The sequence below is a fragment of the Terriglobus albidus genome, from assembly GCF_008000815.1.
Classification (GTDB): domain Bacteria; phylum Acidobacteriota; class Terriglobia; order Terriglobales; family Acidobacteriaceae; genus Terriglobus; species Terriglobus albidus_A.
Window position 1 is genome coordinate 4,724,127 of record NZ_CP042806.1, and the last position, 57,671, is coordinate 4,781,797.

Sequence of the window (57,671 nt, forward strand, 5' to 3'; positions counted from 1 at the left end):
GCCGACGCGAAGCTGAGTATCAAAACGCTGCAATGTGTGCCCTCCAGGCTTCGGAAAAAATATCAAAAGTGTCATCCTGAACGTTCGGGGTCCCCAGCGAACTGGTTCGCTGGGGTGATAAGTGAAGGACCTGCTTTTCAATGCTTCGGCTGACACTACCCTTCATGATTTATGCGCGAACTTTAGACACAGGCAACTAGAACACAAGCCGCCCTCCGATTTGTACGATCCGCGCCGCTCGTGTGGACGTAATCGCTCCGAATCCTGGCCCGAGCGAGGTGTTGGCGTGCCCAAACTGAGTGTGGTTGAAGACGTTGAAGGCTTCCATACGAAGCTGGAAGTTGGCGCGCTCGCCCAGCGGAAGCGATTTGAAGAGGCTCGCATCCCAGTTCTGATAGCCAGGCTGCTCCAGTGAGTTTCTACCCGCATTGCCGGGAGTGCCGTAACTCGGCTTTGCAAAAGCCGCGGCGTTGAACCACTGCGTAGGCGCATGTCTGCCGGCGCGGACATCGCCCACAATATCCGGGCGAGATTGGCTGAAGTCACCAATGTTCAGGTTGTCACCGGCCAGCGTGGGCGTATTGTACTGGCCGGAGCTGAATGTTGTGATGCCGTTCAATTGCCAACCGCCAATCAGATACTCCACGCCGAGTGGCGCGCTGCTGAAAACGCGCTGACCGCGGCCGAACGGCAGTTGATAGGTATAGCTGGCGACCAGGCGATGCGGTACGTGATAGTCCGAAACGCCGCGATCATAACGGAAGAAGTCGCGCGACAGCGACGAGAAGTCATCGGTGATGCCGATATCAATAGCTTTGGAGTAGGTATACGCCACCAGGAACGAATTGCCATGGCTCATACGCTTCTCAAGCTTGGCGGTAAGGGCGTTGTAGTTTGAGCGGCCATAGTTGCTGCTCACCAGGATGAAGCCATACTGAGGAAACGGTTTGCGCGAGGCGAGCGGAATGCTTCCTGTCGTGTCGATCGCCCCGATGTTCGCATTCTTGCGTTGCGCCAACTTCTGACCGCTGGAACCCGCATATTCAAGCTCCAGCAGATAGTCCGAAGCGAATGCCTGTTGGATATCAAGACCCCACTGGTTGATATAGGGGGTCCGATTATCCTGGTCCAGCGTAAAGATATTCGCGTGCGCAGGTGGGAATGTCGTCGAGGTGCCGGCGAAGGGATTGAAGATCGACACCGGCGTCGTCGTGCTCGGTGTGTTGCTGCGCGAGGTGTAGAAGGGACTTCCCTGATTCTTGAACTGTTCTTCGTTGAAGTTGTCCGTCGCATAGTATGTCCCCACACCTCCGCGGATTACGGTGTTGGGAAGGAGGGACGGTCTCCAGGCGAAGCCGATACGCGGAGCGAAGTTATTGAAGTCCGGCTTGACGATAGACCGCCGGATCGAAGACCCCGCATAGGCAAACTGGCCGGTAGCCGTATCAAAAAACTGGCTGCGGTTGCGCGACTCAATCGGCGAGCCGGCGTACTCATAGCGCAGCCCGAGATTGACTGTCAGCGAAGGCAGAACCTTCCAGTTGTTCTGCGAGTAAAAGCCATAGTAGGAACTGTGCAGATACTGGGTCGAGTCACCACTGGCGGCTGTGACCTCGTACGGAAGACCAAGCAGAAAGTCACTCAGGCCGATGCTGCTGACACGCTGCCCTGCCGCGTTCCGCGTGGAGTACCCGTTGCTGTAGGAGAGCGTTGGGTTCGATGCAAAATCGGTGATCTGCGTAAAGTTCTCATGGATATACTGCAGACCGTTCATCGAAGTCAGCTTGCCATGTGTCCAGGTCAGGTTGTCAGAGACCTGGTAGTACTTATCGTCCGCTCCAATCACCTCCGCGATAGAACCCACGGACCCGAACCCGGCGATGCCGAAGACAGGAACGCCATAGGTTGCCGGATTGCCATTGTTGGCATACGGAAGCCCGAACAGCACACCCGCATAGTTTGGCCCGTAGGCTCCTTCCGAGTTACGGAAGGTCGCGGAATCATTCACTCCGAAGCGAAACTCGTTCACCAGCGTCGGTCTGAAGGTATGCAGATAGGCAGCTGTCCACAGATGATCGTTCAGCGGAACAGCGTTGCCACCCAGAGGATTGATCGTGGCGTTGAACAGATTGTCGTTGCTGTTAGACCATGTGGCATAAACACTGTCGCGATCTGAAAAGCGATGGTCGAGCCGAGCGTTGTACTGATTGATCGTCTGCGTGTTCCGCGGTGATGCAACCGTGTTATAGCTGGGGAAGGCCACGCCACCGCCCGCATTAAGGTTTGGCTTGGGGATGAACGGCAAGGCCTTCATCGCAGTGCCATCCAGTTGATTGGATGGAATGACATTCCCGGCGAACGGCTGGCCCGTTTGAGGGTTGATGATATTCACACATTTGCCGGAGCCTGGGTTAGCCGAACAGAACGTTGACGACGTCGGGAAGAGTCCGGTGCCCGCACTGTCGTCCGCCAGATTGCCTTGAAGTTGCGCGACGGAAGGATAGAGCCCTGTCAGCGTTTGCCCCTGAATGAGACGGAAACCTTCGAAGTTGAACATAAAGAACGTGCGGTTCCGTCCGTTATAAAGCTTAGGAATCCATACTGGCCCGCTGAAGGTTGCGCCGAAGTTATTTTGATTCAACGCTGGCTGTGAGATCCCTCCCTGCTTCGCGAAGTACGTGTTCGCAGCATAGGCACGATTACGATTGAGCGCGAACACCACCAGATGAAATGGATTCGCGCCTGCCAGCAGCTCCGTATTCACGATGGAGGCTGCATGGCCGAACTCCGCGCCGAAGGTCGTGCGCTGCACGCGAAACTCCTGGATCGCATCTACGGATGGCCGAATGCCCGTGTTGCCGAAACGCGAGTTACGCGTCTCGATGCCGTTCACCAGAAAGCTGGTGTCGCTCTCCCTCAGACCAGCAATGGAGATCGTCGTATCGCTGCGGCCGGTCCACGTCGTGGCAGGTGAATTGCCGTTGCCAATCGGCGCCGCTCCGGTAGTGAGCTGCGTGAGCTGAACGAAGTTGCGGCCATTCAACGGCAATGTCTGAATGCTGTTCTGATTGATGACCTGTCCAACAGCGGCGCTCTCTGAATTGAGCATCGCAGCCTGGCTCGCTGATACAGTGACGGACTCAGTATTGTCGCCAACCTGCATATGGACTTCCAGATTGGCGCGCTGCCCAATCACAACCGTGATGCCGTTCAGCTCTGCCCTGCGGAAGCCGTCGCGGCTGGCGACAAGCTTGTAGTTGCCGGGCCTCAACGAACTAAAGACAGCGAGCCCATTCGCATCCGTCTTCAGGACCGTCTGCTGGCCCGTTTCCAACTGGGTAAGCACAAGGCTGGCGTCGGGAACCATCGCACTAGATGGATCCATGACCGACGCGATGATGTCACCTGTCGTCGACTGAGCAACACACGGCACCGCCAGCGACAGTGTCAGAAGGAATATAGAAAGGCAAGTCCCCATACGGCACCGGCGTACGAAACTTACGCGTCTCCATGGCCTGAAGATCTTGTGGCAAAGCTGATTTTTCTGAAACATGTTCGCCTCCGGACTCAGGCATGGACATGCGGTAGACCTGAGAATGGCGAACATCCTAGACACGCGAATCGCCGACTCTCCAAAGGAAAGTCCGGCGAGTGATAAATTTCACTGTGCGAAATCTTCAATACTCGAAATTGGCAAATTCCCATTGATTTTCTGAAACAGAACCTCGCACTGGAGGTTTCCTTTCGCAGCATGATATTTTGCAGTGCGGAAGAATCTCCCATGTCCCCTAAACGTGAACCCACCACGCGCAACGGCACTGTGCAATCAGTCATACGCGCCTGCGAGATCCTGAAATACCTTCAACAATCGTCGGGAGACGTGAGCCTCGACGCCGTCTGCAGGAATACGTTTCTCCCGAGGCCAAGCGCTTACCGCCTACTGTCCACGCTGGTTGGGTGCGGCATGATCGAGCGTATCTCCAAAAACAGCTATCGCACTGTCGTCCTCGCAGGCGTCAAGAAGCCTCGTATCGGCTATGCGTCACAGACAGAGGAGTTTTCGTTTTCCCGGCTGGTTTGTGACAGCATTCGAAGCAGCGCTTACCATGCGGGGATCGAGCTTCTGGTGCTGGACAATCACTATTCCCCGAAGGCGGCGCTGCGCAATGCGGATACCTTTGTACGGGAGAATCTGGACCTCGTGATCGAGTTCCAGACGAATCATCAGAGCGCCTCACTCGTAGCCGCGAAGATTCTCCAGGCCGAGATTCCTATGATTGCGATCGAGGTGCCGCATCCCGGCGCTACCTACTACGGAGCGGACAATTACAGGGCCGGCATTCTGGGTGGACGCGCTTTGGGCAAGGCGTGTCTGCAGCAATGGCAAGGCATTGTCGACGAGGTTGTATTGATGGAGCTGCCGGTTGCCGGACCGCTGCCACGGTCGAGAATGACCGCCACTCTCGCCGGCCTACGCGAGATTCTTCCACGGTTTCCGGAAGAGAAAGCAGTATTTCTCGATGGGAACGGCCGCTTCGAAGGTAGCCTCGCAGCCATGAGGAAACATCTGCGGCGGAGCCGTGCCAAAAAGATACTGCTGGCGGGCTTAAACGATCCAAGCTGTCTCGGTGCACTCCAGGCACTGGAAGAGAGCGGCCGCTCACAAGACTGCCTGGCGGTGGGCCACAACGCCAGCATTGAAGCACGACGAGAGATGCGGCGTCCGCGTTCGCGGCTCATCGGTTCTGTCGGTTATTTTCCCGAAAAGTACGGAGAGGCCGTGATCCAACTAGCTATGGATATGATCCAGCGCCGGGAGGTACCAGCCGCTACTTTCGTAAAGCATCGGTTGATCCATCCCGGCAACGTGGATACTGCATATCCGAACGATCATGAAATCAGCATGGCCAACTCCGATTCCCTCCTCTATAGCAAACGTTGATGTTTGTCGCCAGAGCAACATCACTGCAAGGTGGCAATCTCCTCCAAAAGTTGTCTTGGATGCAGCGGCTTTGGCAGCAATTGGAAACTGTACCCCTGTGCGCGGGCATCGTTCATCAGGTCGCTCGTTGCTGCCTGCCCGGAGAAGAGAAGAATTTTGCAATCGGGATATCTCTCTGCCACCCGGATCGCAAGTTCAATTCCGGAGATCTCGGGCATCATGACATCGCTGATGAGGAGATCCGGCGGAGTTATTTTCATCTGCTCCAGAGCTTCCAATGGATTCGTAAAGTACGACGCATCATAGCCTTCACGGCGAAGGATGATGGCGAGCGATTGGGAGATAACCTGTTCATCATCCACGACGAAAACGACAGAGACATGCTCATGAGACATAACACCTCCGTCTTTTGGCGGGAGAAGCGAGTAAAAAATTCGTGCCAAAAGAACTTCCTTTCGTCCTACGCCGCGCATTTTCTGTGGTTTATCAGCGCGGTCTACGTATGGTTGAGCAATTAGCTTGCCAATACGTCCGCATAACGAATCCTCAGAAGGCCCTCCAACTGACTCCACTAAACGCCCGCAAACAAGGCACTTAGCGAACACACGAATCCAGTGCCTCCGTTTCCGGACCGATTTTCCAAAGGAAATGCCGGGTACCTGGATATACAACGAGGTGAGACAGCCTATTGGCGCCCTCCCCCATCTAACGCGTGGAAGTGGCGTCTTTATCTCCAGGTCTCATAGAAATCCTCCGCTCTACGCTTGCCCGGGTAGAGCAGAAGCTAGGTCTTTCGCCCCATGACAATGCGGTGGTAGAGCTCCGGCATTCCATCGTGCGAATGATTACGGAACTGGAGATCGCAAAGGCTCGTGAGGCCGAGAAAGAGCAGAACTCGGAACCCGAAGAACACAAACGGGAACCAGCAGCCTGACCTGCCCTCCATGACGACCCTGCACTCCATCTGCAGAAATAAAGAAGGCGCCCCCTGCGGCGCGCCTTCTTTATTTCTGCAACAGACTAGAACGCCAACTTCAAGGAAAGCTGTCCGATACGCGGATCGTTGGCTGTCGTAATCCGTCCAAAGGTCGATGCATTGCTTAGGTTGTTCGAAGGCGTGTTGAAGTTGGTGCGATTGAAAAGGTTGAAGTACTCGGCACGGAACTGCAGGTCCGTATGCTCCGTGATATTAAAGTGGCGCGTAAGCGAGGTATCGAAGGTCACGAAGTTTGGCCCGGTAAAGGTATTCTTGCGGACGTTGCCGAAGGTTCCCTTCGCAGGTGTGGTGAAGGCTGAGAAGTTCAGCCAGTTCTTACAGGATGTCGTGACGCCACTGCACGCGTTCCCTCCATAGGCATTTCCAGAAAGGATGGGTGTGTCGCGATTGATGCCCGTGAGCGATACGTCCTGGCCCAACGCAAGCGTAATGGGATCGCCCGTCCGAGCACTCACCAGCCCCGAAGACTGCCATCCGTTCAGGATGGCACGAAACGGCGCCCAACCATTTGTCATCTCCGGGAAGACCCACACATACTTCGCCGTAACGACGTTGCGGTGATCGAAATCCGAGGGACCGACATCAAGCCGTTTATAGTTCGGCAGATAAACCGGAAGGACGAAGCTCTGTCCGGCTCCGGCACTCGTCGTCGCCGCACCATTGGGTACATTGTCCAGTGACTTCGACCAGGTGTAGTTGAGCGTAACGCTCAGCCCGTGAGAGAGCCGCTCATCCAGCGTTGCCTGCATCGAGTGATACGACGAGTTGCCTCCCATGTCGGTGAGGCTGATCGTCGAGAAGCCCTGGTAGAGACGGCGCGCATTCGTGTTCGATGTGGTGGCGGTGCCGGTGTAAACCGCCGGATTGATCTCCGGCGAGGTAAAGATATGGCTGCCATGTCCGCCTACATAAGCCAACTGCATACTCAGGCTGTTGGTGAGCTGCTGGGCGAACGCAAGGTTCCACGCATAGGTCAGCGGCACCTTGAAGTTGCCGGAAGGATCAAAGGTGATAACCGGAATCGTTCCAATGAACGCTCCGTTCGGATTTGAGACCGGGAATGGATTCGTGGTTGAACCATAGGGATTGGAGAAGTGCGTTCCCGCAGGGTTCAGACTGACAGTCGTCACAAATGGAGCACTGCCGATCCAGCCATTGTTGAAGAGGCCGTTTGAGCGCGTGTCATAGAACATACCGGCTCCGCCGCGGATGCTGCTCTTCCCATTGCCGAAAAGGTCATAAGCAAAACCGACACGCGGCATCAGATTGGTATAGACAGGGCGAATGCCATCGACAGGAACACCGGCGTCGCCGGCAAACAGCAGACCGGCGGGAGCGTTGGGAAACTTTGTCGATCGCCGGCCGGCGGCATACGCAGCGGGATTGAACTGCCCCATGCGCAGTCCGCGCTCATGCAGCGGCAGGTAGGGCTCATAGCGAACACCGAAGTTCAAGGTAAGGCGCCGGTTAAGCTTCCAGCTATCCTGCGCATACACGCCAATGAACTTCGCGCGGTTCTGCTGGAACTGGCCGGAGCTCTGCGAGAACGTATTCAGATAACCAAACAGGAAGTTCGCCAGGGCTGTATTGCCGTTTGTCGCGGTGAAGCCATAGGTGCCGGGCTGGCCGTTCTGGTTCACCACATCGACCTTTGCCACCTCACCATGGAAGCCGAACGCCATGGTGTGATTCCCCTTCACCCAGCGCACATCGTCAGCAAGCGTCATGTTCGAGCGCAGAAAGTCCGCATGCGGATTGTCGCCCATGGAAAAGTAACTCGCCACGCTGATGCTCTGGATCGACTTGAAGGCGGGCTGCCAGATATTCACGCCGAGGTCGTTCATATTGATGCCGCCGGAGAGGGGCCCACGGGTGGCATACCCGCGCTGATAGCTGAGGATGAAGTTGTTCAGCAGATTATCGGTGAAGGTGTGCGTCTCAGAGATCAGCGCGTTCTGATAGTCGATGTTGGAACCGTCAGAGTAGGTGGGAAGGTTGCTGAGATTCAACACTCCGGCATTGGAGAACTTATCCAGGAAGTAGCGCGCGGTAAAGCGGTCCTTCTTGCCAAGGTTGTGGTCATAACGGGCAACGTATTCGAGGAAGTCCTGCGCGACCGGGCGGATGAAGTTCAGAGTAACTGGTGCGGTGCTGGTCGTATTGGCCACAGCAACGTGCGAAAGAAGGGCCAGCGATGCAGGATCGAAGTTTGACGGGTTCACAAACGCCGCACCCGTAGCAGGATTCACCGGGTAGAAGGTGTTATTGAATGGATTAGTAACGCCGGCCTGGCCGCTCAACACCGGCAGATTACCCGCAACATTCGCGGTCGTTGGTACGGTAGACGAGCTGGGCGCGTTCTGCGTGTGCACTGTCGTGCGCTGAATCCCAAAGAAGAAGAAAGACGACTTACTCTGCCAAAGTCCGGGCAAGCCTACAGGGCCACCCACCGTGCCGCCAAACTGATTGCGCTTCAGCGGATCGACGGCGGTTTGAAAGTAGTTGCGCGCATTGAAGACGCGATTGCGGACATACTCAAAGAGGTTGCCGTGAAACTTGTTACTGCCGCCCTTGGTGATGACGTTCACCACAGCGCCGGCGTTTTGACCGTACTCCGCCGTGTAGTTGCTGGTCTGCACGCTGAACTCCTGCAGTGCATCCGGAAACGGAAACGGCGCATTGACGTTGGTGTACTCGTCCACGTTGTTGCCGCCATCCAGCAGATAGCTCGTCTGGTTGGCGCGGGTGCCGTTAGCAGAGATCGTCACAGCAGCGGGAAAGGTCTTGGTGTTGCCCTGGTCGGCTGCGCCGCTGGGTGCGGCCACGACACCAGGCGTCAGCGTTGTGAGCTGTGCGGCGTTACGGCCATTCAGAGGAAGCTCATTCACCTGCCGCTCATTCACGACCTGAGAGATGGTGCCTGTGCTGGTATCAACCTGCGGCGCGGCAGAGCTTACCTCGATCGTCTCCGATGTCTGACCGATAGAGAGCTCCGCATTCAGAGTGACGGTCTGGTCCGCAAGCAGCGTGACCGAGCTGTTTGTGTAGGTCGAAAAGCCTGCGGCCTCCACACTGATCTTGTAGGTAGCTGGCGGCAGAGACGGGAAGACGAATCCTCCATCGCTGTTGGTCACGGTCTCTGTCTGCGTATTCGTCGTGACCTGCGTTGCTTTAACACGTGCACCCGGTACTGCCGCGGAGTCCCTATCCGTGACAAGGCCGACGATACGGCCCAGACCTTGTGCGAGTGAGCACGTTGATGTCAGAACGAACAGCATCAACAGTAAGGACGCGCTCCGAAACCGGCGTTCGCGGGGAGAAGCTTGCATGATCTTCATAACGGAGGTGAATGCTAAGGAGTGACCTCAGTACCTGTCAACTGTTTCTTGCATTCATGCATATTTATGCAATCGCTGACATGCAAAGTCTCTACACAAAACGCATTTCACTCTACGCATTCAATCGAGGGCGCCTGAGCTTCGCTCCGGTGTCCAGCGGATAGACCAGATCGACATTCTTCGGGGTCAAAAACTGGTGCTTTACGAACACTGCCGGAGCAACCGGTTTATTCCGAAGAAGATTCAGCGCCAGAGGAATGACGTAGTTGCCATACCTCTCTGGGAAGTACGCGACCGAACCAATGAGCCGCGTTCCCAGACGACGGAGTTCAGCCCGCGCCTCAGGCGTGGCGTTCTGGCTGGCAACGGCACAGGTCTTCTCAGCACCAAACTCTTCCCATACGCGAACAGCCGCCAGGGCGCAGATGTCGTTGACGGTGCCGACGAGTGTACGTTTCGCACGGGCTCTACGCAGATACTTCCGCAGCATCTCTTGCACCTGTTCAAAATCTCCACGGCCATTCAGATGAACAACAGATGCAGAGGCGATCTCCGGGAGTTCGGACTGAAGGCCATGCAGAAAGCCGGTACCGCGCAACTCAAGCAGCGAACCGGCAATGGGAAGCTCCATCAAAACGACGCGGTCCACGCGGCCATTCCAGTTATCGTTGGCCCAGCGTCCCAGGGCCTTTCCGGCGATGACACCAGCCTTGTAGTTATTGGCGCCAAAGTAGGTAGCTCCAGGGTGCGGAACCTCGATGGCAATGACCGGCGTCTTTGCTTCCAGAAACTTGGAAGCGATAGCCGGAGCCACGCGCTCATAGGTCTGGAACTCCAGGACAAGGTCTACACCTTCGCGGATCAGAAAGTCGGCATTGCGCAGCGCTTCGCGCGCGGAGTAGCGGTTGTCTACCGTGATGAGGTCTACATTCTCCCTCGCTGCGACAGTCTCAATACTGCGCAACACTTCTTGAGAGAACTCGGTTACTCCCTGCGTGGCAAACCCAATTCGATATCTGCGTCCTGTAACGGGGCCGAAGCGATTGCGATAGACGCCGGCGCCGACGCGCTCCAGCAAGCCCCCATGGATCAGAGTACGCAGCAACCGGAAGGCCGTGGTCTTGGGAAGTTGGGCGCGTTCCATCACCTCCAGAAGCGTGAGCTCTTCTCCAAGACTCTTGAATGCCTTCAGTACCTCACATGCACGAAGGACGGTCTGTGACTCGTTGCGATCACTGCGGCGGCTCGTCTGCATATTTGATCGACGCTCCACCTGCTTCAACGGACCCATGACTCCACTCCCTCAACGCCGGATTCCTGTATTCCGGATTTCGGAATGCGCTCCAGCACACTCGGCAGAGTACGAGGATCAGAAGCGGCGCGGCAAGGATGGATTGGTGTGGAAATTCCGAATTGCGGAATCACGTCGGGCAGCAGCAAAGACCTGCCACCTTGCGAAAGACCAGATGATCGTATGTACTGGCCTCATTCCAAATCGCTCTACGGAGGCGACATGACTAAGCCTGTTCTTCGCCGATACTTCAACGTTATGAAGGTAGGCTCGCCAGGTTGGGTGATGTTCGCAGCGGTTCTGTTGGCCCAAACGCAACCGGCGGCACGCCCGGTCCTGCGTTCTTTCGATCGCGTTCTACTGCTTGAAGAGAAGGGCGAAACCTCCGCCGGCGTCAGTGTGGGCGACCTCAACGGAGACGGCCTACCGGATATCGTTCTTGGCAAAGGGCGGCATTGGCCACTCTTCAATCGGGTCCTATTGAACGATGGCCATAGCGGCTTTATCGCCAATAACCTGGGAACTGCGCCCGACCGCACCTATTCCGCGGCGCTGGCCGATGTCGATGGCGACGGCCACCTGGACATCATAGTCAGCAACGACGCACCCGATCGCAAACTTGTCTACCTGAATGACGGCAAAGGAGACTTCACCGAGGCCGGTACATTTGGCAGCCCCAACTGGGCGACGCGTTACGTGACCCTGGCCGACCTGAACGGCGACGGCTACCCGGACATCGTGGCCGCCAACCGCGGCGACTATCCGGACCTGGTGGACGGGAAACCCGGAAAAGGCCCACAGAATCCCACTCCGAGTTACGTCTGCCTCAACGACGGCAAAGGCCATTTTCCCGCATGCGAAGCGCTTCCGACAGAATCGGCAACATCCATCGTTGCGGCGGATCTTGACGGCGATGGAGCAATCGATCTCTTCGTACCTCATCGTGACGGCGGCCAAAGCATCGTACTTTGGAACGACGGCAAGGGACACTTCCCGGTCTCGAGCAAAGTCGGCGCCACTAACGCCTGGATTCGCATGGGCGCAGCCGGCGATCTCAACGGCGATGGGCGGTTGGATCTGGCGATCATCGATGAACACCTGAAGGCTTCCTTCATTCTTTTCAATCGCGGCAAACGCCAGTTCGGAGAACCTGTCAGGCTTCCCGGCCCCGATCGGCCGCCGTACTGCCTGGCAATCGCCGACCTGAATCGCGACAAACGACCGGACATCATCGTCGGCTACGTGGAGCTTCCCGGATCAGTATTCTTCAACACCGGAAAGGGCCGCACCTTCCACGAGGTTCCCTGGAACGACGGCAAAGGCACCGTGTATGGCCTGGCCTTCGCCGACTTTGATGGAGACGGCTGGCCCGAGATCGTGGCGGCGCGTTCCGATGCTCCCAATGGCATCTGGTTCAACACGAAGCCGATTGGTGGGCGTTGACGCGCTTATGCGTCACGCACGACCTGGAAGAAATCGTCATCACCCATCTGTCCGCCCTTGAGCGCAAGTTCAATGTCGAGTGCGCCATGCGTGCGGCAAAGAGGAACGCCGATATGAAGATTCGCCTGCCAGGTAAGCGCCCTGAGTCCAAGCTGCCGAACCGCGTGCGAGCTGGTATCGCCACCGCAGAGGAGAACGCGTGAGATGTTAGTGGCCTGCGCAATCTGGCGCATCATGATGCCGAGGAGCTCGCCGAGGCTTGAGCCCGATGCCGGCCCACTGACCGCCCCCATCGCGCTATAGAGCACCGTGTCCCTGCCTTGTCGTATGGATTGAATGGCCTGGGCAACGATGACGTGCTGACGATTTGTATCTTCTAGAAGCTCCTCTGGATGGAGTGCAATGCCGACGAAGTCATGTGCGAGTGCCCATCGCAGTTGCCGTTCTGTAGCGACAGAGCAGGAGCCGCTCAAAACCAGGAGAGGTCTCCGCGTTTTCGGTGGTAAAAGTGTGTCTGATCTAAGAGCGGAATCCAGCCCCATATCGCGCCACGCCTCGACCAACGCAGCAGTCAGACCCGAGCTTCCAACGGCAAACCTCTGCCGTTGCCTCGCGACTTGCCAGAGAAGCCTGCCTATCGCACTCAACTCGGGTGAGCGCACCGTATCAAAGAGAACGGCATCCGCACCTGCAGCTTCAGCTTTCGCAAAGGCGGTGAAGTCATCTCCTCTGCGAATGTTTCGGTAGTCCACATGGTCTATCCGCAGCGTCGTCTGTGCACAGAGATGTCTCCGCAAGTCCGCTTCACACATTGGAGTCACAGGGTGCCGGCTCATTGGGTGCCGATCGATGCGCAAGACCCTGCCGTCGGGTCCGGCAGCATACAAGCGCCTTCGCCACACATAACGGCGAAGATGAGGAGCACCCACAACGATGGGGACCATGTGTCCTTGAAAGATCTCTCGACCGATCTCCATCGCACAACCGATACTCCCGATCTGCGGTGACGAATCGAAGGTGGAGCAAACCTTATAGTGCGTGATGGGAGCGCCCGCCGCCTGCAACGAACGGAAGACCGTGGGAAGGTTTTGCTTCATCCACTCCGGTGATTGAGAACGGCTCTCTCCGGCGATTCCATAAGCGCGGAGCCCCGGCACCAATGCCAGATCCTCGACCGTCGGCGGAGCCAAAAACAACGCAGAGGGAATGCCGCCGCGAGCAAGCTGCTCCAGCACATCGGTTGAGCCGGTGAAGTCGTCGCCGTAATAGGTATAGAGCAGCGGGTCGCGCATTCAGCTCAGGCTCCGAAGAGCTCAAGCGCCTGTGCCAACTCCTGATGGCGGCTCGCGAATTCGGCCAGAGGGATACCTTTAACAGCAGCCTGCCAGGCCTGTTGCAGACTGCACACACCCGCAGCCGGACCTCCGGGATGCCCCATGATGCCTCCGCCGCAGGCATAGATCAGATCAGTGCATCCAAGCGCTTTGTAGGTATCGGGCGCCTGGCGCGCGCTCTGTCCCGACGAGAAGACGGGCATAACCTCGCAGCCGGACAAAGGCTCCGGAAACATCGGCGTAAGGCATGAGCGAGCAGATGCAATCACCGACTCGTCGCTCTCGCAGAATTTATTGCGAAGCCCATTCACATGCGTGTGATCGATGCCGGCAAGCCGCCACAGCTTGCTGAAAGCGACGAAGCTCATCCCCAGGGCAGGCGACCGGCCGAGCATCCCCCAGCCATTGCGATGACCGTGGATCGGCACCTGTGAGTGCGCACGCAGAACCTTCATCGCCGGCAGGCCGATAGAGTTCATGCTCACCATGACACATAGTCCGCCTTCAGCGACGACGTGGTCGTGACGCCGCAGCATCTCGTCGATCTCACCGGTCAGATTCGGCGCGTACATCACGTTCTTCCCTGTCCGCTCCGCGAACTCCCGCAAGACGTGCATCACCGCCGAGACGCGAGCCATAAACGAACAGTGTGCACCATCAGTCTGCAGTTCATCATCCTTGATGAAATCGATGCCTGCTTCCGCCAGCACACGTACCTGCGCCGCCGTGGCCTGCGGATCCATGCCGATGCTGGGTTTAATGATGGTGCCGATCAGCGGCCGCTCATACACGCCTGACAGAGCCCGCGTACCGCTGACACCAAACTGCGGCCCCCGATACCGCGAAAGAAATTCAGCCGGCAGTTCCAGATCCAGAAGCTTCAACCCGGAGAACGCCTTCAACTCCGAAAGATTGCCGGCAACAGTAGATAGAAGATTGGGCAGTGAGGGGCCAATATTCTCAAGCGGCCATGAGAGCGTGACCTCGGCCGTGCGTCGAACCCCATCCCAGTTCTTTGGTGTTCCGGCGCCTGGCAGCGACGGAGCAGCAACCGGTTCTCCCTCAGCGATGAGTTCGACCTGTGCGGCGAAGCGCTCGCGCAATGCCTGCGTCTCTCCAGGAACACGAAGAAACGTTCCCGTGGACTGCTCACCGGCCATGGTCTCCGCTGCCTGCTCCGGCGGAAAGGCTGTTTCGATGAAGTAACGCGCACAGATGCGCGGATGAGTGCTCACTCCGACGTCTCCTCAACCGCGATAAAAATAGCTCGTATAGCGTTCATTGTCGATACGGTAAAGCGGTACAAAGACCGCATCCCGGCCCGCGTACCGTTCGGTATAGGCCTGCGGACCCGCCGCCTTCAGATTGGATGGCAGCGGCAGCTTTGCGTGTGCCTCGACTGCGGGAATATTCAGCGCAACATACTGCACCGGTCCGCGCATCAAAGCGACCACATCCGGGTTCCGGTCATCGATGCTTTCGGTGCGGAACTCCTGCGGAAGCATCAGCTCCACGCGATCCCCTGCTTTCCACCGGCGACGCAGCGCATAGAACGTTCCGGCGGAAGCATTGGCCGTCTCCACCTTTCCGTTCACGCGGATGGTTGCGGGACGCTGCAACCAGCCGGGAATGCGAAGGTGTAATGCAAAGGTCGCCTCCCGGGAAGGATTCACGATGAGCATCACGTGATCGTCAACCGGATACTGCGTCTCCTGGGTCAAAACAACAGCAACATCCTTTATCTGAGTCTGTACGCGCGACGGCGTATACAACGTGACATATAAGCCGTCGTCGGCACCGAAGTAGATGTTGAGCGGATAGTCCGCCACGGTCTGCACCAGCGTGCCGGAGCAGCAGGGCCACTTCTGCTTGTAGTAGACCTTGTCCGTGTAGGGCGAGTAGGTGGAGTAATACGGATAGCGGCCCTCTGAGTCCGGCCGCTTCACACCAAGGATGGTATTGAAGAGAACACGCTCCAGGTTGTCAGCATACGCCGTGTCTTGCGGAACTCCGGTCCGCAGCAGATATCGCGCCAGCTTGGTTGCGGCATAAGCGCCACAGGGAGTCTCAAAGTGATCGACCGTAGTGCTGAGTGATGCATACAACTCACCACGATGGGGCGTGATGAAGGTCTCGTTTGGTCCCCAGCCGCCGCTGGAGAACTGCTGCGTCATCGTCAACAGCCGAAAAGCATGGCGCATGGCATCGCGATACTTAACATCTCCGAGCGAGAGATACGCCTTACCTCCGGACGAGAGGGCAATTGCGTGCGAGTACGCATGCTGGCCGGGGAATGGATCTTCCTTGCGGGCGAGCCGGTCAAAGAACTCGCGGTCCAGCAGATACCGCACGGCGTACTCGCGGAACGCGGGATTCCCCGTAGCTTCCGATGCAGCGAACAGGTTCTCCGGCATGATGTATGTCTCGTCGTATGGCGGATCCTTCTTGCCGATGCGATCGCGTCCCTGTGCAGGCAGTAGAGACTTCGCCCCTTCGAAGACACGGTTTAAGAGGTCCGTCGTGCCTGGGACCTTGGACAGAGTTCCCGCATCCAGCAAACCCACCAGGTGCTTATCGACGGTGTAACAGGTCCAGAGATTCGTCTCCGGCCGAAGGATACTGACGTTCTGCGCTCCAAGCGTCGCCGCAAACCCCTCGACCAGATCATGGGCTTTAATATGGCAGGCATCGTCTCCCGTGGTCGCTCCCATGCGGGCCATACCGGAGATGTACTGCCCAAGCCCGTGTCCCGGAACGAAGCCATCGCGGTCATACCATCCGCCCATATCGTCACCGGGAGCAGGCAGACCGGCGCGCTGCCGATAGACCTTCACCAAGCGATCGTTCGAGAGGGAGAGGTAGTGTGCCTTGAGAGCGAAGTACTGCTCGGCAAAAGGACCGCCCGTCAATTGCACTTCGCTGTACTGCAACTGGCGCAGCGGAGCACGATCAGCACTCTGACCCACCGCATCTTCAGCGCCCATCGCTGTTGCAACGACGGTCATCGCGGAGGTCTTCAGAAATTCTCGACGGGTAAAGCTCACGGTCTCTCTCGTTTCCTGCGGTGCAACGGAAGGATAAAACACGCTGAAGATGATTTGCCGCGCGTGCCGGCATTCAGAACAGGATTCCGGAATGCGGAACGTTGGTTTTATCCCAGATCTTCAGCCGTTTCCAGACCGCGTGTGCAATCCACACGGGCAAAGATCACTGCAGCCAGCAGGATCATCACCGCAATCATCCGCACCGGAAGATCGTAGTTCCCGGCAAACTTTACGACGTAACCGAAGACGATGGTGCACACCCAGCCACCGAGGTTTCCGGCAGTATTCATTACGCCGGACGCTGTGCCGCCGAAGTTGCCGCCAAGCCCCATTGCCATGGCCCACGCCGAGGGCAACATCAGGTCCATCACACCAAAACCCGCTGTCGCCAGGACGATAATGCCCGTGTGCGTCTGGACCGCGGTCATGCCATACAACAAGCATGCCGCAACGCTAAGGCAGATTGCCGTAACCCAGCGGTAAGCTCTTCGACGGCCAAAGCGTATGACCAGCCACTCCGACAGCACTCCACCTGCGAGGTTACCGGCCAGTCCCATCAGGAAAGGCAGCGACGCCCAGATACCCATCTCCGCAACGGTGAAGTGGGCGCTGCGCACCAGCCAGGTGGTGAACCATCCGAAGAAGAACCAACTCCCCCACGCATAGCAGAAGTAAGCCAATGACAGCAGCCATAGATCCGGCAGCCGGAAGAGCCGCGACCACGGAACCCTCTCTTGCAGCTCTGATGCCTGGTAGCCCGATGAGGTGACCGTTGGGGAACCGATCTCAATCAACTCCTCAATGTCGATGTCGGGCGTAGCCTCCGGGCTTTCTCGAAACAGAAGCAGCCATAGAGCAACCCAAACGAATCCGATAGCGCCCATGCACCAGAAGATTCCACGCCAGCCCACCGATCGGGCTAATGGCACAAGCAGCAACGGGGCCAACGATCCACCAAGCCTGCTGGCGCCCCACACGAAACCCTGCGCGCGCGCATGTTCTTTTTTAGGGAACCAGCGGCTGATCACACCGGCGGCATTCGGATACGCTCCGGCGGCTCCCATGCCGAAGAGGAAGCGTGATGCCGCAATCTGCAGAAAGCTGCGGCACCATCCTGTCATTGCTGTAAAGAAGCTCCACCAGGTGACGATGCGTGCGAGCTCTTTGCGCCGTCCGTGCCGGTCCCCGAGGGCTCCCGAAGGAATCTCAAAGATGGCATTTGCGAGGATGTAGGCTCCGAGCACCCATCCCCACTGCTCTTCCGAGAGATGAAGATCGCTGCGGATGCCGCTCTCGGCAACCGGCAGAGCCAGCCGGTCCAGAAACGTAATGATGCTGAGGGCGCACAACAGCATCAGCACCGTGTGGCGCTTCTTCAAACAGCAGCCTCCACCGGCTTGCCCAGCAACACGTCGCAAGCGTGCAGCACATCGCGAGCACGCAACACGGCAAGCTCAGGCGAGCTCAGTACAGGCATGGGCAAAGCATCCTGTCCCATGGCCTGCACCACCCGCGCCATGCTGGCTTGCGCCAGTACCACAACATCCACGTCCTTCATCTCCTCCAGCAACGCCTTCGACAGAATACGATCATGGGTCGCGGTATCGCCGGCGAGCATTGCTTCGAAGGCTCCATCACAGAGCGACGACACCAACTCCACGCTCTTCCCTGCTGCATCCGCCTTATCGCGCAGCAGCGCCAGGGTCGGTTCCAACGTGGTACGCAGCGTCGCCATCACGCCGATACGGCTCCCCCGCTGCACGGCCTCTTCGGCCATGGCATCGTCTACGCGGATCACCGGAATATCCATCACCTGCTGCCCAATGCGAACACCAGCTCCAATGGAAGAGCAGGTCACCATCACAGCATCCGCGCCGGCGTCCTGTGCGGACTGCAACATCGCCAATAGCCGCCGGATCGTCACCCGCCGCAGAGCACCGTGACGGATGGTGTCTTTGATCAGACTCTCGTCCACCATATGAAAGACGTTCACCCCGCTCAGATGCTGGGAACACAGCGCGCCGAAGATGGGCGTAAGCGTAGGGCTGGTATGAATCAGAGCGAGCGTCTGTGACACAGGAAGACTCCTTGCAGAAGGTAGGTCTGGTTCTATATTGCCCTTCCTCCGATGTAAAGCGTGCACTGCAGAAATCCCGCAATCGTTCCGCTATGATTCACTCCGGAATTCCATTTCGCGGAACCGCGCTGCCCAGGGACAGGCAAAAGCTCTACCGCTTTGAGGGAGATCATCGTCACACTTGCCACTCGGAGCACCCCACGTGTACTTCTACTGTCAACTGTGGAGACGCAATGATTCGCACCAACCGCCGCGAGTTTCTCGCCATGGCAACCGCTGCCGCACTTGCCCCGGCGGCAATGGCACAGGATGATCCGGTCGCCCCGTTTCGGACACCATACAAATATCCAAAGCTTGTCCTCGCTCCGGCCAATTCGTCCATTCCAAGTAATGCTCCCGCCGGTAGTGAGGTCTTCGACTCGCGCGGAGTCGATGACCCGATCGTCTTTCGTGCCGACGGTATCTTCTACATGCTGTACATCGGCTTCGACGGAATCGGATACCAGACCGGCCTCGCCAGCAGCCACGATCTGGTGACCTGGAAGCGCGAAGGAAACGTCGGACCGCGCGACCCAAACTCGAAGTACACACGGTTCAATCTCGCGGTCAGTACCATCCTGCGCGACAAGAACCTTCACGGACGCGGCGACGCTATCAAGGTCGATGGCCAGTATCTCGCCGCCTGGCATGCCTATCCCGCAGCCGGATATGAGTCCGGTCCGGCTGTCATCGGCCTGGCGCGCTCTCGCGACCTTCGACACTGGACACTTACGGAACCGATCCTCCGTCCTGAAGAAGGAGAGGCGTGGGAACGTGGCGGCCTGTACCGTCCGGACCTCTTCGTCGAAAAGTATCAGGGTAAGCGGACCTATTTTCTCTACTACAACGCGAAGACAGAGACCCTGCCGAAGGATGAGGGAGGAGGTTGGCAGGAGCGAAGCGGCGTCGCCATCAGCACAGACCTGGTGCACTGGACGCGATCGCCACTCAACCCTCTTTTGGAAAATGGCCCAAGAGGCGCCGCGACCTATCCCGCGGAGAGTCCCCTCGCTGCAAACGCTCCCTCTGCCGACACGCGTGATAGCCGCTTTGCCTCAAACCCCTACGTCATGAAGTGGCATTCGAGCTATGCGATGTACTACTTCGGCTTCAACTACGAACGCCCGGGCCGCGCCCGTGAGCTGCTTGCTCTAGGCCGCGATCCGTTTCACTTTCAGAAGGTGCCGGAAGTCCTGATAGATACCGGCGCGCCTGGCTCCATCGACGAGACCTTCGCTCACAAACCATCGCTGATCTATCACGATGATGCGCTTTATCACTTCTACTGCGCCGTCTCGGGCAAATATCCTAATGAGATTCGCGGCGTCGCCGTCGCACGGTCCAAGCCATGGTGAGATTCCCGCGTTTAAAGAACACGGCCATTGCTGGTTTAGCAGCCTGGCCATTCATCGCCCTCTCAGTCGCTGCTCAGACACAGGCGGCACACGACAAAGCAGTTACAGCACAGGTCAGCCGAGTGCAGCAATACACAACAGCGGCAAGGCCATTCGCTGCGAACTGGGACTCGCTTGCGGCTTATCACACGCCTGCATGGTTTCAGGATGCGAAGTTCGGCATCTTCATTCACTGGGGCGTGTACTCCGTTCCTGCGTTTGCCAACGAATGGTATTCGCGGAACATGTACGTCCCGGGCAATAAAGCGTACGAACATCACATCGCGACCTACGGACCGCAAAGCAAGTTCGGCTACAAAGACTTCATCCCGATGTTTCGTGCGGAGCACTTCGATGCCAGCGCCTGGGTTGACCTCTTCCAGAAAGCTGGAGCACGTTATGTTGTTCCCGTAGGCGAACACTGCGATGGCTTCGCCATGTATGCCTCCGATGTAACGCCGTGGAATGCCAAAGCGATGGGACCGCATCGCGACATCGTCGGCGAACTCGCGACCGCGACACGGGCACATGGCCTGCGCTTCGGTGTCTCCTCGCACACAGCTGAGCACTGGTGGTGGTACGTCCTTGGCCGCACCTTCGATTCCGACGTGCGTGCCATGAGTTCCACTGCGACGAACGAACTCCCACCAACCTCCCTGCTGTACGGTCCGGCATCACCGCGGAATCTGCCTGCGGCAGATGGCATAGTGGACGATCACAAAGAGCCAAATCCCGATCACCTGGAACGTTGGGTGCCTCCCAGCCAGAACTTCCTGAACGAGTGGTTGGCAAAATCAACCGAAGTCGTCGATAAGTACCACCCAGACTTCATGTACTTCGACTGGTGGATCGGTCAGCCCGCGTTCAAGCCCGCACTGCAGCAGTTCGCTGCTTACTACTACGACCGCGGCGCCGAGCAGCACGAGCAACCGGTGCTCACCTACAAGCAGGAGTCCATGCCCGCCAACGCCGCCACCCTGGACATCGAACGCGGCAAGCTCGATACGCTCCGCTTGCTGCCCTGGCAGACAGATACATCGGTTTCCATCCACTCCTGGGGATACGCTGAGCACGATGAGTACCGCACGGCGAGATCGCTCGTGCATCAACTGGTCGACACCGTCTCCAAGAACGGCAACCTATTGCTGAACGTAGGACCGAAGGCGGATGGCGCCATTCCCGAAGAAGCCAGAACCGCTCTGCTGCAGATCGGTGACTGGCTAAGAGTGAACGGCGAGAGTATCTACGGCACCCGCCCCTTCACCGTCTTTGGGGAAGGCCCCACCAAAGCACCAAAGAACGCAACCGAGAAGAACAGCGACATCCAGAACTACACGGCTCAGGACATCCGCTTCACGGTCTCGCACGGAACAAAAGAACCGCTGCTCTACGCGACTCTTCTGGGATGGCCCTCGCAATCTGAAACGGTTATCCACACGCTCTTCGCCGGAAATCCATACCTTCCTGGTGCAGTGTGCGCTGTCGATCTGGTCGGAGGCAAATCGAACCTGTCCTTTCAACAGCGGCCAGATGGAATGCATGTGACCATGCCGTCCTCCCCTGAGGGCCTCGGCGATATCGCCTACGTGTTGCGTATTCACACACACTGCAAGTAGGAAGCTAATCCCAAAGTTTCTTCCTCGGCGCATCTGTTCGCACCGCAGGTGCGAATGCCTTGCTTAAGCGCACGGCTTCAGCTGTTAAGTCTCCAGACATCCTTTACAGTCGATTTGCTCGCAATTCCCTATAAAGAGCGGTCGTAGTGGCTAGGGAAAGTGGGAAAAGGCCTTTCTTTTTCCAAGGTTGCGCAGCAACCGCCTTTTCCTGGCCTCTGTTGACCTCACAGGACTTCCGGCACAAAAGTGTAAAGGATGTCATGGAACTGAACAGCTTCAGCCGTGCGATAACCAGCCGCAAATGGAAGCGGCTTTAGCCGCTGAGGGCAATGTAGTGGAGAAGAGGGATTCTCCGCTCAGCTTCATCCCGACACACTACGAAATGACGAAACAAAAGATGCGGACAAGATGTTGCGTAGGGCAGTGGACGCTTTGCCCTCAGCGGTTAAAACCGCCTTTTCGCTCAATTTACGGGACGGCTGGAGCCGTCCCCTTAACAAGACATTCGCACCTACGGTGCGAAACGGTTGCGCTTGCGCAATGTTTGTTGAGGAATGCGGGGAGTTCGCACCAACTTCCAGTTCCGCAATGCGGCCTACATACTAATCATCTCTGCAAAATCCTTTCGGGAATCCAATAGCAACATCTGATTTCATCGTTCCGCTTAGCGGACTCAAACATTGAATCGCGCGCGACTACACGAACAAGCTCTCTGCCCCTGGACTGCTTGCGCCGCTGAAAGAGCTTTATTCTCGCAATCATTCTTTACGCGTGAAGCGCCCAGGAGTCCATCTACAACTCTCGACGACGTTGACATCCGCAAAAGCCGGTCGCTAGCGTATCGCCCATTCGCATACAAGACCATGTTTTCAGCGAACCGGAGAGCATCATCATGTTCAGGAAAGTAATCGTTTTCTTCCTGCTCGTCATTACCGCAGGCATCGCCAGTGCGCAAGAAGACCGCGGACGCATCAGCGGTCTGGTCATCGATCCTTCAGGAGCAGTTATCCCCAATGCGGCCGTTACCCTCCACAGCGAGGCTACCGGCGTTGTCCAAACCAAGACCAGCGACTCCTCTGGAGCCTATCTCTTCGACCTGCTGGTTCCCGGTCTCTACACCGTGCAGGTCTCGGCGCCCGGCTTCAAGAGCTTCGAAGCGCAGCATGTCCGCGTGGAAGTCGCCGATCGTGTGGGCGTAAACGCAACCCTCGAGATCGGTGCAAGCACTGACACCGTCACCGTGCAGGAATCAGGTGGGGCGCGCCTGAAGACCGAAGACGCCACACTCGGCTACACCGTCGAAGCGCGGTCCATGATGGATCTGCCCATCCTCTACAGCAATCCGTTCGATCTGCAGCTTCTCGCGCCGGGTGTCTCCAGCACAACTCTCAACATTAGCCATACCTATGAAGGCGGCACGGAGAGCGCTTCGGTCAATGGCGCCCAGACCGGACGCACTGAGTTCACGCTCGATGGAGCTCCCAATACCCGCAACGCCGGTCCGGAGACTTCAGCCTATACGCCATCGCGCGACTTCGTCGGTGAGTTCCGCCTGATCACTTCTCCCTATGACGCGACGCTCTCGCACACGGCGGGCGGCTCCATCGACGCCAGCCTGAAGTCCGGTGGCCGCCAGTTCCACGGCGGAGCCCAGCTCTTCGAGCAGTTCCCCAATGTGAACGCGCCCCAGTTCTCGCAGGGGCCTAGCGTCGCTCCCGCCGCGAAGTTCAATCGCGAGAGCGTGGAAGTTGACGGCCCCATCATTCCGCGCAAGCTCTTCTTCTTTGCGGGATATGAGAAGCAGTACAACAAGCAGGCAGCCAGCACCACGCTGCAAACCGTTCCCACCGTCGCCGAGCGCGATCTCGGCGACTACTCTGCACTGCTGGCCGCCGGCACCACGACGACGACGCAGTATACCTGCCCCACCAACGGCGCAAAGCTAACAACCAAGCCGTACAACACCTTCCAGATCTTCAATCCGTACTCCACGCGCGTCGATCCGGCATGCCCCGCGCTGACGCTGCGGGATCCCGTACCGGGCAACATCATCACCAACTCGCGCAGCCTTGACCCTGTGGCGCAGCGCATTCTGAAGTACTACCCCGACCCGACGCCGGGTCTCGGCAACAACGTCGGACAGAACAACTTCACGTCGGTTGCGGCAAACGTTGACTACTACTGGAGCGCGGCCACCCGTATCGACTACACACTCTCAGAGAAGCAGAAGCTCTTCGGGCACTACATCATCAGCAACCGCAACCAGCCCGGCAAGAACCTCTTCTTCCCCGGAGCCAGCGGAAAGACGAACATCATCCGCAACAAGGCCGCCGTTCTGGATTACGTCAACATGCTGACGCCGACCTTCCTGATCAACCTGCGCTATTCGCTCACACGCAATGTCGCAACAAGCAGCATCGATGCCAGAACCACGGCGACCGATCTCGGCGTAAACGCCAACGCCTTAGCGCTCGCAAATCCCCGAGGCCTTGGCTTCCCCTATGTCGCACCGAGCGGTTTTGCCACGCTGGGCAACGCCGATCCCAGCTTCGAGTACGACACCATCCACGATGGCCAGGTAAACCTCACCAAAACCCTCAGCCGGCACAACGTCCGGTTCGGTGCGGAGTGGAGACTCTACCAGACCAACCAGGCCGACCTGACCTCGGAGAAGCTGTTCATCTCATCGAGCGGCTTGTACACCCGCGGACCATCCAGCGCCCTCACCGCAATCCCGATGGGGCAGAGCCTGGCATCCATGCAGTTCGGCATCGCCGAAACCACCAACGTCCGCGTGAATGCCGCGACCGCAAACACAACGACCTACTGGTCCGGCTACTTCCAGGATGACTGGAAGGCGATGCCGTCGCTGACCGTGAACATAGGTCTTCGCTATGAGTACGGCAGCCCCATCCGGGAACGGAACGGCAAGAGCATTACGTACTTCGATAACAGCGTTGCCAGTCCCATCAACGGAGCCGCACAGGCAAAGTACATCGCAACCTCCACACCGACCGAGCAGCGCCTGGTTGCTCCGAACAGCTTCGCGGCCAACGGAGGCGTGCGCTTCGCTCAACCGGGCCAGGACGACTGGAACTCTCAGACCATGAACTTCTCTCCTCGCATCGGCTTTGCGTGGAATCCCATCCAGAAGCTGGTGGTGCGCGGCGGATTCGGCATCTTCTACCAGCACTATGGACAACTGGTGCAGTACAGCAACCCGCTCGGCTTTACGCAGAGCACCAGCACCGTTGCATCGCCCGACAACGGCATTACCTACACCGGCACGCTGCAGAACCCCTTCCCGTCGGGAGTGGTTGCACCGTCGGGCAGTTCTCTTGGCCTGCTGCAGAACGTTGGACAGACGATCAGCACCTTCTTCCCACGCAACGCGAAGACGCCCTATAGCGAGCGCTATTCCCTCGGTATCCAGTACCAGCTTCCCGGCGAGATCATCCTCGAGGCGGACTATGTTGGCAGCGTCGGCCGTCATCTGATGATCACCCGCGACTACAACGGAGTTCCCAATAGCTGGCTCGTTCCCGGAACAGTCCGCACGCAGGCGATGAACGACAACAACACCCTGCTGACCGGCAACTATCCCAATCCCTTTTCCGGCCTGACGGTTCCAGGCTGCGCTCTCTGCGCGCAGTCGACGATCTCTGGTTCACAGCTGGTGAAGCCGTACCCGCAGTTCACCGGGCTTACCAACAACAAAGACACCTCAGGCATGAGCAACTACAACGCCGCGCAGGTCTCGCTGCAGAAGCGTTTCTCGCACGGCTACAACATGAGCGTCTCGTACACCTTCTCGCGTCTGTTGGATGCGGTGAACTTCCTCAACGCCGGCGACGCCGCACCCTGGTACGGCGTCTCCAATACCGACTACCCACACGTACTGACAACCGCGGCGATCTACGAACTTCCCTTCGGACATGGAAAGGCCTTCCTCGGCACCGCACCGGGATGGATGCATCAGATTGTCAGCGGCTTCCAGATCCAGGGAACCTACCGCATCACCAGCGGCCAGCCGCTCAGCTTCAACGGCTCCGGCACCACCCTGACTCCGGGATTCACTTATGCCGACATCGGCGGGTCATCGCGCCACAACGCCGTACAGTGGTTCAACAGCAACGCCATCCGCAATGCGCGCGATCCGAAGTCCGATCCCACGCTGCCGGAGAGCAACGGAAGCTCCACTTACGCCAATCAGTACGCTCTTGTCTCCAACCTTCGGGTCTTTCCGTTCCGGTTCAACAACGTCCGCCAGGACTACCAGAACATCCTGAACGTCGGTGCCAGCAAGAAGTTCTTCGTCTACAAAGAACGCGTCCAGGTGAACCTGCGGGCGGAAGCCGTGAATGCGCTGAACCATCAGGTCTTCACCAATCCAACCACCGATCCGTCGAGCACGGCCTTCGGCAAGATCACCGGCCCGGCTAACCAGGCACGCATTCTGCAGTTCGCGGCCGAGGTCCACTTCTAACAAGTTGCACGTCACTTACTCCACCCTCTTCGCGCCGAGTCGCGAAGAGGTTCTTTTTTGCCATGGAATAAGCTCCTGATCGTGTATGGACGGGTGCCCCATATCTGGCGGCTTCATCGCTGCAAACCCACATCTCGGCGTAGCCGAGATATTGATGGGATAAGGAAGAAGGCTTCAGCGAAGATCGAGATAGGTAAGGGTTAGAGGACTGACCTATCGGGAAGATCAGGAGAAGCCTTCTTATGCAGATTGTAGGTTGTGATTTCCATCCGCGGTGGCAGCAGGTTTCATTTTTAGATCAGGAGACTGGCGAGTACCGGGAAGCGAAGCTGGTCAACGGAGACGGCGAGGCGGAGCGGTTCTACCGGTCGTTGTCTCCAGGAGCGCTTGTAGGGATCGAGTCGTGCGGCAACGCGCAGTGGTTTATTGATCTGCTGAGCAGTCTGGGTCACACGGTGTGGGTCGGAGATGCGGCGAAGATCCGAGCCAGCTATGTACGGAAGCAGAAGACGGACCGCCGGGATGCGGACCATATCCTGAAGCTTCTGGTGGAGGACCGGTTTCCACGGTTGTGGACGCCCTCGGCCGAGCAGCGGGATCTTCGTCAGCTGCTGATCCACCGTCACAAGCTGGTAGAGATCCGGACCCGAGTGAAGAACGGGCTGCAGCACCTGGCGATGAACCGTGGCGTACAGAAGCAGTCGCGGTTGTGGAGCGTTCGGGGGAGGGCTGAGTTGGAAAAGCTTCCTCTGGAGGGCTGGAGTGCCCGGCGACGGGAAGATCTGCTGGAGCTGATGAAGGGTCTGGACCGGCAGATCAAGGAGCTGGATGAGGCAGTCGTGCAGGCGGCCAGGGAGGATGCGAAGGCGGAGCTGTTGATGAGCCAGCCGGGAGTCGGTCCGATCACGGCGATGGCCTTCGTACTGACCATCGGCGATGTGAGCCGGTTCGAGTACAGCGGGAAGGTCGCCAGCTATCTGGGCCTGATCCCCAGCGAATACACCTCGGGCGGCAAGCGCAAACTGGGAGCCACCAGCAAGCAGGGCAACCGGTTCATGCGCCAGTTGCTGGTCGAAGCAGCTCAGACGGCCTGCCGGCTGGATGAAGGATTTCGAAAGCAGTATCAGGCTCGCTGCCACCACAAGCCGAAAGCAGTGGCCAAGGTGGCGGCAGCAAGGAGGTTAGCAGTGCGGCTCTACTGGATGCTCAGGCTGAACAAACGCTATCCAGAGATCGCCCATATCGAGAGCAGCTCGGGGGTGCCCCTGGCCATCCATGGTCGTGACGTTGAGTGAGCGCTTTCGCATCCAGCACAGGCTGGATGTCCGCATAGAAGCATCATGGCCTGTTGTATACGGTCGAATCGATGGTTGGTGGGGCTAGGCCCCACAGAGATGTGATGCAGCGTTGAGTTACCCCAGAAGACACCGGTCCTCTAACCCCTTGCCTCTGGACTCTCAAACGGTGCTCCCGCATCGAATAATGACGTACGCTCTTTTTACCCCTTGACACAGTCTTCTTCCTTATCGAGGGGCACCCTGGTGTTCAGGGACGAATTGACGTGGATCGCCCCGATCCTCTGGCCCTACGCATAAATTTTGGTGATTGGTGGCGGTGGACAGAATCGAACTGTCGACCTACGGGTTATGAGTCCGTCGCTCTAACCATCTGAGCTACACCGCCGGCGCTTGGAAGGAACTGACGCACCAAGGTGGCGCAACCAGCTAAACTTCATTTTACGGCAAAACGCCGCGAACGGAAACCTGCATCCCGATGTCCACGAAACCACACGTCCTTGGCGTCATTCCTGCGCGCCTTGCATCCACACGGCTCCCACGTAAAGTTCTGCTCCCTATCGCCGGCAGGCCCATGCTGGCCTGGGTATACGAGGCCGCAAAGGCCTGCCCCGGGCTCGACGACCTGATCGTCGCTACCGACGCCGAAGAGGTCGCCGCCCTCTGCCGCGAGAACGGATGGCCCGTTGCCATGACCCCCTCCGACCTGCCCAGCGGCACCGACCGCGTTCGCGAGGTAGCCCGGCATCACTCCGCCGATATCTACGTCAATATCCAGGGCGATGAACCGTTGCTCAAGCCTGAGCACATCGATGCCCTCCTGGCGCCCTTCAACAAGCCCGACGTCGATGTCACCACGATCAAGACGCTGTGCACGCCAGAGAATATCCACAACCCCAACGCCGTAAAGGTGGTCACCGCTCTCGACGGCCGCGCGCTCTACTTCTCACGCGCCACCATCCCCTATCATCGCGATCGCATCGGAGACGTGCCCTACTGGAAGCACATCGGGCTCTATGCATACCGGCGGCAGACCCTGGAGCGTTTTACCGAGCTAGGCCCTTCCGCGCTGGAACAGACTGAACGCCTGGAGCAGCTACGCCTGCTCGAAAATGGCTTTGCGCTCTACGTGGAGCCGGTCCACTTCGACACCATCGGAGTCGATACGGAGACCGACCTGAAGGCCGCCGAGGCTGTCCTGCTGAAGCGCCACAGTTAAATCCAAGTGGCAAAATACGAACGGGGACCCCATGGGTCCCCGCTCTCTATGACAGGCTTGCGCCAGATCAGATGGTGAGAATCTCTTTTTCCTTCGCCTTGAAGAGCTCATCGATGCGCTTGATCTCAGCATCAGTCAACTGCTGCACCTCTTCGGTTGCGCGCTTCTCATCGTCAGCCGAGATAGCCTTGTCCTTGCCGGCCTTCTTGATCTGATCGTTACCATCGCGGCGGATGTTACGGATGGCGGTCTTGTGGTCTTCAACCGTGGAGGAGAGCTGCTTGACCGCCTCTTTGCGGCGGTCTTCGGTCATCGGAGGAATCGGCACGCGGATGATCTTGCCGTCGTGCATCGGGTTGAATCCCTGACCACCCATGCGGATGGCCTTTTCGATCAGACCAACAACGCCGAGATCGAACGGCTGCACCACAATGAGCTGCGGCTCCGGCGTGTTGATCTGCGCAAGCTGATTGATGGGCATCTCGCTGCCGTAGTAATCCACGCGGATGTTGTCCAGCATGTGCACGCTGGCCCGTCCGGTGCGAACGCCAAGGAGATGGGCGCGGAATTCCTCCACCGACTTCTCCATGCGTCGCTTGAGATCCTGATGCAGATCCTTGAGCGCGGGAATATTTGCCATTACCGATGCCATACAGTCTTCCTCAATGCGCGGGTGCGCAAATGTTGATTCTAGAGGATTGGCCTGATTTTGTGGGGGCGTCAATCGATTCCGGGTATTTTTGTTGGGTCCAGGGCGTGTCGGCCTCGTCTGAACAAATTTGCACGCCGACGACAGGAACTTGATGGCACACCCGGTGTCCATACGACGAAGATCTGCGGAGCAGAGCATCCCCCTGATGGAGATCGATATGACGTCTGTCCCCCTCTCAGAGGAGGTTGAGAACAGAATTCAGGCCACGTTCTCAGGTGAAGTAGCTCGCGAGTCGGCGCGCAGCATGTTGCTGGAGTATCCGACCGAACCGTGGCACGGCGAGGTAAAACGCGTCAGGATCGGGATTTTACGAATCTGCCAGGGCAACCTGGAACGGATGCGGCGCCTGGTCGACATCGCCCAAAAGGACTATCGGGATCTACTGATGCTTGCCGAATATCTGCCGGCCGACAGCAGCAAACCACTCAGCCTGAGAAACGCACGCAGAAAGACTCCCGACGAGTAATCCTTACGCCAGGCCGGTGGACTGCGCCTGCTCATGCGCGTGGTAGCTGGAGCGTACCAGCGGACCGCTCTCCACATGCCGGAAGCCCATACGCAGCGCCTCTTCCTTCAGGAAGGCGAACTCCTGCGGCGTGTAGTAGCGCTTCATCGGGATATGGTCTTTGCTGGGCCGGAGATACTGTCCGATGGTCAGAATGTCCACTTTGATCGCCGCCAGATCACGGAAGACCGCGAGCAACTCGTGCGTCTCCTCGCCCATGCCGACAATGATGCCGGTCTTGGTCACCTGGTTCGGGTTCAGCTCCTTCGCCAGGCGGAGATAGCCGATGGAACGCTCATAGCGGCCGCCCGACTTGGCCACCCGATAGAGCCGCGGGACGGTCTCGATATTGTGATTCAGCACCTCAGGCCCCTCAGCGACCACCATGCGGATGGCCTCTTCCGTGCCTTGAAAGTCGGGAGTCAGCACCTCAACCTGGCACTCCGGCGCCAGCGCACGGATCTGGCGAATAACCTCGACAAACGCCTGGGCAGCTCCGACGTTGTCATCGTCACGATTCACGCTGGTGATGACGGCATGCTTCAGGCCGAGCGTAGCCACAGCCTCTGCCACGCGTCGCGGTTCCTCATGGTCAATGGGCTCGGGCTTTCCGCTTGGCACCGCGCAGAATCCGCAGCGGCGGGTGCAGCTATTGCCCAGCATCATGAAAGTGGCTGTCTTATGGTTCCAGCACTCGCCGATATTCGGGCAGTGCGCGCTCTCACAGACGGTGTGCAGCCCAAGCTCGCGCGTAAGCTTCTTCAGCGCATGAAAGGTCTCGCCCATGGGCGCCCGCGCCTTCAGCCACTCCGGCTTGGGAGCAGGCTTACGCGGAGAGAGATCGATTTGAACCAGGTCTGACGCGGCAACAGGAGCCATCACCCTCTATTGTAGTACTGCGACTGCTAATGGACGCGGTCGCGGACCTCTGTCCGGATCAGGTACAGGAAAAACACCATGCCGAATCCAGCCATCACAATCAGCCGAAAATCGCGGGTGGTCGTGAAACCGAACAGGTAGCCGAGAGACAGCAGCAACGAACCGGCGGTCACAATGGCCCAGCCCCAGCGGCGTAGACGCAACAGCCCAAAGACGCCGACAACCAGCAGGGTGGCCACCGGCAGTACAACGTACCTGCCCTGCTGGTTCCACACTCCGTTGATCGCACCAAAGACGCCGAACAGCGCCACCACCAGCATGAAGATGCTGATCATCGCCATACCAGGCAGCATGCCCGAGGCGCGAGGAGCAGGTTTTTGAGGAACGTCACTCATAGGGTGTGCAGATAGGCCAGCAGGTCGGCCATGTCCTTATCATTTACGCTTCCGCCCATCGCGGGCATCATGTTACGGCCATGCAGTACGGTGGACTGCACGCGCTCGTCGGTCGCCGCCGCCCCGCTGGGCAGATACTTCTTCTGATAGATCCCCATGAGAGCAGGGCCCTGCAGAGGTTTGTCTTCGCGATCGTTGTGACACTGACGGCAGCTTGTCTGAAAGACCCAGTACCCTCGGGTCTGCTGGTCATTCAGCTTCTGCAACGAAGTCGGCGGGCCAAGGTGACGGCACCCCAGTAACACGGTCGCGACAACAGCGGCCGTCAAAACAATGGATGTCTTCTGCAGCGGCATGCCTCTCTATTGTCGCATCATCGTTTCGGGTTGCGGCATGCGCACACCGGGCGACGCAATCAGGTGCAGCCGCCGCAGCACCTTGCGCGCCAGCCCCGTCAGCGGAAGATCAGCGAGTTGCCCCAGACGGCACCACTCATACTCGCGGATCGACAATGGCAGCGCCCTGAGCAGCGTCTTGTCTGCCGTGAAGACCTCGACGTAGTAGTTCGTATTCGTGATCGAGTGCCGCACACGTAGCGTCGGCGTATACTCCTCAACTCCATCCATAGGGAGCTCCGGCAGCTCATACATTCCCGGCATCAGGGAAGCATCCGTGGGGCGGCGATGCAGCATGACCTCGATGGCGGAACCGCGCTTGCGCTGATGCAGCAGATACGCCACCCGCCGGCTGCGCATCTTTTCACGAGCTTCGGTCTTATGCTCACCGCGGGTGCGGCAGAAATCATAGACCGGACACTGCAGGCACAGCGGCCCTCTGGGCAGGCAGATCGTAGCTCCAAGCTCCATCATGGCCTGGTTGTGGTCTCCGGGAGCGTTGGTTCCCGATCTCCTCTGCGGCACCACGGCGGCAGCCTGATCGGCGACGAACCGCTTGCTTTCAGAGGTAGCCTGCTCCGGCCTGCCGGTCAGGCGAAGCAGGACACGCTCTACGTTGCCATCCACCACGGCGATGCTTTCGCCAAAGGCAATGCTGGCGATGGCCGCCGAGGTGTACTCTCCAATGCCGGGTAACTTGCGTAGCTCAGCCGAGGTTGAAGGCAACACTCCGTCCAGCTCCGCGGTGATGAACTGCGCCGCCTTGTGCAGCATGCGCGCGCGCCGGTAGTAACCCAGACCGCTCCACACCGCCAGCACATCCGCCTCCGGCGCAAGCGCCAGAGAGACAATCGTGGGAAACTTTCTCAGGAAACGCGCATAATGCTCCAGCACGGCGTTGACCCGCGTCTGCTGCAGCATGACCTCACTGACCCATATGCGATATGGATCGCGGGTCTCGCGCCATGGCAGTGGGCGCGCATGCTGCTTGTACCACCTGGCGAGCACCCGCCGGAAGTCGGCAGCCTGCTCGGAAGGTAAATCCGTATTCGGCATAACAACCGATTTTAGAGCTTCCACATCGATGGAAGCTTTTACCAAACAAGATATTGTTTCCTATATGAAAAGAGGCGGCGGTCCCACGCCCTGTTCTCCTGCACCTGAGAGCGACAGGCGCATGCGGGATGCCTCGTTCCAACTGGCAACCGGCAACTGTTAACTGGCAACTGTTTTTCTAGCAGTTCTGATACTTCCAGTTTCTCTGCTTGCCTTCGGCGATCCAGGTCACGGCCTGCTCGATCCGCGTAGTACGAGTAGCATCACGTTTGGCCTCGTTGATCCACTCCAGGTATTCGCGTTTGCAGGAGGGGCTGAACGCCTCGTAGACCTTGGTCGCGGCTTTGTCCTTTTTCAGAGCCGCGGCAAACTCCGGATGGATCTCCGGCAGAGCCTTCGGCGCGGCCTTCTTTCGCTTCATCAGGCTTTCGCCGCCCTCAACCGCCACAGCAGCCTCTTTGATCAGCTTGAGCAGCATCCTGTCGGCGGGAAGGTCCTTCACCGAGGTGATCCGTCCTAGAGTCCCCATCGATCCATCGGACTCGAAGCCTGCCTCTTTCAACTGAGTACGAACGCTCGAAGCCCAGAGACCGAAGCTGCAATGCGCCTTGAACGCCGCCATGTTGGCGACGATCTTGCCGCCGGGCGTCGTAAAGAACGGCATGCTCCACTTGATGGTTTCCTGCACCTCGGGCAGCGCCCGGTGCATAGTCTCGCGGATATGGTTCAGAATCGGCTGGGCAAAGGGCTGTGCCTTTGCAATGTAGGCATCGACGCGCGCGTCCATGCGCACCATCATACGGTCGAAGCTCCGGAACGGTTACCTAATTTCTGTCGCTACAGACTCATGCGTCCGGCGATCTGTTTCCTTCGTCTGAAATAATGTCAGAACGTGGAGAAGAAGCCGCCAAGCCGCCGTAGCGAGTCGATCGATAACTATCTGAAAGCCATCTTCTCTCTGGGTGGCGGAGATGATCATCTGGTGGGCTCCAAGCAGATCGCCGATCGCCTGGGCATCGCTCCCGCATCCGTGACCAACATGCTGCAACGTCTTGCCGGGCAGGTACGTCCGATGGTGCGCTATGAGCGCCATCGCGGGGTCAAACTCACCGCGGTAGGACGGAAACGTGCGCTCGAAATCTTACGCCATCACCGGCTGCTCGAGACCTTTCTCTTTGAAGTACTCGGCTACCCGATCGAGGAACTTCACGACGAAGCGGAGCGCCTGGAGCACTTCATCTCAGAGCGTTTCGAAGAGCGCGTCGCCTCAAGGCTCGGTAATCCAACACAAGACCCACACGGACACTGCATCCCCGCACTCGACGGCTCCATGCCCCCGCAACACCGCGCCGGCTGCCGCTGTTATGTCTAGTTGCTGGTTGCTGGTTCCTGGTTGCTAGTTTTCCTGGGGCGTATCGATAGATTCCGGATAACCCATGCACTGGGTGCCCCACATACGCGAAGCTTATGTGGGTGTATCGAGCGCAAGCTCGATCCGTCTTGTTGCTTTCTCAGAGTAGAGAAAAGCGGTCGCGCGTAGCGCGATGCCCACATAAGCTTCGCGTATGTGGGCACCCGGCTCCGACAATCCCGCTACGACTTCACCGACGGAAAGGTCAGCGTCAGTCCATCCTCCGACGCCGTGAACTGCACTTCATCCAATGACGGCACAATCCAGTCCGCCTGCGCCAGCTCTTCCTCGGTATGAGTTCCCAACACCGCCAGAACACGAGCTCCGGCAGCCTTGCCTGCACCCACGCCGGCAGGAGCGTCCTCAATCACGATGCACTCCTCCGGAGCAACACCCAGAAGCGCAGCACCGCGCTGATAAGGTTCCGGATGGGGCTTACCGTTGGTCACCATGTCGCCGGCAACCAGTTTCTCCGGCCAGGGCAGGCCGGCCGCTTCCAGACGAACCTCCAGCAGGCGACTGGTGCACGAAGTGACAATGGCCCAGCGCTCCGGCGGCAGTGTCGTCAGCAGACGTCTTACACCGGGCAGCACCTCGATATCGTCCGTGTCGGCCATCTCCAGGTCTTCAATCACCCTCAGACCCTCTTCCGGATCGATGTCTGGGCGAAGATTCTTCACCGTATCGATGGCGCGCGCACCGTGGGGAACGTTGTAGTTCTCGGCGTCAGGAACGCCGTACATCTTCGCCCACTGGCGCCAACAGCGGTTCACGCTGCCGATGGAACTGATCAGAACTCCGTCATTGTCGAACAACAGGCCCTTTGCGGAAACAGTGATGCGTTCAGCCATGCAACACAAACTCCCGCGCAGACTCCAGAACTTTGTTCACCGACTCCACCGAGCACGACTCACAGTAGACACGCAACAACGGTTCCGTTCCGCTGGCACGCAGCAGCAGCCAGGTCTCGGCGGCATTCGGCTTCGTCGAGGCCTCAGGATTGTCCAGGAAGAACTTGATACCGTCCATCGTCTCCACCCGCAGCACCTTCATGCCGGCGAAGGCATCCACGCCTGCCTTGGCGCGGTTGATAGCGCTCTGCTTCAGGCTGTCGTCGATGTGCATGTCGATGCGGCCATACTGGTGCTCGCCATACTCTGCCTGCAGTGAAGCCACAAGTTCGCCCAGCGTCTTCTTCTCATCAGCCATGATGTTGGCCAGCAGCAGGCTGTTCAGCAGGCCATCGCGCTCCGGCAGATGCTTGGAGATGCCCATACCACCGGACTCTTCCCCGCCGATCAGGATCTCCTTCTCCAGCATCAGGTCGCAGACGTACTTGAAGCCGATACCGTGCTCATTCAGCTTTCTGCCATGCTTCGCGCAGATGCGATCGATCATCTTGGTGGTGTTGAAGGCACGCGTCACCTCTCCTGGCCACTGCTTGCGTTCGATGAGCCACTTCAGCAGAACACAGAAGATCTTGTGCGCATCCACCACGTTGCCGTGCTCATCAACGGCGCCGATGCGGTCTGCATCTCCGTCGGTGACCAGGCCGGCATCGCATTTCTCTGCGACCACCACCTTCTGTGTCAGCGCGATATGCGGAAGAATCGGCTCGGGGTTGATACCCGGGAAGCTTGGATTGACCTCGCTGCGCATCTCCACATTGGGGATACCCGCTTCGTCAAAGATGCCCTTAATCACACCGCGACCGGCGCCAAACATGGTGTCGATCAGGAAACGATAGCCGGAGGCCTTGATCGCGCCCAGGTCCACAAACTTCTTGATGGCCGCAATGTACTCCGGATTGAAATCGACCTCTTCAATCGCAGCCGGCCTCTCTGCTGCTGGAAGCGGAGCCAGCAGATAGCTCTCAATCGCTGTCATGATGGAGGGCTTACCGCTGCCGCCGTAGCTGGCCTTGTACTTCACGCCATTCCACTCCGGCGGATTATGGCTGGAGGTGATCATCACCCCACCCGCCGCCTTACGGCCACGCACAGCGTAAGAGAGCGCAGGCGTCGGCGTAATGCCATTTGCCAGAAAGACCGGGATTCCGGCAGAAGCCAATACCTCGGCCGCTACTTTGGCAAAGCTCTTCGAACCGAAACGAGTGTCATACCCAATGCAAACGCCGGCTGCCGGATCTTCGTGTTTCAGCACGTAGTGCGCAATCGCGCTGACAGCGACTCGGACATTGGCATAAGTAAAATCATCGGCGATGACGCCGCGCCAGCCATCCGTCCCAAACTTAACAACGGTCTTCGCTTCGCTCATTTAAATCAGCTCTTTTCTGCCGAGTTCCTGCAGTGCCTTGACTACCTTGCCTACATCCTGGGAGTGCTCGCGTGTGGTCACCAGCAGAGCGTCTTCCGTCTCAACCACCACAAGGTCGTTGACACCTACCAGCGCCACAGTGCGCTCCTTGGCATAGACGTAATTGCCTTTGGAGTTCAGAGCGATCACGCCCTGGCCGTCGACGACATTACCGTGCTGATCGCATCCGGGCGCGGCTATCGACCGCTGATGCTCATGCAGGGCAGCCCACGAACCAAGATCATTCCATCCGAACTCCGCCGGGATGCAATAGATACCTGAGCTCTGCTCGCCCTTACCCGACCGCGGCTCCAGTACGGCATAGTCGATGGAAATGTTCTCGCACTCCGGATAAAGACGCGCAAAGACCTCTTCAAACTCAGGTGTGCCATAGGACTGCGCGATCTCGGTCAGCTTCACCGCAACCTGCGGCACGTGCTCGCGCAACGCATTCGCCAGCGTGCGCGCCGTCCACAGGAAGATACCGCTGTTCCACGAATAGCGCCCGGTCGCGACAAACTCAATCGCCGTGGGCTTATCCGGTTTCTCCGTGAAGCGATGGACATGGCGCACAGGCAGCAGCAGGCCCGGCGCGGGCATGGCGACATCACCCTGCTCGATATAGCCATAACCTGTCTCTGGCCGGGTCGGCGGAACACCCATGACAACAATGTTGTCTCCCGCTGCGGCGACTGCAATCCCGGCGCGCAACGCGGCAGCGAAACGGCCGGCGTCTTTCACGACATGATCAGATGGAAAGATACCGATGACCGTGTCCGGCTCATCGCGCTCCATCAGAAATGCAGCAAGACCGCAAGCCGGCGCCGTATTACGGGCTGCCGGCTCACACAGGATGTGCCCCACCGGTACATCCGGCAACTGTGCACCGATCTTCTCCGCGAGGACCGAGTTCGTGATCACCCAGATATTCTTGCGTTCTGTGGTCAGCGCCAGGCGGTCCACAGTCTGCTGAATCATCGTCCGTTCGCCGTCAAGCGCCAGGATCTGTTTTGCTGTGGCCTTCCGGCTGCGAGGCCAAAAGCGCGTACCACTGCCGCCTGCCAGAATGACAGGCACAAAATTGGGGGCTTTCGAAGATGTCTGTTCCATCAGTCTCCGCTGGTGATTTTGCCTACGGCTACGACAATTTCGCGAAGAATTCCTTCATGCGGGCAACACCCTTGTCAATGACGTCCTCTGACACAGCGTAGGAGAGACGTACATGCTCGGTGGTACCGAACGGCTCCCCAGGTACCGTAACCACATGCGCTTCGCTTAACAACTTAGATGCAACATCCGCCGCTGAGTTGAGTCCGCCCTTACCGAGAAATGCCTTGATATTGGGATACACATAGAAAGCACCCTCGGGCACGGTGCAGGTCAGGCCCGGGATAGACTTGAAGCCTTCCAGCACACGGTCACGCAGACGGATGTAGTCCGCACGCATCTCCGCAATGCACTCCTGGCTCGCCGTCAGCGCCGCAATCGAAGCATATTGCACAGGCGTGGAGACGTTCGACGTGCTCTGGCTCTGCAGCTTGCTCATCGCAGCGATCAAGGCCTTCGGTCCAAGCGCATAACCCGCGCGCCAGCCGGTCATGGCATAAGTCTTCGACAGCGAACCGAGCACGAGAACGTGCTCCTTGCAGTCGGTAAACGATCCGCCGCTGATGCAGGCGCCAGTGAAGTTCAGATACGCGTAGCACTCATCCAGCAGGACGTAGATGCCTTTCGCATGCGCCAGGCGGACAATCGACTCCAGATCAGACGGAGCGATGATTGCACCCGACGGATTCGACGGCGTGTTCAGAATGATGACCTTGGTCTTTGGCGTGACGACCGCTTCGATCATCTTTGCGGTGATGCGGAAGTTCTCCGACTCGCTGCTCTCGACGTATACGGGAATGCCGCCCGCGTACTGAATGATGTCCTTGAAGCTGACCCAGTACGGCACCGGCAGCACAACTTCGTCGCCATGGTCGACCAGCACCTGGATCGCGTTGAAGAGCGCATGCTTGCCGCCAACGGAGAAGACGCACTCCTCTACGGCATAGTTGGTGCCGAAGTCTGCCTTGTGGCGCTCGACGATCGCCTTGCGCACCTCGGGGATACCGGCAACAGCCGTATAACGCGTGTGGTTATCTTCGATCGCTTTGATCGCCGCATCTTTGATGTGACGCGGAGTCGCAAAATGCGGCTCACCTGCGCCGAAGTCTGCCAGGTCAATCCCCTGCGACTTCATCTTCAGAGCCTCAGCGGTAATCGCCATGGTCGCTGAAACTTCGATGCGGTTAATGCGGTCGGTCAGAACCTTCTTCTGCGTTGCTGTTGCGGTGGTCATAGTACCAGTGTCGCAGATTCGACCGTTAGAGCGAAACCCCTAGCTTCGCTACACTTTCGCCCGCAGGCGATCCATGACAAGCGCCGGCACCAGGCTGCTGACGTCCCCGCCCAGTTGAAACACGCCCTTAATGAGTCGCGAGCTCACATAGGTGTACTTTTCATGAGGCAGCATAAAGATGGTCTCTAGCTCGGGATCGAGCTTCCGGTTCATCATGGCCATCTGGAACTCATACTCGTAGTCGCTGATAGCCCTGATGCCACGCAGCACCGCTACTGCCCCCTGCTGCCGGGCAAAATCCACCAGTAGACCGTCAAATGTCTGGACGGAGACATTCGGGAAGCCCTCAGCAGCTTCGCGGATCATCTCCAGCCGCTCTTCCACCGTGAATAGTGGTGTCCCCTTGTTCACATTGCGCAGAATGGCCACTACCAGGTGGTCCACGATCTTGGAGCCGCGTGCGATCAGGTCAAGGTGGCCGTTGGTCAACGGATCGAAGGTGCCGGGATAGATGGCTCGTACGGGCTGCATCGCACATGCAGCATACACGCTTATGCTGGAGATGTATGACGAACGGCTTCCTTTGCTCGGTCTGCGGGCAGATTCATCCTCCAGCTCCAACCAGCTACAGCATCAAGGCGCCGGATGCCTTTATCGCCATCCCGGATGAGGAACGAGCCACCCGCGCCCAGATCTCAGCCGAGCAATGCATCCTCGACGAACGGCAGTTCTTCCTTCGCGGACGCATCGTTCTGCCCATCCTGGACCAGCAGAACCAACCCGCACCGGAGCTTCTGGACCCACGCTCAGGCCCGGCTCCGGAGATCAGAATCGAAGCTCCCTACTTTGCCTACGGCTGCTGGGTGGAAGTGAGCCCGAAGAACTTCTTCCGGACCCATGAACTCTGGAAGACACCCGGCCGAGAGGACGAGCCACCGTTCCCGGGCTATCTTGCCAACGAACTGCATCACTATCCCCGCACGCTCGGCCTTGAAGTACTGGTCGCCACACAACCGGTAGGAAGGCGCCCCCACCTGACCGTGCTCGATCAGACACATCCTTTGGCACAGGAACAGATGACAGGGCTCAGCACCGAGCGTATCCAGCAGATCGCGGAACAGATCCTGCATCACCCGGAGCCAAGATAGAGTTGACTGCTCACCCCTCCATTTCACTAACCGGGGTACCCCACCCTTCGGGGTCCCCAGCGAACGTTGTTCGCTGGGGTGAACGCTCACAACGTTAGGGTGGGCAAGGAAGCCACAGATACCCACCCTAGCGGTCGTAACAGAACGATTCGAGCTCCGCTCGAACGTCCCATGTCCCCAAGGGACATGGGACACCCGGTGTATTGCGACTCAAGGCTTTAACGCAACAACGCCGCCCTTTCGGGCGGCGTTGTTGCACACACGACCAATTACTTGCGTCCGCGGACGACCTCCTGAGCCGCCGCCTCGCCGTTCTCCGGCACCGCTGGAATATCTGCTGCTGCGGCACCGATCTTCAGCTTGGCGCGCAGTTCACTGTTGATCCGCTCAAAGGTGTCCTTGTTCTCTTTCAGGAAGCCGCGCACATTCTCACGTCCCTGACCGATGCGCTCGCCCGAGTAGCTGTACCAGGCGCCGCTCTTCTCCACGATGTTGTTGGCCACAGCCAGATCGAGCACATCGCCCTCGCGGGAGATACCTTCGCCGTACAGGATGTCGAACTCAGCCTCGCGGAATGGAGCCGCAACCTTGTTCTTTACCACCTTGGCCTTGGTGCGCGATCCGGTGACAACCTCGCCTTCCTTCACCGCGCCGATACGGCGGATATCGATACGAACCGAAGAGTAGAACTTCAGCGCACGTCCACCGGTGGTGGTCTCGGGGTTACCGAACATAACTCCGATCTTCTCGCGGATCTGGTTGATGAAGATCAGGCTGGTGCGGGACTTGGCAACCGTTCCGGTCAGCTTACGCAGCGCCTGCGACATCAGGCGGGCCTGCAGACCAACGTGCGAGTCACCCATCTCACCATCGAGTTCGGCCTTCGGTACCAGCGCTGCTACTGAGTCGACAACCAGCACATCGATGGCGCCGGTACGAACCAGAGCCTCCGTGATCTCCAGTGCCTGTTCACCGTAGTCCGGCTGGCTGACCAGAAGGTTGTCGACATCAACGCCAAGCTTGCGGGCATAGATCGGATCCAGGGCATGTTCGGCGTCGACAAACGCCGCCAGGCCGCCGGCCTTCTGCGCCTCCGCGATGATCTGCAGGGTGATGGTGGTCTTACCCGAAGACTCAGGACCATAGATCTCGATCACACGGCCGCGGGGCACGCCGCCCACCCCAAGGGCCGCATCGAAAGAGATGGACCCGGTCGAAATCACCGAGATCGGAACGATGGCCTCACGCGCGCCCAGGCGCATGATCGATCCCTTGCCAAACTGTTTCTCAATGCCGGCCATTGCCAGCTCTACTGCCCTTAAACGGTCATCCGCCACGTTGCGTGTCTCCTCAGTCGGTCCCGCATCCCTCTTGCCTGCTGCAGGAAATCAGAGTCTAGCAGCAAAGCGGCGGCACAAGCAAAGAAAAAGCGAAAGTATTTTTGCCCCTCCCAGTGGAAAACCGGTACAAAACCAGCCGCGCTATGATTCGGAAACGACCATGGCCACCAAGTCCGTCAAGCCAGCCACTGCACCTGCTAAAAAACCTTCCGCCCTGAAAAAGGTCGCCGCGAAAAAGAGTCCCTCAAAAAAGGGCTCGCACAATCCGCTTGCCCCGGAACGGATCGCCGCCATCCTGGATGCCCTGCGCAAGGCGTATCCCAACGCGGTCTGCGCGCTGCACCACAACTCTGCCTGGGAGCTGGTCGTCGCGACGGCCCTCTCCGCCCAGTGCACTGACGTCCGCGTCAACATGGTCACGCCAGAGCTCTTCCGCACCTTCCCCACCCCCAAGGCCCTGGCCGAGGCGCCCCTGCCCGCCATTGAGGAGATCATCCGCACCACCGGCTTCTTCCGCGCCAAGGCGAAGAACATCCAGGGAGCCGCGAAAGCCGTCGTTGAGAAGTTCGGGAACAAGGTCCCGCAGACCCTGGAGGAGCTGATCACGCTTCCCGGCGTCGCACGCAAGACCGCCAACGTCGTTCTCGGCTCATGGTTCGGTATCGCCGTCGGAGTGGTGGTGGATACCCATGTACTTCGGATCTCACGCCGGCTTGAACTGACCAAGCATACGGACGCCGTGAAGGTGGAACGGGACCTGATCAAGATCCTTCCCAAGGACGAATGGATCAACTACTCGCACCGGATCATCTACCACGGCCGCCAGGTCTGCATCGCCCGCAAACCCCGCTGCGCCGAATGCACCCTCGAGAGGCTCTGCAACTCCAGCGACAAAACCTGGAGCTCACACTAAAACGAAACCCATACCGTCAAGCCGGATAACCCCACAACAACACTAACAAAATCAATATATTACAAGAAATATAGAAACTTTTTCTTTAGCTAATTTCAGTTTCAAGCGAACGCCAGAATAACTGCACCTGCCGTAATCAGCAAGCCACCCAATACCTTCAGTGGTGTCAGCGCTTCTCCCAGAAACATCCACGCAAAGACGATCACCAACGCCACACTCAGCTTGTCGATCGGGGCCACACGAGACGCCTGTCCAAGCTGCAGAGCACGGAAGTAGCACAGCCAGGAGAGCCCCGTCGCCAGACCGGATAACGCAAGAAAGATCCACGACCGGGTATTGATATGGCGCAGCTCGCCGTGCTTCCCCAGGCTCAGCGCGATCCCCCAGGCGAAGACGAAGATCACGGTAGTACGCACCGCCGTCGCCAGGTTGGAGTCAATGTTCGCTACACCGATCTTGGCAAGGATGGCTGTGGCCGCCGCGAAGACAGCCGAGAGCAGCGCCCATACCAGCCAGCTCATACGACCTGCTCCAGAGCAGACGCAATCGCCTTCGCGAGCGAGATCACATTGGCCTCCTTCGCTTCGACAGTCGGCAGGTAGCCCGCATCACGCAGCGTAGCAGAGGTAATGGGGCCGATGGTCGCCAGGATGGTCGACTCAGGCAGCCGCAGGCCACCCGCCTCCAACACCTGCAACAGATGATGCACCGACGAAGACGAGGTAAAGGCAATGGCAGCGGGCGGAGCTGGGCCGGCGAAAAGCTCCCGCAACACGCCAGGAGCTGAGGCTGGGATTACGGTTCTGTAGGCCTCCGCAATCTCCACTTTCGCTCCGGCCTCCTCAAGTGTCGCGGGAAGAACATCTCGCGCAACCGCGGCACGCACCAGCAGCATACGTGCCCCGGGGGCACGAGGCAGCAGCGCCTCGGCCAGACCTTCGCCGGTCGCCTTCTCAGGCTGCAGCGCGATCTCGAAGCCGGCTTTCTGCGCCGCCCGCGCCGTAATACTTCCAATCACCGCCAGGCGTAATGTGGGCGGCAACTCTCCGCGGAAGCGCTGGCGAAAGACCTCAACCGCATTAGCGCTGGTAAACAACAGCCAATCGAACGTGGAAAGACGTGCAATGGCATCCTCCAGTCCAGCAAAGCTCTGCGGCGGAGCAATCTCAAGCACCGGCACGATCACAGGCTCCAAGCCAGCCTGCTGAAGCGCATCGGCCAGCTCGGAACTCTGATGAAGAGCGCGGATGACAAGGACTCGATGAGTCATCACGAAACGAGTGAACCTTAAACCGTTGGATGAAGAAGTTCGTTGGCTCCGCGGCGTTCCAACTCCCCGGCGACAAACTCGCCAAAGCTCTGCGGCGTGTCCTCCTCTTCGGGAGTACGCGAGATCTGCACCATCCGATCGCCATCCTCGGCAACGACGCAGGCCAGCATACGGCGGAACTTCCCTTCTCCGGCACAGTGCGCTCCGATGGGCACGCTGCAGCCTCCGCCCAGCGCCGCCAACACCGCACGCTCCGCATCCACACACCAGGCGGTCGTCTCGCAGTGCAGCAGGCGGACAGCCTCACCCACAGCAGCATCCCCCGACCGGATCTCGATCGCCAGAGCCCCCTGCCCCGGAGAAGGACAGATATCCTCTGGATCGAAACGCTGACGAACCCAATCCGGCGGCATGTTCAGCTTCTCCGGCCCCAGGCGGTCGAGCCCGGCGGCAGCCAGGACCAGCGCATCACACTGCCCTTCCCGCAGCTTGCGCAGGCGGGTATCGATATTGCCGCGGATCGGCACAAACTGAAAGTCCGGCCGATGCGCCAGCAACTGCGCCCGGCGGCGAGGACTCGTAGTTCCGATACGAGCGCCGATCGGCAGCGTGTGCATCAGCAGCCACTCCGGGCAGATCAGCGCATCGCGTGAGTCCGCACGCTCCGGAATCGCTCCCAGCTCGAAGGCCGGGTTCAACTCGGTCGGCAGATCCTTGAGCGAGTGCACGGCGAGATCGACCCTGCCGGCGGCAAGCGCCTCTTCGATCTCCTTGGTGAAGATTCCCTTGCCGTCCACGCCCGCAGGCACAACGAAGCCTGGTTCCTGCATCCGGTCGCCGGTGGTCTTGATGATCTCAATGGAGACCTCGTGGCCGTGCGCGCGCAGCAGGCAGGCAACATGCTCAGCCTGCCAGAGCGCCAACGCCGATCCACGGGAGCCGATACGAAGGTTCACTTGGACTCTCCTTCCTGTTGGGGAGCGAAAGCGCGGCGCAGCGCATCCAGAGTCTCGGCATCGCCATCGCGTGCCGCTTCGCGCACTCCGGCCATCGGCCCATGGAGAAACTTGTTCACCAGGCCGCGGGTCAATGCCTCCACAGCCTGCTGTTGTTCTTCGGTCAGCCCGGCCAGCCTGGACTGCGCACGGCGCAGCTCCGCCTCGCGCATGGCTTCAGCAGTTACCTGCATGGCGCGGATGGTGGGCACCGCATCCAGGGTCTGCAACCGCTGCTCGTAACGATCCACTTCGCGGGCTACGATGCGCTCGGCAGCCTGCGCTTCTTTGCTACGCTCGGCCAGGTTGGCTGCGGCAACCTGTTGCAGGTCGTCGATGTCATAGACAAAGGCTCCGTCGACCTGGTTCATCGCCGGCTCCACGTCGCGTGGCACAGCAATGTCGATGAAGAACATCGGACGGCCTTTGCGGCGTGAAAGCAGATCGCGACCCATCTTCACGGTGAAGACGGCCTCCTGTGATCCGGTCGAGGTCACGACGATATCGGCCAGGTGTGCCTGTGCCGCGAGAGCATCGAAGTCCATGACCGAGCCCTGAAACTCTTCTGCGATCCTTTGAGCACGCGAGCGAGTGCGGTTGGCAACGTAAAGCGTTCCCGCGCCCTGCGCGATCAGATGCCTGGCCGCGAGCTCCGACATCTTGCCGGCGCCCACCAGAAGTATTGTCTTGCCCCTCAGCGAGCCGAAGATCTTCTGCGCCAGGTCAACAGCAATGGAAGCAATGGACACCGAGGTCGAGCCGATCTGGGTCTCGCGACGCACCTTGCGCGCAACCGTAAACGCGCGCTGCAACAGCGGCTCCAGCGTCGACTGCACCGCACCCACCTCGCGGGCAACGGTATAGCTCTCCTTCACCTGGCCGAGGATCTGCGGCTCGCCGACCACCATGGAATCCAGCGAAGAGGCGACACGGAAAAGGTGACGCACAGCCTCGCGCTCCGAGTATTCGTAGAGATGCGGCTCGATCTCTTGCTTGGAGATGGCGAAGTACTCGGCAAGAAAACGGCGGAGGTCGGTGTTGTCTTCGTGACAGGTCACCAGCTCCACACGATTGCACGTGGAAAGGATCATGCTCTCGCGCACACCCGGCTGATGCAGCAGCGACCGTGTCGCGTCGGCCAGACGGCCGGACGGAATCGCCAGGCGCTCGCGTACCTCGATCGGAGCCGTATTGTGGTTCACTCCCAGGAGCGCGATCTTCATGAAGTGAACCTGTGCACGTTCGAGAACTGGTTGGCCACCCAGGCGGCGATCATCACAAGGAAGACAAAGCTTGAAAGGTATACGGCACGCCTGCCACGCAGACCCGAACTGCGCCGGATCTGGATCATCAGGATGTACGCGACCCACATGCCGAAGCTGAGCAGCACCTTCGGATCGGCGAAGTAAGCCGGGCCAACCGTCTCCTGCGCGACCACGGAACCGATCAGCAGGCCACCGGTCATGCAGGGCAGACCGAAGAGCAGCGACTTCAGCGCGATCTGGTCCATCGTCTCGAGCGGCGGCAGCCATCCGGCCAGAGAACCAAGGCCCTTGGTCTTCAGGCGGCGCTCCTGGACGAGATACAGCACACTCGCCAGCAGGGAGAGCATCATCGCCGCATAGGCTGCGAGGAGAAGCGCCACGTGCAGCCAGATCCAGCCGCTGCGCACCAGGGCGGATTCCGCAAAGTGCTGCCCGGGCACAAATGCCGCCACCAACGCCAAAGTGAATGCGATAGGCAGCGCAAAGACGCCAAGCTGCAGCGTGCGGTAGCGCCAGTACACCAATAGAAACGCTCCGGCAATCAACATAGCCATCAGCGCCTGCACCTCGCGCGCCTCAACGGGCACACGATGGTGAGCAGCGTTCATCGTCTCGGACAGCGCAACGAATTGAAACACAACGCCCATGACGGCGGCAGGCAGAGCGATGTGGCGCCAGCGTGGGCGCTCATATAGCGCCGCCGGCAAAACCGCGAGGCTGGCAACCCCATACAGCAGAACCGCGACCCTGAGCCAGAGCAAAGACATGGCGAACTTCCAGTATATAAGGTCGCGGCCATCAGCTTTTACTTTCACCACCTTAGCCACCAAAATTCGAGTCAGATCCCCGATTTAGCCATACGTTCACATGGACGATGATGGGACCGGCGCAAAGCCGATAAAATCGCCGGATGCGCAGTTGGAAACAGGACCTGTGGTCGATGGTGAAGCTGGCGACGCCGGTCGTCCTGGCGGAGCTTGGCTGGATGCTGCAGGGCATCGTCGACGTCATCATGGTGGGCCGCCTCGGCCCGATCGGCATTGGAGCCGTTGCCCTGGGCAACGCTCTCTACTACGCGCCTTCCCTCTTCGGCATCGGTCTGATCCTCGGTCTCGACACCATGGTCTCGCAGGCCTATGGCCGCAAGGATTACGATGCCTGCCACCGCTGGCTGGCGCAGGGAGTTTATATCGCACTGCTCGCGACCCCTCCGCTCATGTTGCTCGTCTGGTCGCTCGGGCAGATGGTGGGTCACTTCGGCGTCGCATCTGCCCTGGTGGAACCTACCTCGCATTACGTCAGCACCCTGGTCTGGGGAACCCTGCCGCTGCTGCTCTACGCGGCATCCCGCCGATATCTGCAGGCAGTGGGTCAGAGCCGCATGGTGACCATCACCTTCGTCGCTGCCAATATCGTGAACTGGGCCGGCAACTGGGTCCTCATCTACGGCCACTTCGGCATGCCCGCGATGGGTGTGCGAGGCTCAGCTCTGTCGACCGTGCTCTCGCGCGTGATGATGGCCGTCATGCTGCTCGGCTTCGCCTGGAGATATGAGCGCCGCCGCGGCCATCCACTCTTTGCTCATTGGGCTGGACCGCACTGGCATCAGATCCGGCATCTCGCCCGGATCGGCCTGCCAGCGGCGCTGCAGATCATCCTGGAGATAGGCGCCTTCGGCTTCTCCACCGTGCTTGCCGGAAAGGTCTCTCCCATCGCCCTGGCCGCCCACCAGATCGCGCTGAACTACGCAGCACTGGCGTACATGGTGCCCCTCGGCATCTCTGCCGCGGCCTCGGTCGCCGTTGGCCATGCGGTAGGAGCCGGAGACCCCGAACGTGCCCGCAGCGACGGGTGGCTGGCAATGATTCTCGGTGTAAGCTTCATGGCCGTAGTGGCTGTGTTCTTCGTCGCACTTCCCAGACCGTTGATCGCGCTCTATACGACCGATATCGCGGTGTTGACGGAAGGTGCACGACTATTGTGGCTGGCGGCAGCCTTCGCCGTCTTCGACGGCGTCCAGACCATCGGTACAGGAGCGCTGCGCGGACTTGGCCTGACGCGCGTCCCGATGCTGAGCAACCTCTTCGGCTACTGGGCTTTTGGATTGCCGGTGGGCATCGCGCTCTGCTTCTGGAAGGGATGGGGCGTCGAAGGGATCTGGATCGGTTTAACAGCGGCACTGATCGTCATTGCCTCAGCTTTGTTCTTCTACTGGCGCAGCCGCTCGGCGGCATTGGTAAACGGCGAGTTTGCCGCGCATCCAGCTCCGGCGGAGAGCCTCTGATTCCGGCCCCTGAAATACACAGGGCCGGACAAGTATTCTGAAGTCCCGTGTCAGAGATTTCACAGCCAGCCATGACGCCGTTTATGCGCCAGTACACTGCGGCGCAACAGGCCCACCCGGACTGCCTGATCTTCTTCCGCATGGGCGACTTTTATGAGCTGTTCTACGACGATGCCGTCAAGGTCTCGCGCGAGCTGCAGCTCACACTGACCGCCCGCGATAAGCAGAAGTCCGTCCCGATGTGCGGCGTTCCCTACCACGCCGCCGAAACCTACATCCAGCGCCTGCTGCGCAAGGGCTATCGCATCGCGATGTGCGAGCAGATGGAAGACCCGAAGACGGTGAAGACCATCGTGCGCCGCGAGGTCGTCCGCGTGCTCACGCCCGGCACAGCCATCGATCCATCGCTCGGCTCCGACGAGAATAACTTTCTCGCCAGCCTTGCGCCCGTCGGAAAAGATGCCTTCGGCGTCGCCGTGCTCGACCTCTCCACTGGCGACTTCCGCGCCACAGAGTTCCGCGGAACCGATGCTTTCTCTCTCGCTCTCGATGAGCTTGGCCGCCTGCGGCCCGTGGAACTTGTCCTCCCAGAAAGCTTTCATCCCGGCAAAGCCGGCTTGCTGGCGGACGACGAGGTTGAGCTGCCGGGACTGGAAGTTCGCACACGCACTCCAGTCGAAGACTGGGTCTTCACCGCCGACTATGCTCTTCCTCTCCTGCAGGGCCACTTCCATACCCACTCGCTCGATGGCTTCGGCCTTGCCGGCCATACCGCCGCCGCGGTCGCCGCGGGCGCGCTGGTGCATTATGTGCGCAGCACCAAGCAGGGAGAACTGCAACATCTCGATGGACTGAAGTACTACCAACGCGGCGGCTCCCTGGAACTGGACGCTGTCTCAGTACGCAACCTCGAGCTGGTCGAGCCGCTGTGGACGCAGGAAGGCGTAGAGAGCACCCTCTTTCACGCTCTGGACACCTGTTGCACGCCGATGGGCAAACGTCTTCTGCGCTCTGCGCTGTTGCGCCCGATGGCCGATGCGGCCTGCATCAACCGCCGTCTCGATGCAGTCGACGAAGCAGTCGGCTCGCTGCGTCTGCGTGAACAACTGCGACGCGCCCTTGATAATGTTCTCGATTTAGAGCGTCTGCTGGCGCGTGTCTCCATGGACTCCGCCGGCCCACGTGATGTGCTGGCTCTGGGCCGAACTCTGGGCGCCTTGCCGACCGTACTGGCAGAGGCAGCGGCGTTCAAGGCCGAGGGCTGGCAGATGCTGACCTCGGGCTTCGATGCCCTCACCGATGCCTATGCAGCCATCATCAACACCATCGCGGAGGAGCCTCCAGTCACGCTTGCCGATGGCGGCTTCATACAGCCGGGACGCGATGCCGAACTCGATGAGCTACGTACACTCTCGCAGTCCGGCCGCCAATCGATCGCCGCCATCGAAGAACGTGAGCGCGAACGCACCGGTATCTCTTCGTTGAAGGTTCGCTATAACTCCGTCTTCGGCTATTACATCGAGATCACCAAGGCCAATCTCAACTCCGTTCCCGCTGATTACGAGCGCAAGCAGACCCTGGTCAACGCCGAGCGTTTCACCACGCCGGAGCTGAAGGAGTACGAGACCAAGATCCTCACAGCGCATGAGCGCTCGGTCGAGATCGAGAAGCGTATCTTCGCGGAGCTGCGCACCACTGTACTTGCTGCTGCCCATCGCCTGAAGGAGACCGCCCGCCGTGTCGCCGAGATGGATCTGATGGCCGGCTTCGCGCACCTGGCAGCATTGCGCAACTACATCCGTCCTCAGATCGAGCTCGAAGGCTGCATCTATGAGGTCGTGAACGGCCGTCATCCCGTGGTCGAGCGCCGGCTGGAGCTCGCCGCTAGCGGCCGCTTCCATCCCAACTCCATGCATCTGGATGGCGTGGAAGGCCCTTCGCTGCTGCTGATCACCGGACCCAACATGGGCGGTAAGTCCACCTATCTGCGGCAGGCCGCACTGCTGGTCATCATGGCGCAGATGGGCTGCTTCGTTCCCGCCGAGCGCATGCGACTTTCTCTGGTCGACCGCGTCTACACCCGCATCGGAGCCACCGACAACGTCTCGCGCGGCCGCTCCACCTTCATGGTGGAGATGACCGAGACCGCCGCCATCCTGAACACCGCCACCGAACGTTCGCTCGTCCTGCTGGACGAGATGGGCCGCGGTACCGCAACCTACGATGGCCTCTCGCTCGCCTGGGCGACGGTCGAGCACCTCCACAACCGCATCGGCGCACGCACACTCTTCGCCACGCACTACCATGAGCTCACATTGTTGAGCGATCAGCTATCGAAGCTCGAGAACCTGAGGGTCGCCTGCAAGGAAACCTCTACCGGCATCGTCTTTCTCCACGCCGTGGAACGCGGCCCGGCAAACAAGAGCTACGGTATCGACGTTGCCCGGCTCGCCGGTCTGCCGCAGACAGTCATCGATCGCGCGCGTGATGTGCTGCGCCTGCACGAGAAGGCAGAGAACGCCTCGGTTCGCGGAGCCATTCCGGCTCCGCCGCAGCCTGCACTGCAGATGACCATCTTCACGCCGCTCTCGCAGAAGATCGTGGACCGCCTGCAGGAGACCGATATCAACTCACTTACGCCGATGCAGGCACTTCAACTTCTGGACGAGCTGAAGCGCGAGCTGGAGGGACAGGCATGAGCAAGCAGCAGCCCGGACGTGAGCCTGCGGCGATGACCATCGCCGGAGTGATGTCTGGCACCTCCGCCGACGGCGTCGATGTTGCCATCGTTCGCATCGCTCCCGGCAAGCACGTACCGAAGCTGAAGCTGCTGGAACACCGTGCCTTCTCGTATCCCAAGGCGCTGCGTAATGTTGTATTGGCAGCAATGGATGCGCAATCGATCTCCGCGGCGGAGATGGCGCGACTGCACTGGCGGCTTGGTGAGGTCTATGCCGACTGCATTGCACAGACGCTCGCCGCCTCTAAACTCAGGGCATCGCTGGTTGGTGTTCACGGACAGACGATCTATCACCAGGGTGCGGCATCACCCTATCTTGGTAAACCGCTGAAGTGCACCTGGCAGTTAGGAGAAGCAAGCTGCATCGCTGAGCGTCTTCGCATTCCGGTCATCAGCGACTTCCGCCCCGCTGACATGGCCGCCGGCGGACACGCGGCTCCTCTGGTGCCGATGCTGGACTACACCGTCTTCGCGCACGCCAAACGCAATCGCGTGCTGCAGAACCTTGGCGGCATCGCCAACCTCTCCGCGATTCCCGCCAACACGAGCGCAGACAAGCTGCTCGCCTTCGACACCGGTCCGGCAAACATGGTGGTCGATGCACTGATGCAGCGTTTCTTTCAAAAGCCGTATGACCGCAATGGCGCCACGGCAAAACGCGGCATTGTTCTTCAGCCGGTGTTAGACACGCTGATGCGCGATCCCTACTTTGTCGCAGCTCCACCGAAATCTACCGGGCGCGAGCAATACGGCGCAGCCTTCGTCGACAAGCTGCTGAAGCTCTGCGGTAAAGCGCGCGGCGAAGACATCATCGCCACTGCTACGGCGCTTACCGCTGAAAGCATCGCTCACGCCTACCGCACATTTGTCTGGCCGCATCTCGGAATGAACGCTCCCCTGGCTGCAGCTACGGACTTCATTCCAGCAGGCGGCGGAGCGAAGAACGCCACGCTGATGCGAATGCTGCGGGAACGTCTCGAGCCCTTAGGCATTACGTTCGTCCCCATTGAGACCTTCGGCTTACCTGCCGAGGCCAAGGAGGCCGCAGCCTTTGCTCTGCTGGCGTGGCTCACATGGCACGGCCTGCCGGGAAATGTTCCTTCCGCCACCGGAGCCTCGCGGCCTGTCGTCCTTGGAAGGATCACGGATGCGCGTTAGACGACTCGCCGCCTTACCTCTCCTCTTACTTGGGCTCGCCACAGGCTGCCGTACAAAGCCCGAAGGCAACATGGTGGTGATGGTCATTGAGTCGAGCCCGAACAACCTCGACCTCCGTATTGGCACCGACGCGCAATCAGAGCGTATCGGTGGCCTGATCTTCGATCCCCTGGTCCATAAGGACGAGCATTACAACCCGCAGCCATGGATCGCGGAACGCTGGGAGCAGCCTGAGCCCACGCGCATGGTCTTCCACATCCGTCATGGGGTCACCTTCCATGATGGACGCCCACTCACTGCTGAAGACGTGGCCTACACTATCCATTCCTTGCAGGATGGTTCCATCGTCACCAGCAAGGGTGCGAGTCTCTCTGCCATCAAGCAGGTCGAGACACCCGATCCCTATACCCTGGTGCTGCACCTCGATAAGCCCGACGCTTCTCTGCTCTTCAATCTCTCCGACGGTCTCTTTGGCATCGTCCCGCGTGGCAGCGGCAAAGAGCTTGGAGCAGCGCCCATCGGCAGCGGCCCCTTCCGTTTTGTCTCGCAGGTCGTCGACAAAGAGGTCGTCGTCGAGCGCAATCCGCAGAGCTGGTCAGGTGTTCCGAAGATCGAGCGTGTACGCTTCGCCGTGATTCCCGATGCTGTCACAACAGCTCTGGAGTTGCGCAAAGGCTCCGCTGACATTGCCTCGAACGTCATCACACAGGACATGGTCTGGGCCATGCGTAACGAGAAAGAGATCGTTACCGACGTAGGCCCCGGCTCCATCCTGAACTACATCAATTTCAACTGTAACGACCCTCTGCTGAGGCATCGCGAGGTGCGGCAGGCGATTGCGCTCGCCATTAATCGTCAGCCCATTATTCACGCACTCTTCCGCAATCATGCTCGTCCCGCTGCATCGCTGCTGCCGAACGGCCACTGGGCACAGGCATCGGCGGCTGAGCTACCCGACTTCTCCTTCAACCCCGAACGCGCCCGGAAACTTCTCGATGCCGCTGGCTTTCCAATGCGTCCGAATCGGTCGCGCTTTCAGTTGACAATGAAGACCTCGACCGATGAGACCACGCGTCTGCTCGCGGCGATACTGCAACAGCAACTGCGCGCTGTTGGGATTGATCTGCAGATCCGGTCGAACGAGTTCGGCACCTTCTACGCGGACGTCACCAAAGGAGCCTTCCAGATCTACGGCCTTCGCTGGATCGGATCAAACGAAGACCCGGACATCTTCCGCTACACCGTCTCTTCTAAGAGCTTCCCGCCTAAGGGAGCGAACCGCGGGCATTACAGCAACCCAGACGTGGACAAGCTGGTCGCAGAAGCCACCATTGAGCCCGACCAGGCAAAGCGCCGTCCCATCTACGTTCACATTCAACAGTTGTTGGCAGAAGACGCAGCCGGCGTAAATCTCTGGTACCTGGACAACACGGTCGTCCACTCCCGCCGCGTCACCAACATCCATCCCAATCCCTCGGCTAGTTATGACTTCCTACGCGAAGCCGAGGTCGTGCATTAAACCCATACACCGGGTGCCCCACATACGCGAAGCTTATGTGGGTGTATCGAGCGAAGCTCGATCCGCTTTTCCGCTTGAGGGAAAACATGGGGGAAGAAGCAGATTTCTCCGCTGCGCTACGAAATGACAAACAAAAAACAGTTCGAGCTCCGCTCGAATGCCCACATAAGCTTCGCGAATGTGGGGCACCCGGTCTACGAAATCCCTATCCGTCTCGCTCTACTCCTCCGACATCATCGACTTACCCTGCCATAAGCGGAAGGTAATGCCCGTCGAGATCCCATATGGATGTATCGCTCCATACGAGAACTGCGGCCACATCTGGTACTCCACATCCACCACCTTCACGGCAAAGCGCTTGTGATACCACTCCACCCCGCCGCCAGGAGCGGCAACGAAGTAGTTGCCGTTCGCATAACCAAAGGGAAAGTTGAAGTGTCCGACGCCGGCCAAGCCCTTCACATAGGGCCGCACGCTGCGGGTCATGAGGTTGAAGCGTGGACCGGCGAGATACGTTGACTGGTTGCTTCCATTGGGATCGTTATGGAGCCGCAACCAGCGAGCTTCTCCTTCTATGCCCCAGCGGTGACTGATATTAGCGTCACCCCACAGGGTGACGCCACCAAGCTGGCGCTGACCATAGTCCGACTGGAAGATGCTGAGTCCGCCGCCGGCCATCACATGCGGACCCGGACCTCTTCCCGCTGCAACGGCCTGCGCTTCCGCCGATACACTGCATCCCAAAGCCATCGATAGAGCCGCGATCGCGGCGAACCACAGCCGCATGATTACTGCCCCACCGTAAGAGTGACGTCGATCGCCTGTTTCGCTCCGCTGGCCGCTCCCACTCCAGAGACCTGGAAGGTATAGGAACCGGCCGGCGTTGTGTTGGTATGCAGAGCGCCGGTACAACCGGTCGTTCCGCCGGCGATACCGATCATTGCCAGGGCCATCAGCAGGCTTCCCAGCCAGCGGCGGCGCTTACGCATGCCCATACCCAATAGACCAAGCATGGTTGCGCCAGGCCACAGGATCGTCGCCAGAATCGGCGTGTCCGTGCTGCGTACACTCGCGGAGGCTCCCGCACCCAGCGGATTGCCGGTATCGATCTGGAGCTGTACCTGCTGTGTAACGTTCGCGCTCAGCTTCAGCGAATTCGGCGAGAACGTGCAGGTTGCAGCGAACGGCAGACCATTACATCCGAGATTCAGCGTGTCGGCAAAGCTGTTCAGCGACGAGATCGAGAGCGTCACCGTGGCATGATCGCCGCTGGTCAGATTGATCTTTGATGGGGACAAGGCGAGAGTAAACACTTGCGCCTGCGAGACCACCACATCGATCGATGAAGAGGCCGAACCGGCATACAGAAAGTCTCCGCTGTATGTCGCCACCACATGGTACGTTGCCGCTGACGGCGATACCGTCAGAGTTGCAAGACCGTTCGTATCCACAGTGGCAGTGCCGATCGTTGTCGTACCGGAAGTGAAGAGGACAGCACCGGTCGGCATCGCCGGTCCCGTGCCCCGTACTACTGCGACCAGCGTAACGGTCTGACCCGTCTGCAACGAAGTGGCTGAGACGCTCAGGCCAGTCGTTGTGGGCCGTAGATCCATCTCCTGCATCAGCGTTGCGGAGCTTGTCAGATTGAGCGTATCGCCGCTGTATTGAGCCGTGATGACGTGCTTTCCGGCAACCAGCGTAGCGCTCGAGAAGCTGGCATTGCCATTGGCATCCAGCGTGGCCTGTCCAAGCAAAGAGCCACCATCGAGGAACGTGATCGATCCCGTCGGCTTGCCGTCAACGTTGGTGACCTTCGCCGTCAGAACTACGGTCTCGCCCGTAAGCGCGGGGTTCAGGCTCGATACCAGCGCGACCTGACTGTTCTGTCGCACCAGTATCTGAATTGGTCCTGAGTCAGCCGCCGTATTCTTCGCATCACCGGCGTAATAAACAATGAGCGTATGCGGCCCGATCGTGAGCGAAGACGTGATCAGGGTCGCCGTACCGTTGGCGCCCAGTGTCCCAGACGCCACGGAGGTTGCACCGTCAAGCAGCGTCACCTGCCCAGTCACATCGCCGCCATTACCCGTCACCTGGACCTGCACCGTGAGTGCCGCGCCATAGATCAGGGTTGTCGTGCCGGGAGTCGCTCGCACGGTCGTCGTCGCGGAAGTAATCTGTTGCGACCACACTGCAGAGCTGGCCGAAGCATTGGTGCTATCGCCACTGTAGGTTGCCGTAATGGAATGCGTGCCTACTGCAAGGTTCGCGGTGGAGAAAGTAGCCACGCCGTTCTGCAGCGAAACTGTTCCGAGAGACGCCGCGCCGTCCCTGAAGGTCACTGTTCCGGTGAGGTTGCTGCCTCCGGTGACAGTCGCTGTAAACTGCACGTTGCGGCCGGCAATCGAGGGATTGGTATCGGACACGACTGCGACCGTGATCGCCTGCAGCACGGTCAGGGACAGCGCATTCGACGTTGCCGGTTTATACGTTGCGTCCCCTGCATACACCGCGGTGATGGTGTGAATACCCGGCGTCAAAGACGACGTCTGCAGACTCGCAACTCCGCTGCCATTAAGAGTTCCCGTCCCAATCTGCACACCACCATCCAGGAACTGAACCTGGCCTGGGGGAACGCCGCCATTACTCGTCGCCGTAGCCACGAGTGAAACCGGCTGACCGCTTACAGTCGGGTTCGCACTTGCAGCCACCCGTAGCGTGGTCGTCGCTTGCACGATCTCCTGCGAGATAGGAAGTGAGCTCGATCCGTTGTTTCTTGCATCGCCCGCATAATCCGCGGTGATGACATGGGTGCCAACACTGAGCGTCGAAGTCGCAATGGTCGCTTTTCCAGCTCCATTCAGCGTGACAGCACTAATTTGAGCGCCATTGTCTTTAACACTTACCGTTCCCGCCGGGATTCCGCCAGAACCAGTAACAGTAATCGAGAAAGTTACGACACTTCCTGCAATCGCCGGCGATCCGCTGCTTCCGATCACCGTCTGTGTCGTCGCCTGCCGAACCGTCACTGCTGCGATGTTGGAGGTACTGGTTGTGTAGTTGGTGCTGCCGCTATAAGTCGCAGTCAGCGTGTGCGATCCAACCGTCAGTGACGTCGTTGGGAACAGTGCCACACCATTGACGGGAACGGTCGTCGTCCCAAGTACGATCGATCCGTCATAAAACGTAACGGTGCCAGCCACCTGCCCGCCGGTGGTCTGCGATGGAGTCACTGTTGCAGATAGCTGCAATTGAGCTCCGGCATCTATCGTGGGCACATTGGAAGACAATAACGTGGTCGTGGAGATGGTATCGACGGTAAAGTTCAGTGCCGAAGTGCTGGTGGAGTTGTTCGTATCGCCGCTGTAAACGGCAGTGAAGGAATGTGTGCCGCCGCCCAGGCCCGTAGCTGTCCATGTAGCAATGCCACTGCCATTCAGGTTCGCAGTGCCCAGAGTATTCGAGCCATCTTTGAAGGTCACCGAGCCGGTCACCGCAACCAATCCGCTGTTGCTCACAGTAGCCGTCAACGTTAAGGGTTCACCCGCTTTGATCGACGAGGGCGCCGCCCCGAGGGTCGTCGCACTCGTGTCCCTATTGACCGTTTGCGTCCACACGCTGGAAACAGCACTGATGGTATTGGTGTCTCCGCTGTAGGTCGCTGTAATGCTGTGAGCGCCGACGCTAAGGGTATTGATCGTTATCGTTGCAACCCCGGAGCCGTTGATCGGTATCGCCCCAAGTGTGGCCGAGCCGTCCTGAAAGGTGATCGTCCCTGTAGGAGAACCGGCAGCCATTACGGTAGCCGTAAACGTCACCTGCTGCTTGATAACCGATGGGCTCAGGCTGGAGCCGAGACTTACCGTTGCTGCCTGCTTAACCACCTGGATCAGTGCCGAAGAGGTACTGGGGTTATTCGATACATCGCCCTCATAGCTGGCGGTGATGGAATGGCTACCCAACATGAGCGAACCGGTCGTCAGCGTTGCGACGCCTGACGCGAGGTTGACCGCCCCAAGAGAGGTCGAGCCGTCATAGAAGGTGACTTTTCCGGTGGGGACATTGGTCCCACTGGTCAGCACCTGAGCTGTAAACGTCACCGCAGCACCAAGCGCGGAAGGATTGGCACTGGAGGAGAGGTTTACCGTCGTCGGGTCGAGCGTAAGCACTTCGCCGCTCAGCTGAAGGACTGCCGGGGCATTGATGGCGGCGGACTGCACCTCAATACTGCCATTGACTGGGTTTCCGATTACCTGAGGATTGAATTGCGCACCAACCACACAGCTTGCGGAGCTCGCCAGAGGAGTATTGGCGCCACAGGTAGTCAATGAACTGTCCAGCGAGGCATTCGATACAGCCACGACATTGGTACTCGCCATCGACGCGTTGCCGGCGTTCTCGAGGGTAATCGTCTGCGTCGGCGAGGTACGGCCCACACGGATCGCGGCAAAGGTCATCTTTGCGATGTTCGTCGTGATCTTGCGGACACGGTTATGGAACATATCCGAGATGTA

At 59.1% G+C, this 57,671-nt stretch carries 44 protein-coding genes and 1 tRNA gene (2 of these 45 cut by a window edge); 15 read left to right on the forward strand and 30 right to left on the reverse strand.

Annotation, left to right across the window (positions count from 1 at the left end):
- On the reverse strand, positions 1-33 hold the 5' end (the start) of the coding sequence (locus FTW19_RS18890) for an arabinose isomerase (RefSeq protein WP_246153395.1). 1,404 nt of this gene lie to the left of the window's left edge; only the first 33 of its 1,437 coding nucleotides appear in the window; the start codon lies at positions 31-33; the stop codon falls past the left edge of the window.
- 163 nt (positions 34-196) lie between these two features.
- Positions 197-3,478, reverse strand: coding sequence for a TonB-dependent receptor (locus tag FTW19_RS18895; RefSeq protein WP_246153396.1), 3,282 nt, complete (start codon positions 3,476-3,478; stop codon positions 197-199).
- A 303-nt stretch (positions 3,479-3,781) separates the two neighbouring features.
- On the opposite strand from FTW19_RS18895, the gene FTW19_RS18900 reads away from it, so the two are divergent.
- The gene (locus tag FTW19_RS18900) at positions 3,782-4,942 is read left to right on the forward strand and encodes a substrate-binding domain-containing protein (protein WP_246153397.1); all 1,161 of its coding nucleotides are present in this window, start codon (positions 3,782-3,784) and stop codon (positions 4,940-4,942) included.
- 20 nt (positions 4,943-4,962) lie between these two features.
- On the opposite strand, the gene FTW19_RS18905 is transcribed toward FTW19_RS18900, so the two are convergent.
- The 3 genes from FTW19_RS18905 to FTW19_RS18915 form a co-directional block, all read right to left on the reverse strand.
- Complete coding sequence (locus FTW19_RS18905; RefSeq protein ID WP_246153398.1) at positions 4,963-5,415, reverse strand: response regulator; 453 nt, start codon at positions 5,413-5,415, stop codon at positions 4,963-4,965.
- Between the two features lie 547 nt (positions 5,416-5,962).
- Entirely contained in the window at positions 5,963-9,217 is a 3,255-nt protein-coding gene (locus FTW19_RS18910) for a TonB-dependent receptor (RefSeq protein ID WP_246153770.1), read from the reverse strand.
- A 172-nt stretch (positions 9,218-9,389) separates the two neighbouring features.
- Entirely contained in the window at positions 9,390-10,568 is a 1,179-nt protein-coding gene (locus FTW19_RS18915; protein ID WP_147649135.1) for a substrate-binding domain-containing protein, read from the reverse strand.
- Between the two features lie 222 nt (positions 10,569-10,790).
- On the opposite strand from FTW19_RS18915, the gene FTW19_RS18920 reads away from it, so the two are divergent.
- Positions 10,791-12,011 carry an FG-GAP repeat domain-containing protein gene (locus tag FTW19_RS18920; protein ID WP_187143058.1) on the forward strand — a complete coding sequence of 407 codons (1,221 nt, stop codon included), beginning with the start codon at positions 10,791-10,793 and terminating at the stop codon, positions 12,009-12,011.
- Positions 12,012-12,016: 5 nt separating this feature from the next.
- Here FTW19_RS18920 and FTW19_RS18925 read toward each other — a convergent pair whose 3' ends face one another.
- From FTW19_RS18925 to FTW19_RS18945, 5 genes are all read right to left on the reverse strand, one after another.
- Positions 12,017-13,303 carry a four-carbon acid sugar kinase family protein gene (locus FTW19_RS18925; RefSeq protein ID WP_147649137.1) on the reverse strand — a complete coding sequence of 429 codons (1,287 nt, stop codon included), beginning with the start codon at positions 13,301-13,303 and terminating at the stop codon, positions 12,017-12,019.
- Between the two features lie 5 nt (positions 13,304-13,308).
- Positions 13,309-14,580, reverse strand: coding sequence for a ribulose-bisphosphate carboxylase large subunit family protein (locus FTW19_RS18930; RefSeq protein WP_147649138.1), 1,272 nt, complete (start codon positions 14,578-14,580; stop codon positions 13,309-13,311).
- A 12-nt stretch (positions 14,581-14,592) separates the two neighbouring features.
- The gene (locus FTW19_RS18935) at positions 14,593-16,389 is read right to left on the reverse strand and encodes a beta-L-arabinofuranosidase domain-containing protein (RefSeq protein WP_147649139.1); all 1,797 of its coding nucleotides are present in this window, start codon (positions 16,387-16,389) and stop codon (positions 14,593-14,595) included.
- A gap of 107 nt (positions 16,390-16,496) precedes the next feature.
- Positions 16,497-17,768: an MFS transporter gene (locus FTW19_RS18940; RefSeq protein WP_147649140.1), complete on the reverse strand. Its 1,272-nt coding sequence runs from the start codon at positions 17,766-17,768 to the stop codon at positions 16,497-16,499.
- Entirely contained in the window at positions 17,765-18,466 is a 702-nt protein-coding gene (locus FTW19_RS18945; protein WP_147649141.1) for an aspartate/glutamate racemase family protein, read from the reverse strand. The genes FTW19_RS18940 and FTW19_RS18945 overlap by 4 nt, the downstream gene beginning before the upstream one ends.
- Positions 18,467-18,699: 233 nt before the next feature.
- Between FTW19_RS18945 and FTW19_RS18950 the strand changes: the two genes are divergently transcribed.
- From FTW19_RS18950 to FTW19_RS18965, 4 genes are all read left to right on the forward strand, one after another.
- The gene (locus FTW19_RS18950) at positions 18,700-19,860 is read left to right on the forward strand and encodes a hypothetical protein (RefSeq protein ID WP_147649142.1); all 1,161 of its coding nucleotides are present in this window, start codon (positions 18,700-18,702) and stop codon (positions 19,858-19,860) included.
- Complete coding sequence (locus FTW19_RS18955) at positions 19,854-21,515, forward strand: alpha-L-fucosidase (RefSeq protein ID WP_147649143.1); 1,662 nt, start codon at positions 19,854-19,856, stop codon at positions 21,513-21,515. Before FTW19_RS18950 ends, FTW19_RS18955 begins: the two co-directional genes overlap by 7 nt.
- Before the next feature lie 892 nt (positions 21,516-22,407).
- On the forward strand, positions 22,408-26,001 hold the full coding sequence (locus FTW19_RS18960; protein WP_147649144.1) for a TonB-dependent receptor: 3,594 nt from the start codon (positions 22,408-22,410) through the stop codon (positions 25,999-26,001).
- Positions 26,002-26,243: 242 nt separating this feature from the next.
- Positions 26,244-27,296 (forward strand): IS110 family transposase, encoded by a 1,053-nt coding sequence (locus tag FTW19_RS18965; protein ID WP_147649145.1) that lies wholly within the window; start codon positions 26,244-26,246, stop codon positions 27,294-27,296.
- 311 nt (positions 27,297-27,607) lie between these two features.
- On the opposite strand, the gene FTW19_RS18970 is transcribed toward FTW19_RS18965, so the two are convergent.
- Positions 27,608-27,684 (reverse strand) — tRNA-Met (locus FTW19_RS18970).
- A gap of 90 nt (positions 27,685-27,774) precedes the next feature.
- On the opposite strand from FTW19_RS18970, the gene kdsB reads away from it, so the two are divergent.
- Complete coding sequence (gene kdsB / locus FTW19_RS18975) at positions 27,775-28,515, forward strand: 3-deoxy-manno-octulosonate cytidylyltransferase (protein ID WP_147649146.1); 741 nt, start codon at positions 27,775-27,777, stop codon at positions 28,513-28,515.
- A 67-nt stretch (positions 28,516-28,582) separates the two neighbouring features.
- On the opposite strand, the gene frr is transcribed toward kdsB, so the two are convergent.
- Complete coding sequence (gene frr / locus FTW19_RS18980) at positions 28,583-29,167, reverse strand: ribosome recycling factor (RefSeq protein ID WP_147649147.1); 585 nt, start codon at positions 29,165-29,167, stop codon at positions 28,583-28,585.
- Between the two features lie 217 nt (positions 29,168-29,384).
- Here frr and FTW19_RS18985 point away from each other — a divergent pair, with 217 nt between their 5' ends.
- Positions 29,385-29,693: a hypothetical protein gene (locus tag FTW19_RS18985; protein ID WP_147649148.1), complete on the forward strand. Its 309-nt coding sequence runs from the start codon at positions 29,385-29,387 to the stop codon at positions 29,691-29,693.
- A gap of 3 nt (positions 29,694-29,696) precedes the next feature.
- Here FTW19_RS18985 and lipA read toward each other — a convergent pair whose 3' ends face one another.
- The 5 genes from lipA to FTW19_RS19010 form a co-directional block, all read right to left on the reverse strand.
- A complete protein-coding gene (gene lipA, locus FTW19_RS18990; protein WP_147649149.1) occupies positions 29,697-30,611 on the reverse strand; it encodes a lipoyl synthase in 915 nt (304 codons plus the stop codon).
- 26 nt (positions 30,612-30,637) lie between these two features.
- A complete protein-coding gene (locus FTW19_RS18995; protein ID WP_147649150.1) occupies positions 30,638-31,006 on the reverse strand; it encodes a hypothetical protein in 369 nt (122 codons plus the stop codon).
- The gene (locus tag FTW19_RS19000; RefSeq protein ID WP_147649151.1) at positions 31,003-31,362 is read right to left on the reverse strand and encodes a c-type cytochrome; all 360 of its coding nucleotides are present in this window, start codon (positions 31,360-31,362) and stop codon (positions 31,003-31,005) included. The genes FTW19_RS18995 and FTW19_RS19000 overlap by 4 nt, the downstream gene beginning before the upstream one ends.
- A gap of 6 nt (positions 31,363-31,368) precedes the next feature.
- Positions 31,369-32,457 carry an A/G-specific adenine glycosylase gene (locus tag FTW19_RS19005; protein WP_147649152.1) on the reverse strand — a complete coding sequence of 363 codons (1,089 nt, stop codon included), beginning with the start codon at positions 32,455-32,457 and terminating at the stop codon, positions 31,369-31,371.
- A gap of 178 nt (positions 32,458-32,635) precedes the next feature.
- Positions 32,636-33,256 carry a YdeI/OmpD-associated family protein gene (locus FTW19_RS19010; protein WP_246153399.1) on the reverse strand — a complete coding sequence of 207 codons (621 nt, stop codon included), beginning with the start codon at positions 33,254-33,256 and terminating at the stop codon, positions 32,636-32,638.
- Positions 33,257-33,349: 93 nt separating this feature from the next.
- Between FTW19_RS19010 and FTW19_RS19015 the strand changes: the two genes are divergently transcribed.
- Positions 33,350-33,829 (forward strand): metal-dependent transcriptional regulator, encoded by a 480-nt coding sequence (locus tag FTW19_RS19015; protein WP_147649153.1) that lies wholly within the window; start codon positions 33,350-33,352, stop codon positions 33,827-33,829.
- 221 nt (positions 33,830-34,050) lie between these two features.
- Here the strand turns inward: FTW19_RS19015 and FTW19_RS19020 are convergent, their stop codons facing one another.
- From FTW19_RS19020 to coaD, 5 genes are read right to left on the reverse strand one after another with little or no spacing between them, the layout of a single operon-like run.
- On the reverse strand, positions 34,051-34,719 hold the full coding sequence (locus FTW19_RS19020; RefSeq protein WP_147649154.1) for an HAD-IA family hydrolase: 669 nt from the start codon (positions 34,717-34,719) through the stop codon (positions 34,051-34,053).
- Positions 34,712-36,145 (reverse strand): phosphoglucomutase/phosphomannomutase family protein, encoded by a 1,434-nt coding sequence (locus FTW19_RS19025; protein ID WP_147649155.1) that lies wholly within the window; start codon positions 36,143-36,145, stop codon positions 34,712-34,714. The genes FTW19_RS19020 and FTW19_RS19025 overlap by 8 nt, the downstream gene beginning before the upstream one ends.
- Entirely contained in the window at positions 36,146-37,294 is a 1,149-nt protein-coding gene (locus tag FTW19_RS19030; RefSeq protein ID WP_147649156.1) for a mannose-1-phosphate guanylyltransferase, read from the reverse strand.
- A gap of 28 nt (positions 37,295-37,322) precedes the next feature.
- Positions 37,323-38,525, reverse strand: coding sequence for a pyridoxal phosphate-dependent aminotransferase (locus tag FTW19_RS19035; protein WP_147649157.1), 1,203 nt, complete (start codon positions 38,523-38,525; stop codon positions 37,323-37,325).
- A 48-nt stretch (positions 38,526-38,573) separates the two neighbouring features.
- The gene (coaD, locus tag FTW19_RS19040) at positions 38,574-39,056 is read right to left on the reverse strand and encodes a pantetheine-phosphate adenylyltransferase (RefSeq protein ID WP_147649158.1); all 483 of its coding nucleotides are present in this window, start codon (positions 39,054-39,056) and stop codon (positions 38,574-38,576) included.
- Between the two features lie 35 nt (positions 39,057-39,091).
- On the opposite strand from coaD, the gene FTW19_RS19045 reads away from it, so the two are divergent.
- Entirely contained in the window at positions 39,092-39,673 is a 582-nt protein-coding gene (locus FTW19_RS19045) for a DUF2199 domain-containing protein (protein WP_187143059.1), read from the forward strand.
- A gap of 269 nt (positions 39,674-39,942) precedes the next feature.
- Here the strand turns inward: FTW19_RS19045 and recA are convergent, their stop codons facing one another.
- Positions 39,943-41,010 carry a recombinase RecA gene (gene recA, locus FTW19_RS19050; RefSeq protein WP_147649160.1) on the reverse strand — a complete coding sequence of 356 codons (1,068 nt, stop codon included), beginning with the start codon at positions 41,008-41,010 and terminating at the stop codon, positions 39,943-39,945.
- 163 nt (positions 41,011-41,173) lie between these two features.
- On the opposite strand from recA, the gene nth reads away from it, so the two are divergent.
- On the forward strand, positions 41,174-41,926 hold the full coding sequence (nth, locus tag FTW19_RS19055) for an endonuclease III (RefSeq protein ID WP_147649161.1): 753 nt from the start codon (positions 41,174-41,176) through the stop codon (positions 41,924-41,926).
- Positions 41,927-42,027: 101 nt separating this feature from the next.
- On the opposite strand, the gene FTW19_RS19060 is transcribed toward nth, so the two are convergent.
- From FTW19_RS19060 to ccsA, 5 genes are read right to left on the reverse strand one after another with little or no spacing between them, the layout of a single operon-like run.
- Positions 42,028-42,447 (reverse strand): EamA family transporter, encoded by a 420-nt coding sequence (locus FTW19_RS19060; RefSeq protein ID WP_147649162.1) that lies wholly within the window; start codon positions 42,445-42,447, stop codon positions 42,028-42,030.
- The gene (locus FTW19_RS19065) at positions 42,444-43,196 is read right to left on the reverse strand and encodes a uroporphyrinogen-III synthase (RefSeq protein ID WP_147650743.1); all 753 of its coding nucleotides are present in this window, start codon (positions 43,194-43,196) and stop codon (positions 42,444-42,446) included. Before FTW19_RS19065 ends, FTW19_RS19060 begins: the two co-directional genes overlap by 4 nt.
- Before the next feature lie 17 nt (positions 43,197-43,213).
- On the reverse strand, positions 43,214-44,152 hold the full coding sequence (hemC, locus tag FTW19_RS19070) for a hydroxymethylbilane synthase (RefSeq protein ID WP_147649163.1): 939 nt from the start codon (positions 44,150-44,152) through the stop codon (positions 43,214-43,216).
- Positions 44,149-45,414: a glutamyl-tRNA reductase gene (hemA, locus tag FTW19_RS19075; RefSeq protein WP_147649164.1), complete on the reverse strand. Its 1,266-nt coding sequence runs from the start codon at positions 45,412-45,414 to the stop codon at positions 44,149-44,151. The genes hemC and hemA overlap by 4 nt, the downstream gene beginning before the upstream one ends.
- Complete coding sequence (gene ccsA / locus FTW19_RS19080; protein WP_147649165.1) at positions 45,411-46,223, reverse strand: cytochrome c biogenesis protein CcsA; 813 nt, start codon at positions 46,221-46,223, stop codon at positions 45,411-45,413. The genes hemA and ccsA overlap by 4 nt, the downstream gene beginning before the upstream one ends.
- A gap of 143 nt (positions 46,224-46,366) precedes the next feature.
- Between ccsA and FTW19_RS19085 the strand changes: the two genes are divergently transcribed.
- The 4 genes from FTW19_RS19085 (at position 46,367) to FTW19_RS19100 (ending at position 53,157) form a co-directional block, all read left to right on the forward strand.
- Positions 46,367-47,740, forward strand: a complete 1,374-nt coding sequence (locus tag FTW19_RS19085; RefSeq protein WP_147649166.1) for an MATE family efflux transporter — start codon at positions 46,367-46,369, stop codon at positions 47,738-47,740.
- A gap of 71 nt (positions 47,741-47,811) precedes the next feature.
- The gene (gene mutS, locus FTW19_RS19090; protein WP_147650744.1) at positions 47,812-50,439 is read left to right on the forward strand and encodes a DNA mismatch repair protein MutS; all 2,628 of its coding nucleotides are present in this window, start codon (positions 47,812-47,814) and stop codon (positions 50,437-50,439) included.
- The gene (locus FTW19_RS19095; RefSeq protein WP_246153400.1) at positions 50,436-51,638 is read left to right on the forward strand and encodes an anhydro-N-acetylmuramic acid kinase; all 1,203 of its coding nucleotides are present in this window, start codon (positions 50,436-50,438) and stop codon (positions 51,636-51,638) included. Before mutS ends, FTW19_RS19095 begins: the two co-directional genes overlap by 4 nt.
- Complete coding sequence (locus tag FTW19_RS19100) at positions 51,628-53,157, forward strand: ABC transporter substrate-binding protein (protein ID WP_246153401.1); 1,530 nt, start codon at positions 51,628-51,630, stop codon at positions 53,155-53,157. Before FTW19_RS19095 ends, FTW19_RS19100 begins: the two co-directional genes overlap by 11 nt.
- A gap of 219 nt (positions 53,158-53,376) precedes the next feature.
- Here FTW19_RS19100 and FTW19_RS19105 read toward each other — a convergent pair whose 3' ends face one another.
- Both FTW19_RS19105 and FTW19_RS19110 read right to left on the reverse strand, forming a co-directional pair.
- On the reverse strand, positions 53,377-53,943 hold the full coding sequence (locus FTW19_RS19105) for an outer membrane beta-barrel protein (RefSeq protein ID WP_147649167.1): 567 nt from the start codon (positions 53,941-53,943) through the stop codon (positions 53,377-53,379).
- A gap of 2 nt (positions 53,944-53,945) precedes the next feature.
- A protein-coding gene (locus FTW19_RS19110) for an Ig-like domain repeat protein (protein ID WP_147649168.1) crosses the window boundary here: on the reverse strand, positions 53,946-57,671 show its 3' portion. 1,374 nt of this gene lie beyond the right edge of the window; the window shows 3,726 of its 5,100 coding nt (coding positions 1,375-5,100); the start codon falls outside the window, past its right edge — the gene reads right to left on this strand; its stop codon occupies positions 53,946-53,948.

Bases quoted from the DNA above. Each gene is read 5' to 3' on its own strand.
- FTW19_RS18895 (WP_246153396.1), bottom strand. From the start codon at position 3,478: ATGGGGACTTGCCTTTCTATATTCCTTCTGACACTGTCGCTGGCGGTG.
- FTW19_RS18900 (WP_246153397.1), top strand. From the start codon at position 3,782: ATGTCCCCTAAACGTGAACCCACCACGCGCAACGGCACTGTGCAATCA.
- FTW19_RS18905 (WP_246153398.1), bottom strand. From the start codon at position 5,415: ATGCGCGGCGTAGGACGAAAGGAAGTTCTTTTGGCACGAATTTTTTAC.
- FTW19_RS18910 (WP_246153770.1), bottom strand. From the start codon at position 9,217: ATGCTGTTCGTTCTGACATCAACGTGCTCACTCGCACAAGGTCTGGGC.
- FTW19_RS18915 (WP_147649135.1), bottom strand. From the start codon at position 10,568: ATGGGTCCGTTGAAGCAGGTGGAGCGTCGATCAAATATGCAGACGAGC.
- FTW19_RS18920 (WP_187143058.1), top strand. From the start codon at position 10,791: ATGACTAAGCCTGTTCTTCGCCGATACTTCAACGTTATGAAGGTAGGC.
- FTW19_RS18925 (WP_147649137.1), bottom strand. From the start codon at position 13,303: ATGCGCGACCCGCTGCTCTATACCTATTACGGCGACGACTTCACCGGC.
- FTW19_RS18950 (WP_147649142.1), top strand. From the start codon at position 18,700: ATGATTCGCACCAACCGCCGCGAGTTTCTCGCCATGGCAACCGCTGCC.
- FTW19_RS18955 (WP_147649143.1), top strand. From the start codon at position 19,854: ATGGTGAGATTCCCGCGTTTAAAGAACACGGCCATTGCTGGTTTAGCA.
- FTW19_RS18960 (WP_147649144.1), top strand. From the start codon at position 22,408: ATGTTCAGGAAAGTAATCGTTTTCTTCCTGCTCGTCATTACCGCAGGC.
- FTW19_RS18965 (WP_147649145.1), top strand. From the start codon at position 26,244: ATGCAGATTGTAGGTTGTGATTTCCATCCGCGGTGGCAGCAGGTTTCA.
- kdsB (WP_147649146.1), top strand. From the start codon at position 27,775: ATGTCCACGAAACCACACGTCCTTGGCGTCATTCCTGCGCGCCTTGCA.
- frr (WP_147649147.1), bottom strand. From the start codon at position 29,167: ATGGCATCGGTAATGGCAAATATTCCCGCGCTCAAGGATCTGCATCAG.
- FTW19_RS18985 (WP_147649148.1), top strand. From the start codon at position 29,385: ATGACGTCTGTCCCCCTCTCAGAGGAGGTTGAGAACAGAATTCAGGCC.
- lipA (WP_147649149.1), bottom strand. From the start codon at position 30,611: ATGGCTCCTGTTGCCGCGTCAGACCTGGTTCAAATCGATCTCTCTCCG.
- FTW19_RS18995 (WP_147649150.1), bottom strand. From the start codon at position 31,006: ATGAGTGACGTTCCTCAAAAACCTGCTCCTCGCGCCTCGGGCATGCTG.
- FTW19_RS19000 (WP_147649151.1), bottom strand. From the start codon at position 31,362: ATGCCGCTGCAGAAGACATCCATTGTTTTGACGGCCGCTGTTGTCGCG.
- FTW19_RS19005 (WP_147649152.1), bottom strand. From the start codon at position 32,457: ATGCCGAATACGGATTTACCTTCCGAGCAGGCTGCCGACTTCCGGCGG.
- FTW19_RS19010 (WP_246153399.1), bottom strand. From the start codon at position 33,256: ATGATGGTGCGCATGGACGCGCGCGTCGATGCCTACATTGCAAAGGCA.
- FTW19_RS19020 (WP_147649154.1), bottom strand. From the start codon at position 34,719: ATGGCTGAACGCATCACTGTTTCCGCAAAGGGCCTGTTGTTCGACAAT.
- FTW19_RS19025 (WP_147649155.1), bottom strand. From the start codon at position 36,145: ATGAGCGAAGCGAAGACCGTTGTTAAGTTTGGGACGGATGGCTGGCGC.
- FTW19_RS19030 (WP_147649156.1), bottom strand. From the start codon at position 37,294: ATGGAACAGACATCTTCGAAAGCCCCCAATTTTGTGCCTGTCATTCTG.
- FTW19_RS19035 (WP_147649157.1), bottom strand. From the start codon at position 38,525: ATGACCACCGCAACAGCAACGCAGAAGAAGGTTCTGACCGACCGCATT.
- coaD (WP_147649158.1), bottom strand. From the start codon at position 39,056: ATGCAGCCCGTACGAGCCATCTATCCCGGCACCTTCGATCCGTTGACC.
- FTW19_RS19045 (WP_187143059.1), top strand. From the start codon at position 39,092: ATGACGAACGGCTTCCTTTGCTCGGTCTGCGGGCAGATTCATCCTCCA.
- nth (WP_147649161.1), top strand. From the start codon at position 41,174: ATGGCCACCAAGTCCGTCAAGCCAGCCACTGCACCTGCTAAAAAACCT.
- FTW19_RS19060 (WP_147649162.1), bottom strand. From the start codon at position 42,447: ATGAGCTGGCTGGTATGGGCGCTGCTCTCGGCTGTCTTCGCGGCGGCC.
- FTW19_RS19065 (WP_147650743.1), bottom strand. From the start codon at position 43,196: ATGACTCATCGAGTCCTTGTCATCCGCGCTCTTCATCAGAGTTCCGAG.
- hemA (WP_147649164.1), bottom strand. From the start codon at position 45,414: ATGAAGATCGCGCTCCTGGGAGTGAACCACAATACGGCTCCGATCGAG.
- ccsA (WP_147649165.1), bottom strand. From the start codon at position 46,223: ATGTCTTTGCTCTGGCTCAGGGTCGCGGTTCTGCTGTATGGGGTTGCC.
- FTW19_RS19085 (WP_147649166.1), top strand. From the start codon at position 46,367: ATGCGCAGTTGGAAACAGGACCTGTGGTCGATGGTGAAGCTGGCGACG.
- mutS (WP_147650744.1), top strand. From the start codon at position 47,812: ATGACGCCGTTTATGCGCCAGTACACTGCGGCGCAACAGGCCCACCCG.
- FTW19_RS19095 (WP_246153400.1), top strand. From the start codon at position 50,436: ATGAGCAAGCAGCAGCCCGGACGTGAGCCTGCGGCGATGACCATCGCC.
- FTW19_RS19100 (WP_246153401.1), top strand. From the start codon at position 51,628: ATGCGCGTTAGACGACTCGCCGCCTTACCTCTCCTCTTACTTGGGCTC.
- FTW19_RS19105 (WP_147649167.1), bottom strand. From the start codon at position 53,943: ATGCGGCTGTGGTTCGCCGCGATCGCGGCTCTATCGATGGCTTTGGGA.